General features: G+C 56.4%; 53 protein-coding genes and 3 tRNA genes (2 of these 56 running past the window's edge). 15 read left to right on the plus strand and 41 right to left on the minus strand.

Annotation, left to right across the window (positions count from 1 at the left end; genetic code table 11):
- The 10 genes from accD to leuC form a co-directional block, all read right to left on the minus strand.
- A protein-coding gene (gene accD, locus JQR90_RS12355) for an acetyl-CoA carboxylase, carboxyltransferase subunit beta (RefSeq protein ID WP_010794939.1) crosses the window boundary here: on the minus strand, window positions 1-468 show its 5' portion. 402 nt of this gene lie to the left of the window's left edge; 468 of the gene's 870 nt are visible here — the first part of the coding sequence; the start codon lies at window positions 466-468; its stop codon lies off the left edge, out of view.
- Window positions 469-744: 276 nt separating this feature from the next.
- Window positions 745-1,365, minus strand: a complete 621-nt coding sequence (locus tag JQR90_RS12360) for a phosphoribosylanthranilate isomerase (protein ID WP_037029594.1) — start codon at window positions 1,363-1,365, stop codon at window positions 745-747.
- A gap of 55 nt (window positions 1,366-1,420) precedes the next feature.
- The gene (truA, locus tag JQR90_RS12365) at window positions 1,421-2,278 is read right to left on the minus strand and encodes a tRNA pseudouridine(38-40) synthase TruA (RefSeq protein WP_010794941.1); all 858 of its coding nucleotides are present in this window, start codon (window positions 2,276-2,278) and stop codon (window positions 1,421-1,423) included.
- A gap of 2 nt (window positions 2,279-2,280) precedes the next feature.
- On the minus strand, window positions 2,281-5,073 hold the full coding sequence (locus JQR90_RS12370; protein ID WP_010794942.1) for a FimV/HubP family polar landmark protein: 2,793 nt from the start codon (window positions 5,071-5,073) through the stop codon (window positions 2,281-2,283).
- Between the two features lie 132 nt (window positions 5,074-5,205).
- Complete coding sequence (locus JQR90_RS12375; protein ID WP_010794943.1) at window positions 5,206-6,216, minus strand: aspartate-semialdehyde dehydrogenase; 1,011 nt, start codon at window positions 6,214-6,216, stop codon at window positions 5,206-5,208.
- 110 nt (window positions 6,217-6,326) lie between these two features.
- Window positions 6,327-7,439 (minus strand): aspartate-semialdehyde dehydrogenase, encoded by a 1,113-nt coding sequence (asd, locus tag JQR90_RS12380; protein WP_010794944.1) that lies wholly within the window; start codon window positions 7,437-7,439, stop codon window positions 6,327-6,329.
- Between the two features lie 57 nt (window positions 7,440-7,496).
- Window positions 7,497-8,579, minus strand: a complete 1,083-nt coding sequence (leuB, locus tag JQR90_RS12385) for a 3-isopropylmalate dehydrogenase (protein ID WP_010794945.1) — start codon at window positions 8,577-8,579, stop codon at window positions 7,497-7,499.
- A gap of 54 nt (window positions 8,580-8,633) precedes the next feature.
- Window positions 8,634-9,398: a class I SAM-dependent methyltransferase gene (locus JQR90_RS12390; RefSeq protein ID WP_010794946.1), complete on the minus strand. Its 765-nt coding sequence runs from the start codon at window positions 9,396-9,398 to the stop codon at window positions 8,634-8,636.
- A 10-nt stretch (window positions 9,399-9,408) separates the two neighbouring features.
- Window positions 9,409-10,053, minus strand: a complete 645-nt coding sequence (gene leuD / locus JQR90_RS12395; RefSeq protein WP_010794947.1) for a 3-isopropylmalate dehydratase small subunit — start codon at window positions 10,051-10,053, stop codon at window positions 9,409-9,411.
- Window positions 10,054-10,063: 10 nt separating this feature from the next.
- Window positions 10,064-11,488 (minus strand): 3-isopropylmalate dehydratase large subunit, encoded by a 1,425-nt coding sequence (gene leuC / locus JQR90_RS12400; RefSeq protein WP_010794948.1) that lies wholly within the window; start codon window positions 11,486-11,488, stop codon window positions 10,064-10,066.
- Window positions 11,489-11,612: 124 nt separating this feature from the next.
- Between leuC and JQR90_RS12405 the strand changes: the two genes are divergently transcribed.
- Window positions 11,613-12,485, plus strand: a complete 873-nt coding sequence (locus JQR90_RS12405; RefSeq protein ID WP_010794949.1) for a LysR family transcriptional regulator — start codon at window positions 11,613-11,615, stop codon at window positions 12,483-12,485.
- 56 nt (window positions 12,486-12,541) lie between these two features.
- Here the strand turns inward: JQR90_RS12405 and JQR90_RS12410 are convergent, their stop codons facing one another.
- The 23 genes from JQR90_RS12410 to JQR90_RS12520 form a co-directional block, all read right to left on the minus strand.
- Entirely contained in the window at window positions 12,542-13,012 is a 471-nt protein-coding gene (locus JQR90_RS12410; protein ID WP_010794950.1) for an Hsp20 family protein, read from the minus strand.
- 128 nt (window positions 13,013-13,140) lie between these two features.
- The gene (locus JQR90_RS12415; protein WP_434140032.1) at window positions 13,141-14,106 is read right to left on the minus strand and encodes a tRNA dihydrouridine synthase; all 966 of its coding nucleotides are present in this window, start codon (window positions 14,104-14,106) and stop codon (window positions 13,141-13,143) included.
- 17 nt (window positions 14,107-14,123) lie between these two features.
- Window positions 14,124-14,561, minus strand: coding sequence for an acyl-CoA thioesterase (locus JQR90_RS12420; RefSeq protein WP_434140033.1), 438 nt, complete (start codon window positions 14,559-14,561; stop codon window positions 14,124-14,126).
- Between the two features lie 82 nt (window positions 14,562-14,643).
- Window positions 14,644-14,720, minus strand: a tRNA-Arg gene (locus JQR90_RS12425).
- 68 nt (window positions 14,721-14,788) lie between these two features.
- A tRNA-Arg gene (locus JQR90_RS12430) sits at window positions 14,789-14,865 on the minus strand.
- A gap of 108 nt (window positions 14,866-14,973) precedes the next feature.
- A tRNA-Ser gene (locus JQR90_RS12435) sits at window positions 14,974-15,064 on the minus strand.
- A gap of 59 nt (window positions 15,065-15,123) precedes the next feature.
- On the minus strand, window positions 15,124-15,309 hold the full coding sequence (gene csrA, locus JQR90_RS12440; RefSeq protein ID WP_010794953.1) for a carbon storage regulator CsrA: 186 nt from the start codon (window positions 15,307-15,309) through the stop codon (window positions 15,124-15,126).
- Window positions 15,310-15,473: 164 nt separating this feature from the next.
- Complete coding sequence (locus JQR90_RS12445; protein ID WP_010794954.1) at window positions 15,474-16,709, minus strand: aspartate kinase; 1,236 nt, start codon at window positions 16,707-16,709, stop codon at window positions 15,474-15,476.
- Between the two features lie 97 nt (window positions 16,710-16,806).
- Window positions 16,807-19,431 carry an alanine--tRNA ligase gene (gene alaS / locus JQR90_RS12450; RefSeq protein WP_010794955.1) on the minus strand — a complete coding sequence of 875 codons (2,625 nt, stop codon included), beginning with the start codon at window positions 19,429-19,431 and terminating at the stop codon, window positions 16,807-16,809.
- 120 nt (window positions 19,432-19,551) lie between these two features.
- Window positions 19,552-20,556, minus strand: coding sequence for a low-specificity L-threonine aldolase (gene ltaE, locus JQR90_RS12455; protein WP_010794956.1), 1,005 nt, complete (start codon window positions 20,554-20,556; stop codon window positions 19,552-19,554).
- A 55-nt stretch (window positions 20,557-20,611) separates the two neighbouring features.
- A complete protein-coding gene (astE, locus tag JQR90_RS12460; RefSeq protein ID WP_010794957.1) occupies window positions 20,612-21,631 on the minus strand; it encodes a succinylglutamate desuccinylase in 1,020 nt (339 codons plus the stop codon).
- Between the two features lie 28 nt (window positions 21,632-21,659).
- Entirely contained in the window at window positions 21,660-21,944 is a 285-nt protein-coding gene (locus JQR90_RS12465) for a hypothetical protein (protein WP_010794958.1), read from the minus strand.
- A gap of 8 nt (window positions 21,945-21,952) precedes the next feature.
- On the minus strand, window positions 21,953-23,299 hold the full coding sequence (gene astB, locus JQR90_RS12470) for an N-succinylarginine dihydrolase (protein ID WP_010794959.1): 1,347 nt from the start codon (window positions 23,297-23,299) through the stop codon (window positions 21,953-21,955).
- Window positions 23,296-24,759: a succinylglutamate-semialdehyde dehydrogenase gene (gene astD / locus JQR90_RS12475; protein ID WP_073449331.1), complete on the minus strand. Its 1,464-nt coding sequence runs from the start codon at window positions 24,757-24,759 to the stop codon at window positions 23,296-23,298. The genes astB and astD overlap by 4 nt, the downstream gene beginning before the upstream one ends.
- A gap of 11 nt (window positions 24,760-24,770) precedes the next feature.
- Window positions 24,771-25,781 (minus strand): arginine N-succinyltransferase, encoded by a 1,011-nt coding sequence (gene astA / locus JQR90_RS12480; RefSeq protein ID WP_010794961.1) that lies wholly within the window; start codon window positions 25,779-25,781, stop codon window positions 24,771-24,773.
- A 94-nt stretch (window positions 25,782-25,875) separates the two neighbouring features.
- Entirely contained in the window at window positions 25,876-26,892 is a 1,017-nt protein-coding gene (gene aruF, locus JQR90_RS12485) for an arginine/ornithine succinyltransferase subunit alpha (RefSeq protein WP_010794962.1), read from the minus strand.
- Window positions 26,893-26,967: 75 nt separating this feature from the next.
- The gene (locus JQR90_RS12490; protein WP_010794963.1) at window positions 26,968-28,188 is read right to left on the minus strand and encodes an aspartate aminotransferase family protein; all 1,221 of its coding nucleotides are present in this window, start codon (window positions 28,186-28,188) and stop codon (window positions 26,968-26,970) included.
- A gap of 277 nt (window positions 28,189-28,465) precedes the next feature.
- Window positions 28,466-28,939: a glycine zipper 2TM domain-containing protein gene (locus tag JQR90_RS12495; protein WP_010794964.1), complete on the minus strand. Its 474-nt coding sequence runs from the start codon at window positions 28,937-28,939 to the stop codon at window positions 28,466-28,468.
- 188 nt (window positions 28,940-29,127) lie between these two features.
- Entirely contained in the window at window positions 29,128-30,273 is a 1,146-nt protein-coding gene (locus JQR90_RS12500) for a glycerate kinase (protein WP_010794965.1), read from the minus strand.
- 49 nt (window positions 30,274-30,322) lie between these two features.
- Complete coding sequence (locus JQR90_RS12505) at window positions 30,323-31,681, minus strand: GntP family permease (RefSeq protein ID WP_010794966.1); 1,359 nt, start codon at window positions 31,679-31,681, stop codon at window positions 30,323-30,325.
- A gap of 134 nt (window positions 31,682-31,815) precedes the next feature.
- Entirely contained in the window at window positions 31,816-32,919 is a 1,104-nt protein-coding gene (locus JQR90_RS12510; protein ID WP_010794967.1) for a sugar diacid recognition domain-containing protein, read from the minus strand.
- 29 nt (window positions 32,920-32,948) lie between these two features.
- Window positions 32,949-33,596, minus strand: coding sequence for a pyridoxamine 5'-phosphate oxidase (gene pdxH / locus JQR90_RS12515; RefSeq protein WP_010794968.1), 648 nt, complete (start codon window positions 33,594-33,596; stop codon window positions 32,949-32,951).
- 124 nt (window positions 33,597-33,720) lie between these two features.
- Window positions 33,721-34,428 carry an OmpA family protein gene (locus JQR90_RS12520; protein WP_010794969.1) on the minus strand — a complete coding sequence of 236 codons (708 nt, stop codon included), beginning with the start codon at window positions 34,426-34,428 and terminating at the stop codon, window positions 33,721-33,723.
- A 293-nt stretch (window positions 34,429-34,721) separates the two neighbouring features.
- On the opposite strand from JQR90_RS12520, the gene JQR90_RS12525 reads away from it, so the two are divergent.
- Window positions 34,722-35,579: a formate/nitrite transporter family protein gene (locus tag JQR90_RS12525; RefSeq protein ID WP_010794970.1), complete on the plus strand. Its 858-nt coding sequence runs from the start codon at window positions 34,722-34,724 to the stop codon at window positions 35,577-35,579.
- A gap of 63 nt (window positions 35,580-35,642) precedes the next feature.
- On the opposite strand, the gene JQR90_RS12530 is transcribed toward JQR90_RS12525, so the two are convergent.
- Window positions 35,643-36,800, minus strand: a complete 1,158-nt coding sequence (locus tag JQR90_RS12530; protein ID WP_010794971.1) for a serine hydrolase domain-containing protein — start codon at window positions 36,798-36,800, stop codon at window positions 35,643-35,645.
- 56 nt (window positions 36,801-36,856) lie between these two features.
- The gene (dinG, locus tag JQR90_RS12535; protein WP_286790135.1) at window positions 36,857-39,004 is read right to left on the minus strand and encodes an ATP-dependent DNA helicase DinG; all 2,148 of its coding nucleotides are present in this window, start codon (window positions 39,002-39,004) and stop codon (window positions 36,857-36,859) included.
- Between the two features lie 226 nt (window positions 39,005-39,230).
- Here dinG and JQR90_RS12540 point away from each other — a divergent pair, with 226 nt between their 5' ends.
- Window positions 39,231-39,656 carry a CopD family protein gene (locus JQR90_RS12540; protein WP_434140035.1) on the plus strand — a complete coding sequence of 142 codons (426 nt, stop codon included), beginning with the start codon at window positions 39,231-39,233 and terminating at the stop codon, window positions 39,654-39,656.
- A gap of 1 nt (window position 39,657) precedes the next feature.
- On the opposite strand, the gene JQR90_RS12545 is transcribed toward JQR90_RS12540, so the two are convergent.
- Window positions 39,658-39,927: a DUF1145 domain-containing protein gene (locus tag JQR90_RS12545; protein ID WP_010794974.1), complete on the minus strand. Its 270-nt coding sequence runs from the start codon at window positions 39,925-39,927 to the stop codon at window positions 39,658-39,660.
- A gap of 91 nt (window positions 39,928-40,018) precedes the next feature.
- Window positions 40,019-40,660 carry an OmpA family protein gene (locus JQR90_RS12550; protein ID WP_010794975.1) on the minus strand — a complete coding sequence of 214 codons (642 nt, stop codon included), beginning with the start codon at window positions 40,658-40,660 and terminating at the stop codon, window positions 40,019-40,021.
- Window positions 40,661-40,802: 142 nt separating this feature from the next.
- Here JQR90_RS12550 and JQR90_RS12555 point away from each other — a divergent pair, with 142 nt between their 5' ends.
- On the plus strand, window positions 40,803-41,300 hold the full coding sequence (locus JQR90_RS12555) for a DUF6231 family protein (protein ID WP_010794976.1): 498 nt from the start codon (window positions 40,803-40,805) through the stop codon (window positions 41,298-41,300).
- Between the two features lie 2 nt (window positions 41,301-41,302).
- A complete protein-coding gene (locus JQR90_RS12560; protein ID WP_037029600.1) occupies window positions 41,303-41,776 on the plus strand; it encodes a YchJ family protein in 474 nt (157 codons plus the stop codon).
- Window positions 41,777-41,785: 9 nt separating this feature from the next.
- Here the strand turns inward: JQR90_RS12560 and JQR90_RS12565 are convergent, their stop codons facing one another.
- Window positions 41,786-42,325 carry a hypothetical protein gene (locus tag JQR90_RS12565; RefSeq protein ID WP_010794978.1) on the minus strand — a complete coding sequence of 180 codons (540 nt, stop codon included), beginning with the start codon at window positions 42,323-42,325 and terminating at the stop codon, window positions 41,786-41,788.
- Between the two features lie 257 nt (window positions 42,326-42,582).
- On the opposite strand from JQR90_RS12565, the gene JQR90_RS12570 reads away from it, so the two are divergent.
- The 3 genes from JQR90_RS12570 to JQR90_RS12580 all read left to right on the plus strand — a co-directional run bounded on the left by JQR90_RS12570 (window position 42,583) and on the right by JQR90_RS12580 (window position 44,036).
- The gene (locus JQR90_RS12570) at window positions 42,583-43,077 is read left to right on the plus strand and encodes an LEA type 2 family protein (RefSeq protein WP_010794979.1); all 495 of its coding nucleotides are present in this window, start codon (window positions 42,583-42,585) and stop codon (window positions 43,075-43,077) included.
- A 3-nt stretch (window positions 43,078-43,080) separates the two neighbouring features.
- Window positions 43,081-43,278: an SEC-C metal-binding domain-containing protein gene (locus JQR90_RS12575; RefSeq protein ID WP_010794980.1), complete on the plus strand. Its 198-nt coding sequence runs from the start codon at window positions 43,081-43,083 to the stop codon at window positions 43,276-43,278.
- A gap of 110 nt (window positions 43,279-43,388) precedes the next feature.
- A complete protein-coding gene (locus JQR90_RS12580; protein WP_010794981.1) occupies window positions 43,389-44,036 on the plus strand; it encodes a glutathione binding-like protein in 648 nt (215 codons plus the stop codon).
- 48 nt (window positions 44,037-44,084) lie between these two features.
- Here JQR90_RS12580 and JQR90_RS12585 read toward each other — a convergent pair whose 3' ends face one another.
- A complete protein-coding gene (locus tag JQR90_RS12585) occupies window positions 44,085-45,698 on the minus strand; it encodes an APC family permease (protein WP_010794982.1) in 1,614 nt (537 codons plus the stop codon).
- A gap of 283 nt (window positions 45,699-45,981) precedes the next feature.
- On the opposite strand from JQR90_RS12585, the gene JQR90_RS12590 reads away from it, so the two are divergent.
- From JQR90_RS12590 to JQR90_RS12600, 3 genes are all read left to right on the plus strand, one after another.
- Entirely contained in the window at window positions 45,982-48,459 is a 2,478-nt protein-coding gene (locus JQR90_RS12590; protein WP_434140036.1) for a penicillin acylase family protein, read from the plus strand.
- 163 nt (window positions 48,460-48,622) lie between these two features.
- Complete coding sequence (locus tag JQR90_RS12595) at window positions 48,623-49,828, plus strand: CmpA/NrtA family ABC transporter substrate-binding protein (RefSeq protein WP_010794984.1); 1,206 nt, start codon at window positions 48,623-48,625, stop codon at window positions 49,826-49,828.
- A gap of 19 nt (window positions 49,829-49,847) precedes the next feature.
- Window positions 49,848-50,423: an ANTAR domain-containing response regulator gene (locus tag JQR90_RS12600; protein WP_010794985.1), complete on the plus strand. Its 576-nt coding sequence runs from the start codon at window positions 49,848-49,850 to the stop codon at window positions 50,421-50,423.
- A gap of 6 nt (window positions 50,424-50,429) precedes the next feature.
- On the opposite strand, the gene JQR90_RS12605 is transcribed toward JQR90_RS12600, so the two are convergent.
- Entirely contained in the window at window positions 50,430-52,142 is a 1,713-nt protein-coding gene (locus JQR90_RS12605) for a diguanylate cyclase (protein ID WP_010794986.1), read from the minus strand.
- A gap of 207 nt (window positions 52,143-52,349) precedes the next feature.
- Between JQR90_RS12605 and JQR90_RS12610 the strand changes: the two genes are divergently transcribed.
- From JQR90_RS12610 to JQR90_RS12625, 4 genes are all read left to right on the plus strand, one after another.
- Window positions 52,350-52,556 (plus strand): hypothetical protein, encoded by a 207-nt coding sequence (locus tag JQR90_RS12610; RefSeq protein WP_010794987.1) that lies wholly within the window; start codon window positions 52,350-52,352, stop codon window positions 52,554-52,556.
- Window positions 52,557-53,333, plus strand: a complete 777-nt coding sequence (locus JQR90_RS12615) for a hypothetical protein (RefSeq protein ID WP_010794988.1) — start codon at window positions 52,557-52,559, stop codon at window positions 53,331-53,333. It abuts the gene before it with no gap.
- A 376-nt stretch (window positions 53,334-53,709) separates the two neighbouring features.
- The gene (locus tag JQR90_RS12620) at window positions 53,710-54,921 is read left to right on the plus strand and encodes a nitrate/nitrite transporter (RefSeq protein WP_010794989.1); all 1,212 of its coding nucleotides are present in this window, start codon (window positions 53,710-53,712) and stop codon (window positions 54,919-54,921) included.
- Between the two features lie 64 nt (window positions 54,922-54,985).
- Window positions 54,986-56,656 (plus strand): bifunctional protein-serine/threonine kinase/phosphatase, encoded by a 1,671-nt coding sequence (locus tag JQR90_RS12625; protein WP_010794990.1) that lies wholly within the window; start codon window positions 54,986-54,988, stop codon window positions 56,654-56,656.
- Window positions 56,657-56,697: 41 nt separating this feature from the next.
- Here the strand turns inward: JQR90_RS12625 and JQR90_RS12630 are convergent, their stop codons facing one another.
- Window positions 56,698-57,671, minus strand: partial view of a phosphoethanolamine transferase gene (locus JQR90_RS12630; RefSeq protein WP_010794991.1) — the 3' portion only. Its footprint extends 712 nt past the window's final position; the window shows 974 of its 1,686 coding nt (coding positions 713-1,686); the start codon falls outside the window, past its right edge; it ends in the stop codon at window positions 56,698-56,700.

Genomic DNA, 57,671 nt, shown 5'->3' on the forward strand with positions numbered 1-57,671 from the left:
CTGTTCCAGAGCTACATTGGCGGCGCGTACAAAGCGCTCACCCACGACCGCGCCCATGGAACCGCCCATGAACGAAAATTCAAATGCGCAGGCCGCCACCGGCATACCCATCAGCGAGCCCTTCATAGCAATCAGGGCATCTTTTTCGCCAGTCTCCTTTTGAGCAGCCGTCAGACGATCCTTATATTTCTTGCTGTCGCGAAATTTCAGGCGATCAACAGGCTCCAGCTCAGCGCCAAGCTCCTCGCGCCCGTCCGCATCCAAAAAGATGTCCAGACGACGACGAGCATTGATGCGCATGTGATGACCACACTTCATGCAGACATCCAGATTCTTTTCCAGCTCCGGGCGGTAAAGCACCGACTCGCAAGAAGGACACTTGTGCCACAGCCCTTCAGGTACAGAACTGCGTTTCACTTCGGAACGCATGATCGAAGGAATCAGTTTATCTACCAGCCAATTGCTCATGCATTACTCTCCACTTGCATGGGCTCGCATGTATCAAGTCCTGAGCTCGACACACAATCCCTGAGCGAATTATGAATTGATGGTGAACGGAGATTGAACAGCATGTCCAACTCAACGCCACCAGGCTCCACCCTAACGGGCTAGCCCAACCTAAACTCTGCTAGTAATTATCAAGCAGAAAAATCATTGATGACCCGAAACGGTTCGGGCCCGACTTAGCCTGTTGACGGTCTTAATTCAATTGCCGTCACATGGCCTCAGTTGATCCTTTTAATCCTAACCACGCCGTACGGCATCAACGAATGCACGAACCTTTTCGTGATCCTTTATACCCTTGGTTGACTCTACCCCGCCGCTGACATCAACAGCGTAAGGACGCACTCTGGCAATGGCATCGGCTACATTTTCAATCCCAAGCCCACCTGCCAGCACGATAGGCCTGGATAATCCCTGCGGTATTTGCGCCCAGTCAAATGCCTGCCCTGTTCCACCGGGAACACCTTGAACATAGGTATCTAGCAAGATGGCATTTGCACTAGCGTATTCCTGACAACGAGCAGCAATGTCTTCACCCGGCTTCATACGCAGCGCTTTCATGTAGGGCCGACGATACCGCGCACAATCGGCTGCCGTCTCCTCACCATGAAACTGCAACAGATCAAGCGGCAAGGCATCCAGTGTTTCGTCAATCTCACAGCGGGACGCATCGACGAAAAGCCCTACCGTTGTCACGAATGGAGGCAAAGCAGAAATGATGCGCTTGGCCTGGGGGATCGATACGGAACGAGGGCTTTTCCTATAAAAGACGAGCCCGATAGCATCGGCGCCAGCATGAGCGGCGGCCAATGCATCCTCGACGCATGTGATTCCACAGATTTTCACACGGACCGCTGACACGTCTTTTTACCCGGACTGAAAAATCAGACGATGGTATCAGAAGGCGGAGGCTTAGTCAGTTCGCCATATCAGGGAGAGCCGACAGGAAATGCGGCCCCAGGTAGCGCTTAGGCAAATCAAACTCTTCAGGGTATTCGACCCTGACCAGATAAAGCCCATAGGGATGCGCCGTCACGCCTCCCGCTTTACGATCGCAGGCGTCCAGCACTTGGGCAGCCCACTCGACAGGCCGCTCGCCTGCGCCGATCGTCATCAATACGCCTGCTATGTTCCGCACCATATGGTGCAAGAAAGCATTGGCCCTGATATCGAGCACAATAAAGCAGCCGAACACCTGCACATGCAGATGATGAACAGTCTTGATGGGAGATTTGGCCTGGCACTGTTGCGCACGGAACGATGTAAAATCATGCGTCCCAACCAAAAGGGCCGCAGCACTTCGCATTCGCTCAACATCTAGCGGACGGTGATTCCAGGTAACTTGCTCGGCCAGATGAGCAGGTCGAATAGGATCGTTGTAAATCACGTAGCGGTATCGACGCGCGACGGCTGAAAAACGCGCATTAAAATGATGAGGCATGGGCTTGGCCCACGCTACGCTAATATCCTTAGGCAGGTTGGCATTTGCCCCTAGCACCCAGGCATGAAGCGGACGATCAACCGCCGTATCAAAATGCACGACCTGACCGCTGGCATGCACAGCCGCATCGGTACGACCCGCGCAGGAAACCGTCACAGGCTGAGCTGCCACCCGGCTCAATGCTTTCTCAAGGGCTTCCTGCACGGATATCACGCCAGCCTGCTGCCTTTGCCAGCCGCGGTAGCGAGCCCCCATGTATTCTACACCAAGGGCTATTCTTGAAACGCCAACGGCAGCCTCCTCGGCTGCCGCTGTGTTAACACTTTCAGTCATATTCAACTCAATTGGGCCAACATCTCGCGAGCCTCATTACGCTGGGCATCACTACCTTCGGCCAGAATCTCATCAAGGATATCTCTAGCCCCATCCGCGTCGCCCATATCGATATAGGCTCGAGCCAGATCAAGCTTGGTTGCCGTCTCATCTTCACCCGAAAGGAAGTCGAAATCGTCATCAAGACCTGAACCACTCTCTGCAGAAAAACTGCCGAAGTCAGTACTGGCTTCGTCTTTGCGCTCCTCAGCTACAGTCTCTTCCCTCAGATCAGGACTGCTCTGCTCCAGGTCAGCATTGGCGCGCTGAAGCTCAGCTTCGAAGCTGTGTGCTTGTGGGTCAGCCGCTTCAGGCGTTTCACGCTCAGCAATAGGCTCTGGCTCTGCTCCTGGCTCGTCAATGGAAAGATCGAAGTCATCCGACAGATCATTCACGTCCGAAGGCTTCGTTTCATTATCTGGCAGATCGAGACTGAAGTCATCCTCAGGAGCATGAACCGCAGGCTCGCTAAAGGCCATCGGCTCAGCGTTGCGATCCGACTCGTCCAGATCCAGAGAGAACTCGTCATTTAACGCCGTATGCTCGGGTGCTACCGGACGCTCCGAATCACTCGACAGATCGAAGTCAAAGTCAAAATCGTCATCCTTGGCAGTCTGAGCAGTGGTTTCTTCTGCGGTAAAATCGAATGTATTCGTATCTTCGCGCACCACCGCTGGCTCTTCAGTGTCATCCAGCTTGAAGTCATCGAAATTCAGATCGAAATCGTCATCGAGCTTCTCAGTAGTCTCGGGCTCATCAAGGCGATGCTCCTCGGACTCACTGACCTCGTGCGCAGCAGCCAGCGCTGCCGCACCCAAGACTGTTGCAGCCGCCGCGGCAGCCATGGCAGGGTAACGGGACTTGAGCTGCTCGACTTCCGGCTGGGATCCACCAATTTCACGCAACTCATTTTCCTGGCGAATGAAGCCCTCACGGTCGCCCATCTCGGCATACACTTCCATGAGTTTCAAACGCAAGTCAGCGCGATGCGGCTCCTCATCACTGGCTTTCTGCAGAACATCAGCAGCCTGATTGAAGCGCCCATAGGCCATATAGATATCAGCCTGACCTAGCGCGTCAGACGGCTGCTTGGCATCGGTGTTCTGATTATCCAGATTGCTTTCGGACAGGTCACTTATATCCAAGCCGTCCAGACTGCTTTCATGAATATCGGGATCGACACGATAGGCACCAATGGACTGCTCCTCTTCCAAGGCGGCCTCACGCTCGGCTTCACGCATGGCGTTGCGGCGAGAGATGACCATCAGAAGAACCAGCAGCGCCAACAGCGCACTGCCACCAATCACACCCAACCAGAGGGTGTTTCCAAATATCTGATCAAGGAAACTGGCGGGCTCTTCGGCAACAGGTTCAACAGGCTGAGCCGGAGCTGCAGTGGCGGGCATGGCAGGCGTAGTAGCCGAAGGCGCCGCAGGTGTTTCGGCCGGCACTTCTGGAGCACTGGCCGAATCGGGCGCCGTATCCTCTGGCGTAGCGGGAGGCGCTGTTTCAGCCTGTTCAGACGCGCTTTGGTCAGCCGTAGGTTGAGCAGGCTCACCCTCTGGCGTTGTGGCCGGCGGAGTGATTACCGGAGCCGACGCCTCAGGGGATTCTGGAGCAACGCCCTGATTGGCAGCCGAAGCCTGCAGCTGAGCTAGCTGGGCATCCTTGAGTTGCATCAGCTTTTGCAACTTGTCCAGCTGACTTTGCAAATCGCTCATGCGACTCTTGAGTTCTTCGTTTTCGCGACGAGTCGAATCCAGACTTTCTTGCGTTACGGCCAGCTTGTCTGCCAGCGCCTGGTTATTACCGCTATTTCCCTGGTCGCTACCAGAGGCTGATTTGCCCTGCTGACCGGAAAGCAGGCGCAGATTGTCCTGCTGCTCGGCCGCCCCCGGTGCACTCTCCGGGCCTTGCCTGTTGGTAGCATCAAGTTGTCGAGGCGAACCTGGCACGTTGGCGGCATCAGCGGCCTGCAGACCACCACGCCAGGCTCGGTTCTGAGCAGCCACTTCTTCCAATGCTTGGCGCTGGGAACGCACTCTGATCTGCTCATCATTGGGGAGACGAAGAACCTGCCCACTCTTCATCAAATTGATGTTATTGCTCAAAAACGCACTAGGGTTACGATCCTGGATAGCCAGCATCATCTGGTGTACAGAGACGTTGTCGTTGGGACGAGTACGGTCTGCCACTTCCCACAGGGTATCTTTCGGGCTGGTCGTGTACTCACCATTCATGGTGACAGGCACACCCGCTGCACCTGAAGGTACCGGGGTTGCCGCTGGACGCGCAGGTCTTGATGGTGCAGGCGCCGTAACAGGCGCTACGGGTGCTGCCGCCATTTGAGGCGTGTAAAGCGGTGGGTCCAGTAGAACGGTGTACTCGCGAAGCACGCGACCGCTTGGCCAGCTCACTTCCAGCAGGAAGTTCAAGTAGGGCTCACGTACCGGCTTGGATGACGTAATACGAATAACACTACGCCCGTCCGCTCGGACTTCAGGCGTAAATTTAAGATCGGTCAGAAAATAGTTTCTATCGACGCCGGCTTTACTGAAGTCTTCAGGGGAAGCCAGAACGGGGCGCAATTCTTCTGCTGAAAGGTCGCGAACATCCTTGAGGTCAATGACCGCATTGAATGGCTGATTCAGCGATGAATTCAGATGAATATCACCGAGGCCAAGGCCATACGTCGCTCCTGACGCAAAGGCGGATGCCGCCGCGATTGCTAGCACTAATTTTCGAACCCGAACCATAGCTTTCCCTTATGATTTCTGTCGGCAGCAGATTTGCTTACCTAGGTACCGTTCAAGATGACCGGCCAGTTTGAACGGTACGCCTAGCCAATTATTTACTGATAAGTCTGCCCTAACTTAAATCAGTATCTTTTACAGATAATGTTTTATCAATAATTCAGCCGTTTGCACGGCATTAAGCGCAGCCGCCTTTCGAACATTATCTGAAACGATCCACATTTCAATCAGATGTGGATCTTCTGGATTATGTCTGACGCGCCCAATCAATATTTCATCACGTCCGATCGCATCATCCACGACCGTTGGATATTCTTCTGCATCAAACAATTCCAAGCCTTCATGCTTAGAATAGGCCAAATTCAGATCTTTTATAGCCAAAATATCACGTGTTTTAACGGTTACCGAAAGACTATCGCCAAAGAACACTGGCACTTGAATACAACTGACCGCCAATGTTCCGAGACTGTTGCCCAACACTTCTTTACACTCGCCCATGACTCTATGCTCAATCGCAGTATAGCCATCTGACTGTGGTTCACCGGTCTGTGCTAGCACATTGAATGCCAACTGCTTGCCAAATACCTTTGGCTCCAGTGGACGCGCATTTAGCAGCTCGGTTGTTTGCCGCGCCAACTCTCGAACACCGGCCCTACCCCGACTAGAGGCAGCGAGACAAGCGGTAACAGTTGCCTGCTCAATAGCACTTTGATGGCAAATGGGAGCCAGTGTACTAATGAGTACTGCGGCAGGTGCACTCGGCACTGACAGCAGACAAGGCCTTTGCTGCTGGCCAATGAGTTCGCTGCTGACGTCCGGCATCACACGCGGCGAACGTAAGCTATCCAAAGAGCCAGTCAGGTCAATAACCGAACATCCCGCCTCGAACGCTTTTTCTGCCAACGTCCCGGCCGATACCGTATCAGCTGCCATAAAGGCCAGTTGAGCCTTGCCAAAATCAAAGTCATCAGCTGCCGTTATGCGCAGGTTTCTGCCGCGAAAGGCAATAGACTGACCAACAGAGTCAGCTGACGCTACCAAATAAAGGTGGACGAGCGGGAAATCACGCTCCTCCAGCAATGTCACGATAGCTTCGCCAACGTTGCCTGTTGCACCAACGACAACGACCGAAAGGGATGTGTTCATGTGCAGGGGCCCAGAATGAAAAAAGGCGGCACTGTAGCGGCCGCCTTTAAGACTTTCAATTGCCGTGAATCATGGAGAAGCATGATCTCAACGGAATGAGGAGTAATACCTCAACGCTCAAGCAAAATACGCAGCATACGGCGCAGCGGCTCAGCCGCTCCCCATAGCAACTGATCGCCGACAGTGAATGCGCCCAGGTATTGGGAGCCCATGTTCAGCTTACGCAGACGACCTACCGGCACGTTAAGCGTGCCTGTTACCGCAGCAGGGGTCAGCTCACGCATGCTGACTTCACGGTGGTTCGGCACCAGCTTGACCCATGGATTGTGCTGACTGATCAAACCTTCGATATCGGAAATCGGCACGTCCTTGTTAAGTTTGAGGGTCAATGCCTGGCTGTGGCAACGCATGGCGCCCACGCGGACACAGATACCATCGACAGGAATCGGGTTTTTGAAGCGGGCCAAGATCTTGTTCGTCTCCGCTTGCGCCTTCCATTCCTCTCGGCTCTGTCCATTAGGCAGCTCCTTGTCGATCCAGGGAATAAGGCTCCCTGCAAGCGGCACACCGAACTGCTCTACCGGGAAAGACTCGCCCCGTAGCGTTTCCGCCACCTTACGATCAATATCCAGAATCGCACTGGCAGGATCTGCCAGATCGTCAGCAACGCTTGCATGTGTCGCGCCCATTTGGCGAATCAGCTCACGCATGTTTTGAGCACCGGCACCTGACGCTGCCTGATAGGTCATTGCGCTCATCCACTCAACCAGGCCAGCCTCGAACAGCCCGCCCAGAGACATCAACATCAGGCTAACGGTGCAATTGCCACCGATGTAGTTCTTGGTGCCCTCGTTAAGCGCCTGGTCGATCACTCGACGGTTTACGGGATCCAGAACGATCACGGCATCGTCATGCATACGCAAGGTAGACGCAGCGTCAATCCAGTAACCGTTCCAACCGGCTTCCCGCAGCTTCGGGAAAACTTCGCTGGTGTAATCGCCGCCCTGGCACGTGATGATGACGTCCAGGCCCTTGAGTTCGTCAATGCTGTAGGCATCTTTCAGCGGAGCGATATCTTTTCCAATGGAAGGACCTTCGCCCCCTACATTGGAGGTGGTAAAGAACACCGGCTCGATCAAGTCGAAATCACGTTCATCCAGCATACGCTGCATGAGCACGGATCCCACCATACCGCGCCATCCGATTAAACCTACACGCTTCATTGCTACTGCACCTTTTTTGGAAGTGGCGGCCGGAAGCGCTCCGGCCGGCCGTACAGATTACTCACTTGCGAGCGCCGCGACTACTGCCTCGCCCATTTCGCGAGTACCTACTTTTTGACAGCCCGCTGACCAGATATCGCCTGTACGCAAGTTCTGGTCCAGAACACGGCTTACCGCCTGCTCAATCGCCTCAGCGGCCTTTGATTGGTTGAAGCTGTAGCGAAGCATCATGGAAACGGAAAGAATCGTAGCCAACGGGTTGGCAATGCCCTGTCCGGCGATATCCGGCGCCGAACCATGACAGGGCTCGTACATGCCTTTGTTGTTGGCATCCAGCGAAGCGGAAGGCAGCATGCCAATCGAACCGGTCAGCATTGAGGCCTCATCCGACAGAATGTCGCCAAACATGTTGTCCGTCACCATCACGTCGAACTGCTTGGGCGCGCGCACCAACTGCATGGCCGCATTATCGACATACATATGACTCAGCTCGACATCGGGATAATCCTTGGCGACCTCTTCCACAACCTCTCGCCATAGCTGACTGGACTCCATGACGTTAGCCTTGTCTACCGAGCAGAGTTTCCTGCCGCGGACACGAGCCATTTCAAAACCGACACGTGCGATCCGGCGAATTTCGCTTTCGCTGTAGGGAAGCGTATTAAAACCCTCACGCTCACCGTTATCGAGCGTGCGGATACCGCGAGGGCCACCAAAGTAGATCCCGCCGGTCAGCTCGCGCACGATCAGAATGTCCAGACCTGACACCACTTCTGGCTTGAGGGTAGAGGCCTCCGCCAATTGCGGATAGAGAATGGCCGGACGCAGATTGGCAAACAGACCTAGCGCAGAACGAATCTTGAGCAAACCCTTTTCAGGACGAATTGCACGATCAAGCTTGTCCCACTTGGGACCACCCACCGCACCCAGCAGAACAGCATCTGCTGCCTGAGCCTTTTCAAGCGTCTCATCAGCCAACGGAACGCCATGCTTGTCGATGGCTGCACCGCCGATCACATCTTCGGTCAGCTCGAAATCCAATGCGAACATGTCGTTGACGCGATTCAGAACCTTAACAGCCTCAGCCATGATTTCAGGGCCAATGCCATCGCCTGGCAGAATGAGGATCTGTTTGCTCATTGTTATCTCACTTATCCATGGAAAAGTAGAGGTGGTGCAAGGGCACCACCCAGATCATATAGGCTGGGCCCAAAGGACCATCACATCGACGGTAAAGGAGCCGTCCTTGTCAATTTCAAAATAATGACGGACTTCCTGACCAATCCGGCCTTGTACTGTGCGTATGGCCTGACGCATGGGCTCAGGCGTATTCATCCGCTCGGCCCACTCCAGGAAGTTCAAGCGCAGCCGCTGGCGAACACAGCGGGTTACTCCCAGACGAGCAACACCCAGCATCTGGAGCCACTCAGCCATGGAGTAGTCTCTGACGTGACTGTTATCACGCAGGATTTCTACGGTCTGAAGATAGGTATCAAGACGGGGGTTGGCAGGCGAGATGACATCTACAAACGCAGCCTGACCATTGAAACGCAGCACACGCCGCACCTCGCTCAGAGCTGAGCCGATGTCACGCCAATGATGCGCGGAATACCGACTAAGAACGAAATCAAAGCTGGCATCCCCAAACGGCAGACGCTCAGCCATCCCGGGTTGCACACTGATATTGTCGATGCCGCGCTCATTGGCCGTACGCTTGACGATGGCCAGCATCTCTTCTGACAGATCCAATGCCACCACCGAGCCCGCCACAGGCGCAATGTTGTAGCTGACATGGCCGGCCCCACACCCTAGATCCAGAACCTTTGCCTGCTCGCGTTTGGCTACCTGCTCCCGCATCTCCTGCAGTTCAGAGCCTTGAGCATGGACGTTACTCCCCAGGTACGACTCAGCCATCGTACCGAATTGGGATTGGACAATTTGTTCGTGATCACCAGCCATGTTGCCTACCTCATGCGTTTTGAAACAACCAGGGATTGGCCTGTTGGTATGTCTTTTCGAATGCCCTGACGGCATCCGCATCCTGCAGGGTCAGACCAATGTCATCCAACCCATTAAGCAAACAGTGCTTGCGGAACGCGTCGATTTCGAAGGGAATGGCTTTGCCATCAGGACGTTTCACAACCTGCGAGGCCAAATCGATTTCAAGGGTATACCCTTCTGTCGACTCAACCTGAGCAAAGAGTTCACTCACTTCCTGTTCTGGCAGGACGATTGGTAATAAACCGTTCTTGAAACTGTTGTTGAAAAAGATATCAGCAAAGCTTGGAGCAATCACAGCGCGAAAGCCGTATCCATCCAGCGCCCAAGGCGCGTGTTCACGGGATGATCCACATCCGAAATTTTCCCGCGCCAGAAGAATGCTGGCCCCCTGGTAACGGGACTGATTAAGCACGAAATCCGGATTGAGTGGACGCTGGCTATTGTCCTGCCCAGGTTGCCCTACATCCAGATAACGCCACTCGTCAAACAGGTTGGGGCCAAAGCCGGTCCGCTTAATGGATTTAAGAAACTGCTTTGGAATGATCTGATCCGTATCGACATTAGCGCGATCCAATGGAGCAACCACGCCTGTATGCTGAGTAAATGCCTGCATGAGATGCTCCTTAAACGCGACCGAATTCACGAACGTCAACGAAATGCCCTGCGATCGCTGCCGCAGCGGCCATGGCGGGACTTACCAGATGCGTACGACCACCGGCACCCTGACGCCCTTCGAAGTTGCGGTTGGATGTGGATGCGCAGTGCTCACCGCTTTCAAGGCGATCCGCGTTCATTGCCAGGCACATCGAGCAGCCCGGTTCACGCCATTCGAAACCTGCATCGATAAAGACCTTATCCAGACCTTCCTTTTCAGCCTGGGCCTTTACCAGGCCAGACCCAGGCACCACCAGCGCCTGCTTGATGGAACTCGCCACCTTACGGCCTTTGGCGACAGCCGCCGCGGCACGAAGGTCTTCAATGCGAGAGTTGGTACAGGAGCCAATGAACACTCGATCCAGACGGATATCAGTAATAGGCTGACTGGCCTGCAATCCCATGTATTTCAATGCGCGCTCAATAGAGCCACGCTTCACGGCGTCTCGCTCCTGGGCCGGATCAGGAACGGCTTGATCTACCGCAACCACCATTTCAGGGGAAGTCCCCCAGCTAACCTGAGGCTTGATCTTGGTCGCGTCCAACTCGACGACGGTATCAAAGACAGCGTCTTCATCAGAGACCAGCCCGCGCCATACTGCTACGGCTTGCTCCCAATACTCGGGCGCAGGGGCAAAAGGGCGTCCTTTTACGTAATCGATTGTGGTCTGATCGACCGCCACCATGCCTACGCGTGCGCCCGCCTCAATTGACATGTTGCAGATTGTCATTCGGCCTTCCATCGACAAGGCGCGAATGGCACTGCCCGCAAACTCGATAGCGTGCCCATTACCTCCCGCCGTACCGATCTTGCCGATCACAGCCAGAATGATGTCTTTGGCGGTTACGCCGAAAGGTAATTCACCCTCGACGCGTACCAACATGTTTTTCATTTTCTTCGCGACCAGGCACTGGGTCGCAAGTACGTGCTCAACCTCGGACGTCCCGATACCATGAGCCAAGGCCCCAAGCGCACCGTTGGTGGACGTATGAGAGTCACCACATACCACAGTCATGCCGGGCAGGATGGCGCCCTGCTCTGGGCCTATGACATGCACGATGCCCTGGCGCACGTCATTCATCTTGAATTGAGTAATACCGAAGTCATCGCAGTTTTCGTCGAGCGTACGAACCTGAATGCGAGACGTCTCATCCTTGATGGAAGCAATACCTTCCTTACGATCCGGCGTGGTTGGCACGTTGTGGTCTGGCGTTGCCAGATTGGCGCCTAGACGCCAAGGCTTGCGCCCAGCCAACCGCAGGCCTTCGAATGCCTGAGGTGAGGTCACCTCATGAATGATATGACGATCAATGTACAGCAGTGCCGAACCATCATCGCGCTGCTTGACCAAGTGCATATCCCAGAGCTTGTCGTAAAGGGTCTTGCCAGCCATCACTAACGTCCTCATCGGCGTGTTTCTATGCCCTTAGGGCTTGTAAGGTGATCCTAACGCTTGATGCTCTCATAAAACAAATTCATAATTTTCATGATCTGCATAACCATTAGGAATCCATCTTTTGGATCTGAATAACCTCAATGCGTTTATAGCAGTTGCTGAGAGTGGAAGTTTTTCCGAGGCAGGCGAACGGCTGCATTTGACACAACCTGCCGTCAGCAAACGAATTGCCAGCCTTGAACAGCAACTGGAAACACGTCTCTTCGATCGTATTGGGCGGGAAATCAGCCTGACCGAATCAGGTCGAGCACTTTTACCTAGGGCTTATCAGGTAAAAGACGCCTTGGCTGACACCCGAAGAGCACTGGCCAATCTCAATGGCGAGATTGCCGGCAAACTGATTTTAGCCACTAGTCATCACATCGGATTACATCGGCTACCGCCGATACTCAGGAACTTTACACGCCTATACCCAAAAGTTTCTCTGGATATTCGCTTTCTTGACTCAGAAGCGGCATATGAGGAAGTGCTACAGGGGCGTGTGGAGCTTGGCATTATCACCTTGGCGCCAGAAGCATCACCGCTTATCCAGGCCTCACCTGTCTGGGATGACCCCCTCGATTTTGTCGCAGCGCCTGAGCACCCCCTGGCCATGTCAGAGCAAATCAGCCTGGCTGACGTTGCTGCGCACCCTGCCGTTTTCCCAGGCGGAAATACCTTTACCCATCACATCGTGCGGGGCTTGTTCGAGGCACAGCAGCTCACACCCAATATTGCAATGAGCACAAACTATCTGGAGACCATCAAAATGATGGTCTCTATCGGCATTGCCTGGAGTGTCCTGCCGCGAACAATGCTTGATGACCAAGTCGTGAGACTTCCCTTGCCGGGAATACACCTCAAACGTCGCCTGGGCTATATCGTTCACACAGAACGAACGCATTCCAATGCAGCCAAGGCCTTTATGAAGCTATTGAACGATTTGCATGTATGAATAAAAAAGGGGCCGCACATGGCGCCCCCTTTTCTATTGTTTGATGGCCGCTGTACTTAGGCACTCTGACCTTCCAGCGCAGGCTTTTCATCGGCACTCAACTGACCGTTGATGGCGATGCGTTTGGGCTTGGCCTCTTCCGGTACTTCACGTACCAGATCGATGTTGAGCAGGCCATTCTTCAAGCTCGCACCCTTCACCTCAATGTGATCAGCCAGGCGGAAGGACAGCTTGAAGGCACGCTGGGCGATGCCCTGGTGCAAGTAGGTCACGCTGTCGGCGCTCTTCTCACGGCGGCCGCTCTTCACGGTCAACACGCCCCGCTCCACTTCGAGCTCAAGGTCGTCTTCGGCAAGGCCGGCAGCCGCGATCACGATGCGATAGCGATCGTCGCCGTGCTTTTCCACGTTATAGGGTGGGTAGGAGCTACCCGACTCGTTGCGCAGCGCGGATTCGAACAGGTCATTGAAGCGGTCAAATCCAACGGAATGGCGGAACAAGGGAGCAAGAGAGAATGCAGTGTTCATATAGGGAATCTCCTGAGTCATCAGCAAGTTTCAACGCAAGGCCCGACTTCGGCGCCCTGCAGGATTCGATATAGGAACCCGCTCGCTTTTTTCAAGTAGCACACCCGATGAACGGTAACTGAACTGGACTATGCAACCGAAGGAATTGAGGGCTGCAAGCCAAGCAGCGTATCGATCCGCTCGCATTCTGTCTCACGGCGTATTTCGCCAAACAACGTCAGCGCCTCCTCATAATTACGAGAAAGCATACCCAACCACTGCTTGAAACGTCCCGGCGCATAGCGTGGCGCCATCTTCTGGCGCGCTTTGAGCCAGAAAATCTGTAGCAGCGCGAACAGCTCTTCCCACTGCATAGGCTCAACATGCTCACCCTTGACGCTGGCCGCTATCTGTCGCGCCAGGTCAGGCCGGGAAACCAATCCACGCCCCAACATAACTTCCGCGATACCGCACACCTCACGGCACCGCCAGTAATCCTCCAGCGTCCAGATCTCGCCGTTAGCCAGTACAGGAACGTCGACGACTTCCGCAACCCTGGCAATCCACTCCCAGTGAGCTGGCGGTTTATAGCCATCTTTTTTGGTGCGGGCATGCACAACCAACTGTTGCGCCCCGCCAGAAACCAACGCTTGAGCGCACTCCAGCGCGCCTTCAGGGCTGTCATAGCCCAACCGCATCTTGGCTGTCACCGGGATAGACGAAGGCACGGCACGACAAACATGCGAGACAATCGAGTGCAACAGCTCTGGCTCGTTAAGGAGGATGGCACCGCCCTTGGAGTTGTTAACAGTCTTGGCAGGACAACCAAAATTCAGATCAATGACCGGAGCACCCAGCGTACAGGCGTACGCCGCATTCTCTGCCAGGCAGACAGGGTCCGATCCTAGGAACTGAACTCGCATGGGTACTCCCGCTCGCGTCATCGAGCCGCTTGCCAACTCCGGAGCGTATTTTTCATACGTTGCTAGAGGCAATAGCCGGTTGGTAATGCGAATAAACTCCGTGACACACCAGTCGATGCCACCTACCTGCGTTAGCAGATCACGCAGAATCTCATCAACCAGCCCCTCCATGGGCGCCAAAGCGATTTGCATATAGACCTCTGGAACACTTAAAGCGAATCAGGCAGCGCCTGACCGTAACCCTGAATGAAAGCCTCAGGCATACGCCGCGGCTTACCTGAAGAGAGCTCTATACATACGAAAGTCGTGACTGCACGCAGCAAGGTCATACCATCGGACGGGCGCATCAGTTGAAAACGACGTGTCATACGTAGCCGCCTGTCCCAATCAGTCAACCATGTTCCCAGCAGCAACTGATCACCGTCGAAAGCACTTGCGAGATAGTCGATCTCGTGCCGAACTACCGCCATGGCGCGGTCCAACCGGTGAAACTCGTTAACACCAAATCCTAAGCTACTTGAATGCTGCCAGGCACACTGTTCTAGCCAGGCGACGTAAACAGCATTATTGGCATGCCCAAGCGCATCGATGTCAGTCATTGATACCTGCAACGATATGACGAACGGATTTTCAAGTTCCCAGTTCATATAGCCTCGCCGGAACATGTCTGCGTAAGTTTTTCAGGGCACAAAAACAAAGGGCTTGCATTTCTGCAAGCCCTTTGGGGTATGGCGCGCTCGAGAGGATTCGAACCTCTGACCGCTCGGTTCGTAGCCGAGTACTCTATCCAGCTGAGCTACGAGCGCGCAACTTGGTGCTTTTATATCCAGACCACCACTGGTAAAACCGGGTGTTTTTTAAACACCCTTCAAAATGGCGCGCTCGAGAGGATTCGAACCTCTGACCGCTCGGTTCGTAGCCGAGTACTCTATCCAGCTGAGCTACGAGCGCGCTGAGGGTGCACATTATAGGCTCATATCTTTTTGAGTCAAGCGAATTTCTTAATAGAATCAGAGGGATAGAACTCTGAATCGCTTTTCCCGAAGCCTGTAACGTAAATGGCGGTGAGGGAGGGATTCGAACCCTCGACACCCTTTTGAGGTGTACTCCCTTAGCAGGGGAGCGCCTTCGGCCTCTCGGCCACCTCACCGCGACGGGGCGTAATATACGCGATTTTTTCCCGTATGCAAGCAAAAAGTTAAATAAAAATCAGATGTTAGGTTCTTGGTCCTTTTCCTTTTGAATTCGCTGGTAGATTTCCTCACGGTGAACCGCCACTTCTTTAGGAGCATTCACCCCAATGCGCACCTGATTTCCCTTAACTCCCAAGACCGTTACGGTCACTTCATCACCTACCATAAGGGTTTCTCCAACCCGTCGAGTTAGAATAAGCATTCCTTTTCTCCTTTCGTTCAGGACCACAGTCTGCAAAAAATCAGGATCAATTCCGGGAACCCGCGATCCTTACTGATCTATTGACCAATACCGCCAGAAAGAAAGTTCCGGCGGCATGATCAAATCGATGGAAGGCATCCAAAAACGCCCTCCAGAGAGATTGGCTATTCGCTTACCCGAGCAGGCGCATCGAGTTCGAAAGCCGTGTGAAGGGCACGCACAGCCAATTCCAGGTATTTCTCTTCGATAACGACCGACACCTTGATCTCAGACGTCGAAATCATTTGTATATTGATACTTTCTTTAGCCAGCGCTTCGAACATTTGACTCGCTACCCCGGCATGAGAACGCATACCCACCCCAACGATTGATACCTTGGCGATCTTGGTATCACCGGTTGCCTCACGTGCGCCGATGGTCGCTGCCGTCTGCTTTAGGATTTCAAGCGCATTCTGGTAGTCGTTACGGTGTACCGTAAACGTGAAGTCCGTGGTGTTATCGTGCGAAACATTCTGCACGATCATGTCGACCTCAATATTGGCCGCACTGATGGGACCCAGGATCTTGAATGCAACGCCCGGGGTGTCTGGAACACCGCGGATGGTCAGCTTGGCTTCGTCACGATTAAAGGCGATGCCGGAGATGATCGGCTGTTCCATGGATTCCTCGTCATCAAGAGTAATTAGGGTGCCTGGACCCTCTTTAAAACTATGAAGTACGCGCAGAGGCACGTTGTATTTGCCTGCAAACTCAACCGAGCGAATCTGCAGAACCTTCGAGCCGAGACTAGCCATTTCCAGCATCTCCTCGAAGGTGATCTTTTCAAGACGACGTGCATGAGGCACTACGCGCGGATCAGTAGTATACACACCGTCCACATCGGTATAGATCTGGCATTCATCTGCTTTGAGCGCAGCTGCAAGCGCGACACCCGTGGTGTCAGAGCCGCCCCGGCCCAAGGTAGTGATATTGCCCTGCTCATCCACGCCTTGGAAACCTGCCACAACCACGACTCGCCCTGCCTTGAGTTCGGCACGGATACGATGTTCGTCAATGCTGACGATACGCGCCTTGGTAAAAGCGCTATCGGTCAGGATCCGGACTTGTCCACCGGTGAAGGACACGGCCGGAACACCCCGCTTGGTCAATGCCATGGCAAGCATGGCGATGGTCACCTGCTCACCTGTTGACACCATTACATCCAACTCGCGCGGGTTTGGCTGCGGCATGATTTGCTTAGCCAGGTCGATCAGACGATTGGTCTCGCCACTCATGGCAGAAACCACTACTACGATATCGTCACCGGCTTCGCGAAACTTCTTGACCTTTTCGGCCACCTGTTCGATGCGCTCGACAGTACCCACCGAGGTGCCGCCGAACTTCTGTACGATCAATGCCATTTGATTGCTGCCTAACGCGAGGGCGCTCATTTAACAATTCAGGTATACACCTGCCAAGGGCTCACAGAGCGCGATGCGAGCCCCATCGCTTATTCAATCACAATCCCGCTTCGGCAAAGCTGCGGGCCAACTCAAGTGCGCCTTCCAGCGCAGCCGGATCGGTACCGCCACCCTGAGCCATATCAGGGCGACCACCACCCTTCCCGCCTACATGCGCAGCAGCCTGCCTCATCAGATCGCCCGCTTTCAGTCGACCGGTCAGATCCTGGGTCACGCCCGCGACCAGCACGACCTTACCGTCTTGCTCGCCACCCAGCAGAATCACGGCAGAGCCCAGCTTGTTCTTGAGCTGATCGACCATGGCCATCAGCGCCTTGCTATCCAGCCCATCAAGGCGAGCAGCCAGCACCTTAACGCCCTTGACCTCGACGGCAGATCCCGCCAGGTCATTACCAGCTGCGCTGGCGGCCTTGGCCTTGAGCTGCTCAAGTTCCTTTTCTAGTTGACGGTTACGTTCAAGCACACCGGAGAGCTTATCGAGAACATTTTCACGACTGCCTTTGAGCAGGCCTGCCGCTTCCTTGAGCTGCTCTTCCGCCTTGTTCAGGTACGCCAGCGCACCAGCACCAGTTACCGCCTCGATACGGCGTACACCTGATGCCACACCGCCTTCACTGATGATCTTGAACACACCAATATCACCGGTGCGGGCAACGTGAGTGCCGCCACAGAGTTCAATGGAGAAGCCGTCACCCATAGTCAGTACGCGCACGGTATCGCCATACTTCTCACCGAACAGCGCCATGGCACCTTTGCGCTTGGCGCTTTCGATGTCCATTAGCTCGATTTGAACCGTCGTGTTCCGGCGAACCTCGGTATTGACGATTTCCTCCAGCTCCTTGAGCTGTTCAGGTTTGATGGCTTCGAAGTGACTAAAGTCGAACCGCAGACGCTGACTATCAACCAGGGAGCCCTTTTGCTGGACGTGATCGCCCAGCACCTGACGCAGTGCGGCATGCAGGAGGTGCGTCGCCGAGTGGTTAAGTGCCGTAGCCTGGCGCACAGAGGCGTCGACTTGTGTTTCCAGCGTCTCGCCTACCTTGAGCGTACCAGCGGCAACCAGGCCATGATGCAGGAACGCACCGCCTGCCTTGGTAGTGTCACGCACATCGAAACGCTGGCCGTCAGCGAACAGATAACCGCTGTCACCCACCTGACCGCCCGACTCGGCATAGAAAGGTGTCTGATCAAGCACCACGACACCTTCGTCACCTTCAACCAGTTGAGGCACCGGGCTGCCCGCCTTGAACAGCGCAACGATCTTGCCATTACCGGCGTGACTGTCATAACCCGTGAAGAGCGTCTCGCCCTCGACTTTGACCAGACTGTTATAGTCCACACCAAACGAGCTGGCCGAGCGGGCCCGCTCACGCTGAGCTTCCATTTCACGTTCAAACCCTTCCTCATCCAGGGTCAGGTTGCGCTCACGTGCGATGTCGTTTGTTAAATCAACGGGGAAGCCGTAGGTGTCATACAGCTTGAACACCACATCACCCGGGATCACATCGCCTTCAAGGCCAGCCAGATCCTGCTCCAGAATCTTGAGGCCCTGCTCCAAGGTTTTGGCAAATTGCTCTTCCTCGGTACGTAGAACGCGCTCGATATGTGCCTGCTGATCCTTTAGCTCAGGGAATGCCTGGCCCATTTCAGCCACCAGGGCCGCCACGATCTTGTGAAAGAACGTACCCTTGGCGCCGAGCTTATTACCGTGACGGCAGGCACGACGGACGATACGACGTAGTACATAGCCGCGACCTTCGTTGGAAGGCAGTACACCATCGGCAATCAGGAAGCCGCAGGAGCGAATGTGGTCGGCTACAACCTTGAGCGAAGGCGCGTCATCATTGGCGCAGCCGATTGCCTGTGCAGAAGCCGCCAAAAGATTCTTGAACAGATCAATTTCGTAGTTGGAGTGAACGTGCTGCAGAACGGCACTGATACGCTCAAGCCCCATCCCCGTATCCACACTGGGCGCCGGTAACGGGTGAAGAACCCCGTCAGCCGTACGGTTGAACTGCATGAATACGTTGTTCCAGATCTCGATATAACGATCACCGTCTTCTTCTGGCGAGCCGGGTGGACCGCCCCAGATGCCTTCACCATGGTCGAAGAAGATTTCTGTGCAAGGGCCGCAGGGACCTGTATCGCCCATTGCCCAGAAATTATCCGAGGCGTAGGGAGCGCCCTTGTTATCACCGATACGAACCATGCGCTCGGCAGGCACGCCAACGTCCTTGGTCCAAATGTCGTAGGCTTCATCATCGGTGGCATAGACGGTAACCCAGAGCTTTTCCTGCGGCAGACCCAGCCACTTGGGTGAGGTCAGGAATTCCCACGCATAACTGATGGCGTCACGCTTGAAATAGTCGCCAAAGCTGAAGTTACCCAGCATCTCGAAAAAGGTGTGGTGACGTGCTGTATAGCCGACGTTTTCCAGGTCGTTATGTTTACCGCCGGCACGTACGCATTTCTGACTGCTGGTCGCACGGGTATAGGTGCGCTTTTCAAGGCCGAGGAAACAATCCTTGAACTGGTTCATGCCTGCATTGGTGAACAGCAGGGTTGGGTCGTTCGCGGGGATCAGCGAACTTGAGGCCACTCGAGTGTGCCCCTTCTCTTCAAAGAAGCGGAGGAAGGCTTCACGGATTTCTGCGCTTTTCATAAATTCTTCCAGACAGATACAGGGCTACAGCGCGCCAGCAAAGTCTTGCAGTATATCGGGACGGAGCGCCGGCTGTCGTCAATTTGCGATATAGGCGTTGCCTATTTGATTCAAGTGGATTCAGGCCTTGCGATAGGCGGCGAATGCCTCCAGCACGGTTTCAATGTTTGCGCTGGATACATCCAGATGCGTCACCAACCTTAACCGTGCGGCCGGGCTGACTACAATGCCTCTTTCTCGCAGAAAAGAAGCGAGTTTGGGAGCCTTGTCGCCCGCGGCAAGGTAAACCATATTGGTCTGCACCGGCTCGACAGTGTAGCCCAGCTTTTCAAGTCCTTCAGCGAGGCGTGCTGCGTTGGCATGGTCTTCTGCCAGTCGGGTCACGTTGTGCTGAAGCGCGTAAAGTCCTGCTGCCGCCAGGACGCCCGCCTGGCGCATGCCGCCGCCAACGACCTTACGCCAGCGAATGGCCTTATCGATCAATCCCTGGCTGCCACACAGAACCGATCCTACTGGCGCGCCAAGACCTTTTGAGAGGCACACCGATACAGAGTCGAAGTGACGTGTAATGTCTTTTGGTGGAACGCCCAGCTTGACGACCGCATTGTAGAGACGGGCGCCATCCAGATGGAGTGCCAATTCATGCTCGTGGGTAAAGCGGCGTGCATCCGCAAGATAGCTCAGGGGAAGCACCTTGCCATGCATGGTGTTTTCCAGCGCCAGAAGGCGGGTACGTGCAAAATGAAAATCCCTGGGCTTGATGTAGGACGCTACGCGATCCAGATCCAGGCTTCCGTCAGCCTCCATCTCGACTGGCTGTGGCTGGATCGAGCCCAGAACAGCGGCCCCACCGCCTTCATATTTGTAGGTATGCGCCAGCTGCCCTACTAGGTATTCATCACCTCGCTCGCAGTGCCCCATCAGCCCCAGCAGGTTGCTCATGGTCCCACTCGGCACAAACAAACCAGCCTCGAAACCCAGCTCATCTGCCAGATAATGCTGCAACTTGAGAACGGTAGGGTCCTCACCGTAGACGTCGTCCCCCACCTCAGCCTTCGCCATGATGTCGCGCATCGCTGGCGTAGGCTGGGTGACGGTATCACTTCTCAAATCGATGAGGCTCATGCAAACAGCTCCGGAAAGAGAAAATCCCGATGCTAATGCAAAGCCGCCTCGAAAATCACGAATTGTCTAAAGCTTTGGTTGGAACGATCAAAATCCCTGCGCGCAGACCGGGCCTTACGTTGGGATTTGGAAAGATGATCCTGGCGTCCGTTTCAGTGACTATCCACTTTTGAGAACCATCCTCTGCAAGCAGATAGCCTTCGGGCAGTGGACTGAAATTCGCGACATCGTCAGCCAGATGCAGGCGAAACGCTTCACTCTGCTTGATGATTTCTCGCGAGACGTGAAACACCTTGAGCCGCTCCAGTGTTTGCGGCAACTCGGGCTCGCACTGCTCAATGATAGCCTTGAGTCGGGACTCGAGCTGACTGACATCGACTCCGGCATTCTGACCGAATGGACGAGCCTTTCCCAACTCAAGCGTAAAGGCTTCAGCCTGATGGGCCGCGTAGCTGTAGGCGCTGAAGGTGATACCAGGCTTGCTCTGCAATAGCACAGCGTCAATACCGGCGGCTTCGAGCCTGGCCATCTCAGCCTGCGAGTGCTCTCGCCCCTCGCTCCAGGGATACAGCGCAAACCGCTCAATGGCCGAACCACGGATCGCCGTATGCAGATCGTAATGCAGTCGAGCCCTGTCCGGCTCGCTGAAAAAGTGTGCGACCAAGCGCTCCAGCTGATCGGCCCGCTGAGCTTCGAATCCTGACGTCAGCACATGCTTACCGTTGAACAGGCGATTCATATCCTGTTCGACAAAGCGAACATTGCGCCGCATGGCTTCGGGATTGCCCAGAAGAAAGAGAATGCGAACACGAGGCTTTATCTCACCTCTCGCAATGCGTTTGAGCAGCCGATCCAGCATTTCAATAGGTGCTGTCTCGTTGCCGTGGATACCGGCTGAAAGCAGGAGGTCGATCCCTGCATCCGTTCCGTTGGCCGGCTTGACGAGCAAGGCACCCTCACTCAACCATTGCAAGCGAATACCGCTGGAGGTGACCTGGATTTTTTCGGCTGGCTCTCGGCCAGCCAGTGTGAGTTCAAGCAGTTTGCCCAGAGAAAGACCGTACTGTTCCGTCATGATGATCCTGGCTGGCAAGTAGTGTTAGTCAGTGATCATGCCCACAACCACAATCTGGACCATGCTCATGGTCCTCTTCGACCGGCTCCAGACTGAGCGCCAGTCCAAACTGGTTCACTGCCTGCGGGCGTAACCCCAGTACCGGGGTCTCAGCCTCATCTTCAAAGGACTCGGCATAGATCGTAAGCCCACCCTGTCCGTCTGGCTCCAGCCAGAGGTCACGGCCATTGATTTGAACAGCAACGCGGGCAGCTCGCGCTTCGCGGCGCTCGCCTTGGGTGTCTTCGAGAATAAGGGACAAGCTTTCGATCATGTCTGTACTCAATCGATCTGGAATGGATAAACCGAACCCAGCTTCAAGATTTGTGTAAGCTCATCCAGGGCTGTTCGGCACTCAAGTAGTAGCTGCGGATCAGCCAGATCAGATACGTTAAGGCGATCCCGGTAGTGAGTATCTACCCAGGTTACCAGTCGTGTATAGAGCTCGGACGTCATCAGCATACCAGGATTGACGGCTTCAAGCTCTGTCTGCTTCAGCGCTACACGTAGCCGTAGACAGGCTGGCCCCCCACCGTTCTGCATGCTCTGTTTGAGGTCGAATACCTTGACTTCGCGGATAGGCCCATCACTTTTGACGAGCTGATCCAGATATGTCCACACCTGAGCATTCTGGCGGCACTCTTCAGGCACGATCAGTAATGTCTGGCCATCCGGCTTGAGCAGCAATTGGCTATTGAACAGGTAAGACCGTACCGCGTCATTGACGCTTACCTGACTACGGGGTACGCATACGGCGCGCAGCGTTCCGCCACGTCGAGCCAGCTTGTCGGTCAACTCCTTGAGCACGCGATCGCTTTCGAGGAAAGCATCCTCGTGATAGAACAATACTTCAGCATTGCCCACCGCGATCACGTCATTGTGGAAGACCCCCTGGTCGATGACTTCAGGATTCTGCTGAGCATAGACCACACCCTCTTCCGTCAGTCCATGCAGCCGCGCTATGGCCTGGGAGGCTTCCAGGGTTTGACGCGCCGGATAACGCTGCGGCGCCGGGTAGCGGTTGTCGAAAGCACTCCGACCAAACACGAAGAACTCTACGCCAGCCTCGTCATAGTCGCGGCAGAAACGTGTGTGGTTGGCAGCCCCTTCATCACCAAACTGGTTTACGGCAGGCAAGGCCGGATGATGCGCAAAATGCGTTTCATCACGAAACATGGCCGCCAGTACACGACTGGTCGTAGGATGCTCGATGCTACGATGAAACTTACTGTTCAGGTTGGCTGCCGTGAAGTGCACCCGTCCATCCGCCGTATCTGCGCTAGGACTGATGGTAGCGGCATTGGCCGTCCACATTGAAGAAGCAGAGCTGACCGAGGCAAGCAGCGGCAAGGCTTCCCTGGCGGCGCGTTCTATGACCTGAGCATCTGTCCCGGTGAAGCCCAGCTGGCGCAACGCAGCAACGTGGGGACGCTCCTGAGGCGCGAATACGCCCTGTTTGAAGCCGAGCTCCATCAACGCTTTCATTTTGGCCAGCCCCTGGCGAGCGGCTTCGCGAGGATTCGAAGTGAGCTGCCCATTGCTTTGAGAGGCTACGTTTCCATAGGAAAGCCCACCATAGTTATGGGTCGGGCCGACCAATCCGTCAAAATTGACTTCATAAGCGTTCATAGATGGACTCCAGGCAACAGTGTTGCCGGTAAATCAAGCGTGTCGGCTTCCAGCGAGGCGACCGGATAAGCGCAGTAGTCCGCCGCATAATAAGCGCTGGGACGATGATTGCCGGAAGCGCCTATACCGCCAAAGGGAGCACTGCTGGCAGCGCCTGTCAAAGGCCTGTTCCAATTGACAATGCCCGCGCGCGACTCGATCAGGAATTGTTCGTACCTCGCGCTGGATGACGAGAGCAAGCCTGCCGCCAGGCCAAAGCGGGTAGTGTTAGCCTCGCGTACAGCTTCGTCGAAGCTCTCATAGCGAATGACTTGCAGCAACGGCCCGAAGAACTCCTCGTCAGGGCGATCGGCAACGCTGGTCACATCCAGAATGCCAGGCGTGAGCAAAGCGCTCTCAGCATGAGGCTGAGTCATGGTCAGCAGTGGCACTGCACCCTTGGCCAGGAAACGCTCTTGCGCTTCAAGTAGCTGGCGGGCAGCGTCCAGAGAGATCACAGCCCCCAGGAAAGGAGCCGGCTCCTCATCAAACCGCCCTACCTGCAACCTGGCCGCTGCCTGTACCAGACGCTCCAGGATGATATCGCCCTGCTCCGTATTCGGTACTAACAGACGGCGTGCACAGGTGCAGCGTTGCCCGGCTGAAATGAAGGCAGACTGTACAATCGTGTAGACCGCTGCATCGATCTGATCGACCGTGTCGACCACCAGCGGATTATTCCCTCCCATTTCAAGCGCCAGGATCTTGTGGGGGGCACCGGCAAACTGTTGATGGAGCAAGGCGCCCGTCCGGCTTGACCCCGTAAAGAACAGCCCATCGAGGTCAGGCTGCGCAGCCAAGGCGACACCAGTAGCGCGAGCCCCTTGCACCAGGTTGAGTACACCTTCCGGTAACCCCGCCTCGATCCAGCACTTGACCGTCAGCTCAGCGACAGCAGGCGTCATCTCACTGGGCTTGAAAACAACAGTATTTCCTGCCAGCAAAGCCGGCACGATATGCCCGTTGGGTAAGTGGCCTGGGAAGTTATAAGGACCAAATACCGCAACAACACCATGGGGCTTGTGTCGTAGCCGCGTTCTAGCCTCGCCCAAGACGCCCGCCTTTTCACCCGTGCGCTCATGGTAGGCCTGAACCGAGATGGCCACCTTGTTTATCATACTGGTGACTTCTGTCGCAGCTTCCCAAAGAGGCTTGCCGGTTTCCACACCAATGGTATTGGCCAGTTCCTGGCTACGCGTCCTGAGTGTTGCTGCAAAGGCTTCGAGCACCTTGATACGCTCGTCCAGCGGCTTGCGAGCCCATGCAGGAAAAGCGGCGCGAGCAGCGGCTATAGCGTCCGATACCTGCTTGTCAGAGGCTTCGTTTCCACGCCAGATCACGGTTTGCCCGACAGGGTTGAGCGAAGTGAATTCGGCGCCTTCGCCAGCCAGCCATTGACCGCCAATGTAATGCGTACTCATGTCGTTTTCTCCTAGGGCGCTACTGACACTGCGCGGACCTGAGCGCCAGCAGACAGCTGCAGCCTTCTCGCCGTAACAGGGTCAACCACCAGTGTTCCAGAGGCTACCCGTGCAGGTGCAGCGGTAATCCGGCAGCCTTCTCGCTTACGGTTGTGAATTACATAGGGCTGGGCATCTTCGCCCGGCGTGCCGATGGACAAAACGAGTATCTGGCTATCCCGAATGGCACGAACCTTGTCGGTTTCGCATTCAATTGCCGGGCCCGCGTCGAAGATGTCCACATATCCTTGGTAGGCAAACCCTTCTGCATTGAGCATGCGAAGTGCAGGCTCGGTATCAGGATGGACGCGACCAATGACAGCCCGTGCTTGCTCTGAAAGGAAACACGTGTAAAGCGGAAACTTGGGCATGAGTTCGGCAATGAATGACTTATTGCCCACACCGGTCAGGTAATCCGCTTGAGAAAACTCCATCTTGAAGAAGTTACGCCCCAGGTTTTCCCAGAAAGGCGAAAGTCCTCGGCTGTCCGACACCCCACGCATTTCTGCGATCAGCTTATCTGAGAACAACGAGCGGAACTCGGCAATGAACAGAAAGCGCGCCTTGGACAACAGACGGCCGTTCAATCCGTTACGATGGCCTGCGTGCAGAAATAACGAGCAGAGCTCCGAATTACCGGTCAGGTCATTGGCCATGAACAGCGTGGGAATCTGCTGGTGGATATTGAGTTCGCGAGAGGCACTGACTGTCAGCCCCACCCGGTAGTTGTACCAGGGCTCACGTAGACCTACGGCGCCGGCAATACCGGAAATACCGATAACGGTGCCATCGTCCTGCTCGAGTACGAAGAGATAATCCGCATCGGCACGCTCGACGTCGCCGCGGAAGGTTTTTTCAGCCCATTCCACCCGATGAGCCAGACGCTCTTCACTGGCAGGCAAAGTGGTAAGCCCGGCGCCTGTAGTGCGCGCAAGCTCGATTAGCGCGGGCAGATCCGCGCGGGTGACAGGACGAATGATCATATTCCCTCCGATGACCCAGGCCGGCGCTTCGCCGCGCCTGCGTCTGACGTGCCCTGGGCACGCACTACTCTCATGACGACAGCACGTATCATGGTTAAACAGCGACGAGCCGTACGGTATCGCCAGCCTTGACGTTGAGCGCGGCGGCGGCGGCACTCGACAGAACTGCCGGCGCTCCTGGCTCCCAATCGAGCTCGTGAACAATGGCACGGAAGTCCTGTAGCAGATCATTGCTGATCAGATAGGCACGGTTGCCGTCGACCGCATCCTGCACCTCCACCGCGACCACATGACTCCCTGCCATCGAACGGATGTTGTTGGTACGCGCATGCAACGTCGGACCGCCATCGAAAATATCGACGTAATTGTCAGTTTCGAAGCCTTCGCGGGTCAGGATATCGAAAGTGATCTGCGCACGTGGATGAACCTGGCCAATGGCCTCTTGGGCGGCATCTGTCAACAACGGCACATAGATCGGATAGATCGGCATCAGCTCGGCCAAAAAAGTGCGACTCTTGGCACCGCAGATGCGCTCCGCTTCGGCATAGCTCACATCAAAGAAGTGACGGCCTACTGAGTCCCAGAACGGCGAATCGCCCTGCTCGTCACTCATGCCTACGATTTCGACCACGACAGACTCGGCAAATCGCTCGGGATGGCCAGCCATGAACATCAATCGACCCCGAGAATTGAGCTCGGCTATAGGGGTATCCAGAAAATCACGATCGATGTAGAAGCTGCTCAGCACACTGTTGCCCGTCAGGTCGTGGCAGAGTGAAAGCACATGCGTCTTATTGTGAATCTTGAGCTCACGCGAGGCATGGATAAAGGTCTCGTTGCGAAAGCTGTAAAACGGTTCGGAAAAGCCAGCCGTGGCAATGATGGCTGAACAGCCAACCAGACGCCCCGTGTCTGAATCCTCCAGAACGAAGAAATAACTTTCCTCGCCATTGAAGCTTACTTCGGCGGCAAAAGAGGCTTCTGAAACCCGGATCTTTTCCTTGAGCCGCTCGATGTCATCCGGCAAAGAGGTGACACCTACCGGACTGTCCGCGGCCAGATGCTGCACATGGGGCAAATCAGCTGCCCGAGCAGGTCGCATCACCAGCATGAAGTCACTCCTTCTAATTTTTCTAATTGAAATCGCTCTTGAATACCGTGGCGCCTCCCTGCGCCACGTTCAGGCTCAAGCCTGGGTAATGCGGGCCACAGCGCGCTCTAGTCGCGCCAGGCCTTCATCAATGTCAGCCTCGCTGATGACCAGACTGGGAGCAAAGCGGATGACATCCGGACCGGCCTGAAGCACCATCAGCGACTCCTCGTTGGCTGCCGTCAGCACTTCCTTCGCCCGACCTTTCCAGGGCTCGCTCAGCGGAGCGCCAATCAGCAGGCCCATCCCGCGAACACCGGAAAAGATGCCGTACTTGCTGCCCATGGCCTCAAGCGCGGTACGGAAACGGTTATGGCGAGTCTTCACACCCTCTAAAACCTCAGGCGTGTTGACTACGTCCAGCAGGGCGGAACCGATAGCACAGCCGAGAGGGTTACCACCGTAGGTGCTGCCGTGAGTGCCTACCGAAAGATGTGCCGCCAGCTTGTCAGTTGTCAGCATTGCCGCCAACGGGAAACCGCCACCAATGCTCTTGGCTGTAGTCAGTACATCAGGTGTGATGCCGTAGTGCATGTAGGCATAAAGGTGGCCGGTACGGCCTACCCCACTCTGCACCTCATCGAATACAAGCAGTGCGCCATATTGGTCGCACAGGTCACGTGCGCCTTGCAGATACGCCTGGTCACACGGCAGTACTCCACCCTCGCCCTGGATGGGCTCGAGCACGACCGCACAGGTCTTTTCGGAGATGGCCGCCTTGAGTGCGTCCAGATCGTTATAAGGCACATGGGTGATACCTTCGATCTTTGGACCAAATCCTTCCGAATACTTGGGCTGCCCGCCCACGCTTACCGTGAACAGTGTGCGGCCATGAAAGCTGTTGGTTGCAGCAATGATTTCATAACGGCTTCCGCCACTGACGTCATGCCCATAACGACGGGCCAGCTTGAACGCAGCCTCGTTGGCTTCTGCGCCGGAGTTGGCAAAAAACACCCGGTCGGCAAAGGTAGCGTCAACCAGCTTGCGAGCCATGCGTAATGCAGGCTCGTTGGTGTAAATGTTGGATACATGCCAGAGCTTGTTAGCCTGCTCCATTAAGGCCTGCATCAGGGCGGGATGACCGTGCCCCAGTGCGTTAACCGCAATGCCGCCAGAGAAGTCGATCAGCTCACGCCCGGCCTGGTCCCAGATGCGTGAACCTTCGCCTCGGACGGGAATGAATGCGGCGGGCGCATAGTTGGGCACCATGATCTGGTCGAAGTCGGTGCGTTGCACCGAGAACTGCGGAGCAGACATCGAAAATTCTCCTGCCTGTTGTGAGCTAGCGATGGAAGGATTGTAGGGAGTAGATCACGCCGGGCATTGCCGCTATGCGACAACTATTTACAGCGCACAACCAGCCAGCGGAGCGGCTTACAGATATGCGACAGAAAACATCGGCAATACGCAGTCTAGGGTGTACGGAGAGATGCGGGAAGCATCAGTAGATGCTCATCTTTAATGCACAGCTAGGCAACAATGAGTGAAACGCTGAAATAGTGGCCGCAGAAACGCTTTCTGCGGCCACTGGATCTTACTGGGCAGAATTAGGTGCTACACGGCTGGTGCCGTTTACCGTCACGATGCGTACGCGCTCGCCTACCCGGAATACCTCTCCCTTGCTGACTTCCTGTACATAGGCACGTGTACTGCCGTCGTCTTCACGTACCGTCACCTCTACACCGTTGGCGCGAGTAAAACCTTCTTCAGTGGCGGCACCAAGCAGGCCACCCGCTACGGCGCCCACGATAGCGGCGACATAGCTACCCCGACCGCCACCTACGCCACTGCCGGCGATACCACCTACCGCCGCACCGGCACCTGCGCCGATGGGGGTCTTGGTTCCTTCAATCTTAACGGGGCGCAAGGCTGTGATGGTCCCCATGCGTACGGTCTGAACCTGACGAGCCTCATCGCGTGAGTACACGTCACCGGTCTGGCTGGATACGCACCCGGCCAGCAGCGCGGAGGCGGTCAGTGCAGTAATAATTTGAGTGGTCTTGTTCATCATTCAACTCCAGTTCCTACAGGGCTGTTCTCGGCGGAACCCTATGGTGGACCCTCCGCCTTACAGGAATGTTCAGCTTTTATCATCCTCTCATATGGCCTCAAGGCAAACGGTTGAATCTTTTGATCCAGACAGCTTTCGTTCATCCGCTTCGCTTGCTTTACCTGAAATAGGACGACTCATCCTGTTCAACCCTCGCGTGATTGCCGGGCCAGACGCCAGACACGAGCAAGGTCGGTTGCGCGCGCGCGCAGCTCCTGTGCGGCGGTCCGACAGGCCTGCTCCAGCGTGACAGGGCCAGGCACCAGACTGAATGCCGCCTCAATTCCTGCCTCATATACCTGCTGGTAGTGCGCACCCAAGCTACCCACCAATGCAATGACAGGCACATCAGCCTCACGGGCGACCCTGGCAACTCCTATGGGCGTCTTGCCATGCAGGCTTTGGTAATCCAGTTGCCCCTCTCCGGTAATGACCAGATCCGCGTCCCGGAGCGCCTCTGCCAGCCCGGAAACTTCTGCAACCAGCTCGACACCCGATCGAAAATGCGCCTGAAGAAAGGCCCTAGCAGCAAAACCCAGCCCCCCTGCCGCTCCCACTCCTGGAAAGCAACTGTGATCTTCCCCAAGTACTTGAGCTGCAACCTGAGCGTAATGCCCAAGTGCTGCATCCAGCACAGCGACATCCTCAGGCGTTGCGCCCTTCTGAGGGCCAAAGACATGGGAGGCACCATGAGAGCCACACAAGGGGTTATCGACATCGGCAGCCACATCGATCTGAACGGTAGCAAGACGCTTATCCAGGCCGTTCAGCTCAATACGGGCAAGTTCGGCTAACGCAGCGCCCCCTGGCGGCAAAGGTTGACCATGTTTATCCAGGAACTTGACTCCCAAGGCGTTCAGCAACCCCGCACCGCCATCATTCGTAGCGCTGCCACCCAACCCCAGGATAATTCGTCGAGCTCCAGCATCCAGCGCAGCGCGGATCAACTCACCGGTACCGTAGCTACTGGCCCGTCTGGCATCCCGCTGCGCTTTTGGCACCCAGTGCAAGCCGCTGGCAGCCGCCATCTCGATCACGGCTGTCCCCTCGCCCAGCCATCCCCAGTGAGCCAATACCGGCTGCCCCAGCGGCCCCTGCACGGTCAGCTCACGACGCTCTCCTCCGGTTGCAGCCAGCAAGGCCTCGACCGTGCCCTCTCCTCCGTCGGCCATGGGTTTGAGTTCGATAGTGGCGGAGGGAAAAACCGCTCTCCAACCCTCTGCAATAGCCTGGGCAACCTCGGGTGCGCTCAGGCTTTCCTTGAACGAATCAGGTGCGATCACGAGTTTCATCAATGTTCTCCCGGCTGACGGTTCGCCTGTCGATGGGTATGGCTGCTCGTTACAGCAGGAAAAGACTTAAAAGCCATACTGTGGTCATCCCGGTAAGCCCTTGAACCAAGGTAGCGAGTGTCTGGGCACGGTATGCCGTGGCTACGCTCATACGGCTGAATTGAGTCACAACCCAGAAAAAGCTGTCGTTGGCATGTGAAACCGTCATCGCTCCAGCGCCGATCGCCATTACGGTCAATACACGCCCCATCTCACTGTCGAGCCCCAGCTGCCCCAGCAGCGGTGCTACCAAGGCAGACGTTGTCACCAGCGCAACCGTAGTCGAACCCTGGGCTGTTTTCAGGGCGGCGGACACTACGAATGGCATAAACAGCCCAATCCCCAAGGCGGAAAGCGTGCTACCAAGGTAATCGCCCAGTGGAGTGACTTTGAGCACGGCACCAAACGCCCCACCAGCGCCGGTAATAAGCAAGATGGGAGCCGCTGACAAGATGCCTTCGGCCACATGATTCTGAAACTCCTGGCGCTTGTCATTGCTCTTGAGCAGCGAACAGGCCAGCACTAGGCCTACCAGCAGCGCCGGGACGGGTTGCCCAATAAAACCCAACAGCGTCAACACCGCCCCTTCTCCGAAAGGCTTGCTGGGAAAGGCAGCTATTGACCCCAGGCAAATCAATCCAATGGGAGCAAAAATCGGGGCAAAGGCCTGCCAGGCACTGGGAAGCACACCATAACTTTCCCGTAATGCTGTGAAATCTTCCTGGGAAGGCATCGGCGTACCATCATCAACCAGCGGGATGTCCTTACCCAGGAAGCGGTTGGCCCACCACAGCCCCGCCATGGCCGTTACGAATGACACGATAAGGCCAACACCGATAACCAGTCCGAGACTTGCATCGAGCCCTAGATTACCCGCAGCCGCAATCGGCCCCGGTGTAGGTGGCACAAAGGTATGCGTAGCATAGAGGCCAGTCGCCAGGGCTACACTCATGGAGATCAGGGAGACCTTCATACGAGCAGCCAGCGCATTTTTCAGCGAATTGAGGATCACATAACCGGAATCGCAGAATACGGGTATCGAAACCAAGTAACCGATGATGGACAACGTCAGGGTGGGAAAACGCTCGCCGAGTACACGAATCACGGTTTCCGCCATGGTTATGGCCGCGCCGCTACGCTCCAGAATTACACCAATGATCGTGCCCAGCACAATGACAATACCGATGTATCCCAGGATGCTGCCAAAACCTGTTGTAAGGGTCTTAGTGATATCGCCGACGGGCACCTGATAGGCGAAACCGGCGAGAAAAGCCGCCAGGAGCAAGGCCAGAAATGGATGAAGCTTGAAGCGTGTGGTGGTCACGACGATGAATGCTATCAACGCCACCAGAATAAGGACGAGGCTCATGACAGGCTCCGGTTGTTATTGTGATCGGATAACTGTGGATGAGCTTATTGTGCTATCAGTTCAATGAGTTCCGCTTGGTACACAAGCACAAGATAAGCACCTGACTTCACCGTATATATTGTGCATCTGCACAATCAGGCGCATTCCAGCAGACTGATTCCCAGCGACAGGTAAAGCCACTGCCCCAGCATATCGTGGCTGAGTCCAGTCAGCTCACAGATACGCTCGAGACGATAGCGCAACGTATTCCGATGGATATTCAAGGACGCGGCACAAGCAGATGCCTGCCCATGGTGCTCGCACCACGCCTGCAAGGTTTCTCGTAACACGCCATTTTCATCCTGCGCAAACAGCCGCTTCAAGGGATCGAGCCACCCCTGTAAAAGCCAGCTCTGCCGCTGGCTGTAAAGCAGTGCCGTCAGCCGGTGCTCATCCAGCTTGAGTAGCCGCACATCAGGCAGGCACGCACGGGCATAGGCTTGCAGCAAGCGCAGTGATTGGCAGGCCTCTCGCAAGTCAACCAGACTTTCCAGCGGACCCGATGCTGTAACGCGTAATACGTTCAGCCCCTTGGCCTTTGCCTGATCAAGCCAGAGTTGTTCTTCATGAGGCCGCCCGAGCGGACGACACCAGAACCATTCCTGCATACCGACGGGGGCGCAAAAACTCTCCAGATTGGCAGACAACATGGCGCTCAACGCCTTGGCCGAACGGGAGTCTGAGGCTTCATTCAGCTCGATAAGGCATACCTGACGTGGCCAGCTCAGGGGTACCTGCTGTCGCTCAGCCTCAACAGAAAGCGTGTTCAGGCTTACCGAAGGGTCCAGCAATTGGCCGATCCAGCTGTCCAGTCGATGCCGCTGCCAATGACGCTCCAGATGCGATTGTCGCTGCTCCACCAACATTTCGGCCGCCATGCGGACCAGCTCGGCATATGGCCTGACAACCTCGGGCGTACCCGTGATACCGAGGACCCCGATCAACCGCTCGGCATAAAGCAGTGGCATGTTGACCCCCGGCTTCACACCTCGCAGGCAAGAGGCGGCCTGATCGTCGATCTCGACGACTCGACTGTTGGCCAACACCAGCTGAGCGCCTTCGTGACGGGTATGCAATCGCAAGGGATCACCGCTGCCGATAATCATGCCCTGCGCATCCATCACATTGACGTTGTAGGGAAGGATTGCCATGGAGCGATCCACAATGTGTTGCGCAAGGGTTGAATCAAGTTCAATCACGGCAATCCCTTCCTTTACCTGAGCACGATTTAAGGAGCCAAACGCTGGCGCTTCCAGCCCTCTCCTTCACGGCGGTAATCGAGTCGATCATGCAAACGGCTAGAGCGGCCCTGCCAGAACTCGACCCGCTCGGGAATCAGCCGATAGCCTCCCCAATGTGGCGGGCGCGGTGGCTCCTCATGGGCAAAGCGTGCCTGCACTTCAGCCACTTTCGCCTCAAGCTCTTCCCGACCGCCCAGCACCTGGCTCTGCGGCGAAGCCCAGGCGCCCAACCGACTACCCAACGGACGGACACGGTAGTATGCGTCGGACTCTTCAGGGCTTACGCGCTCGACCACACCCTCGATTCGCACCTGACGCTCAAGTGTGGGCCAGAAAAAGGTCATGGCGGCCCTGGGCTGCCCAGCGAGCTGCTGCCCCTTGGCACTTTCGTAATTGGTGTAAAACACGAACCCCTTGGCGTCTACACCCTTGAGTAGAAGTACACGACAATGGGGTTGCTGCTCGGCATCAACCGTTGCCAGTACCATGGCATTGGCTTCTACAGGGGGCTGCTCGGTTTTAACAGCATCCTCAAACCATTGGCCAAATAAGGCAAATGGCTCGGCGGGCGCCTGCGCTTCGGTCAATCCGTCGCGGGTGTAATCACGACGCATGTCAGCCAGCGTCTGGGTCATGGCAAGCTCCTGATTGGGAATGGAACTTACAGCTTACCCAGTCATGCGCCAGGTTGCTTGACTCATGCCAGGTATATGGCGAATTGGCATCCGAAACCAAACGGTTCCGGATGCCTTTACTGACTCAGCGCTTGCTTTGCAGAGAGGCCAATACCACTGTACGTGGCTGGATAAGGACCTCAACACGACGGTTCTGAGCGCGCCCTTCGGCATTGTCGTTTGCTGCACGCGGCTGGGTATCGCTCAGACCACGAACGACCAGACGATTGCCATTAAGCCCGCTCAGACGAAAGATGGAGGCTACCGCCTTGGCGCGGCCGAGACTGAGCTGGTCATTAACCGCCTTGGAACCAGTGCTATCCGTGTGTCCCAGCACAATGACGGCGCTCTGGTCATCCTTGAATACCAGCTTGGCGGTACGGCCCAGCGGGCCGAGCATGGATGGCAGAAGCATCTCAGCACGATCAGGGTTGAAGGAGTCGTCAACGTTGGCGATCAGCAGTAAGCCGTCCTCTCTACGCTCCATTTGCATCTTGCTACCGGCGATGGCTTCGCGGATCGTTTTTTCATGCTGATCCAGCCAGTCCTTGCTGACTGTTATCTCTTGGGCTTTCGCTTGAGCCTTTGCCTCGGTTACAGTCTTGTCGCTCTTGCCAAACGGCCACCACCAATGTCCGCCGTCCGCTTTCGCCTGGGTTTCGGTCTTTTGCGTTTCTACCTTCGCCTGGGGGACTGGCTCCTTGGCAGTGGCAACGTCGCTTTCCTTGTGAAAATAACTGCAGGCGGAAACGCTCATGCAGAGAACGACAGTAGTAGTCTTGAGCAGCTTCATGCGTTTTTATCCCATCAGGCGCAAGCCCGCCGAATCGGCACCGACAGGCAAAGTTAAAGTGGTTTCTTAGATTGTGTCTTTAACTGATTATTTCGCAAGGGGTGTACGTTGTCCTTTTGTATCAACCGACAAGCGGTTGAGTAGACTCGGTGGCGAAACGGTCAGGTGAACGAGGGCGGCAAGGGTATCACGTCATAGACGGTGCTTATCAAACGATAGATAGCTCGCTATTGAAATTGCCATTGGCCATCACTACGCTGGGCGCGTCAATTTGTCCTCCCTTGCGTACACTCATGTCTATAAATACACCTAAAGAAATCGCAACACTGGCGATACAGGCTGGTATTGCCAAAAATCGGCTTTCCATTCCTACCCTATTCATTCTTGGCGTTATGGCCGGCGCGTTCATTGCGACTGGTTTTCTTCTCGATATTCACGTTATTGGCACCATGCCCGCCGAATGGGGCTCGTTTGCAGGCTTCGTTGGCGCAGCGGTTTTCCCGGTCGGCCTGATCATGACCGTGCTGGCAGGCGGTGAGTTACTGACGGGCAATATGCTGCTGCTTCCTCTGGCACGTTTTGCAGGCGGTATCAGCACGATGGGGGTGATTCGCAACTGGCTATGGGTCACGCTTGCCAACTTTGTCGGCAGCCTGGCTGTCGCGTACTTCTTCGGTCATATGCTGGGTCTCACCGAGGGTGCATTCCTGGGCAAGACCGTTGCCATTGCGCAGGCAAAGATGAACGCCGACTTCCTTCACGCCTTCGTTTCCGGTATCGGATGCAACTGGCTCGTCTGTCTGGGCGTCTGGATCGCGTTTGCCAGCAAGGATGTGGTAGGTAAAGTCGTGGGCATGTGGTTTCCCGTCATGGCCTTTGTTGCCATCGGTTTTCAGCATGTGGTTGCCAACATGTTTATCATTCCAGCCGCTATCTTTGCAGGCCAGGCTACCTGGGCCCAATGTCTGCCCAACCTGGTAGCGGTTTTCCTGGGTAATGCTGTGGGTGGCGCCGGCTTTGTAGGGTTGGCCTATTTTCTGGCCTATCGCCCTGCATCTGCGCAAGCGACGGCCGATCTGGCGTCAGCGCTACAAAAGACCCAGGCGGATCTTGCACCCACAACACCCACACTCAAGGCCGTGAACGACTGATAAGTTGAAGTGCATAGCGGATTGACCGGCCACCCCTGCCGGTCAATCCATCCTATCCTGATGTCAGAGGCATTGCCCAACGGCTTCTGCCAGCTGCTGAGCTCGCGGGTCCATGAGAATATAAGGTCCCAATGTGTTGGTGGCGAAACCAAATGCTACCCTGCGCTCAGGGTCGGCGAACCCGATAGACCCACCCGCCCCTGGATGACCAAAGGCCTGCACGCCCAGGCCATAGGTTGCGTTGGCGTGGTCAGGCTGGTCCAGCATGAATCCCAGGCCGAAGCGTGTCGAGGTCATTAGCGTCCTGTCGTCACCCCGACTATGTTCCGTGAGCATGTGCTGCAAGACCGTCTGGTCCAGCAATCGACCGTCGAGCAGCCCCGCATAAAACCCTGCCAGTGAGCGCGCATTGCCATGACCGTTGGCGGCAGGCTGCTCGAAACGGCGCCACTCCGGTTTATTGGTGCTGGTCAGAATGCCCGGCGGGTTGGCAAAAGCACGGGTACTCAAGGCTTGGGGGTCGGTCATGGTGGTCTTCAAGAGACGCTGGGCGGCAGCATCCCCCATGTCGCCCTTGCCTCGAGCAATATGCGCAACCCGATGCTCTTCGCTCTCGGGCAGACCGATATGAAAATCCAGCCCAAGCGGCTTGGCCGTTCGGGCAACAATAGCTTCTCCTGGTGAGCGGCCATCAATGCGGCGAATCAGTTCTCCCATCAGCCAGCCATAGGTCATCGGTGAATAGCCGTGGCTCTCGCCTGGCGTCCACCAAGGCGTTTCGGCGGCAAGGGCAGCCGTCATGGTGTCCCAGTCATACAGCGCACTGGCAGGCAATGGAGCACGCAAGGCAGCCAGTCCTGCCTGATGGCACAGTAACTGGCGCACCGTAATGGCGCCCTTGCCTGCAGCTGCAAACTCTGGCCAGTAATGTTGTACTGGTTTATCCAGTTCAAGCCTGCCCTCTTGAACCAACTGCATGGCAGCCACGGCAGTAAAGGCTTTGGTGCAGGAAAACAGATTCAGTATCGTGTCCGTCTGCCAGGCGCTCTGCGCATCCTTGTCCGCCGTGCCTGCCCAGAGATCCAGAACGGTTTCGCCGTCCACCTGAACGCACAGGGCTGCACCGCGGGTATGCACGCCTCGCCCCGGCTCGTCGAACAGAGCACTGAAGCGGTCCCTGACGGTTTCAAAGGCCAGATCGAAATAACCTTGGATCTGCACAGCTGTCTCCTCATCGTGGTCATATTCAAGTCTCTCACACTGACGAGAAGAGACCTCTACTGCTGCACTTCCAGCCGGAACGGCGGTAAGGTGCTCAGGATGGCCTTGCCATAACGCTGCGTAACGACACGACGATCCAGCAGGCTGATCGTGCCGCTGTCCGACTCGGTGCGTAGGAGACGTCCACAAGCCTGGATCAGGCGCAGCGAGGCATCGGGCACAGCGATTTCCATGAACGGATTGCCACCCCGTGCCTCGATCCATTCGGCCAAAGCAGCCTCGACAGGATCATCCGGCACCGCAAAGGGAATCTTGGCAATTACGACGTGCTCACAATAGGCCCCGGGCAGGTCGACCCCTTCGGCAAAGCTGGCCAGACCGAACAATACGCTGGGCTCGCCATCATCCACACGGGAGCGGTGCTTATTGAGCGTCTCCTGCTTGGACAGGTTACCCTGGATCAGTACACGGCGGCGCCAGTCACGCTCCAGCCCATCGAAGACATCCTGCATCTGTCGCCGGGAAGAAAACAGCACCAATGCCCCCTTGGCCCCTTCCAGCATATCGGGCAGCTCTCGCACGATAGCCGCCGTATGGGCCGCAGAGTCTCTCGGATCCGCCTGCAGATTAGGTACGCGCAATAACCCTGCCTCGGCATATTTGAAGGGACTGGGCACAATTGCCGTGTTGGCGCTTTGAGGCAGGCCTGCCCGCATCCGAAAACGATCGAATGTCCCCAGCGCCGTCAAGGTGGCGGAAGTTACCAGCGCGCCATAAGCCACGTTCCATAGCGTACGCCGTAGCGTTTCCGCAGCCAGGATGGGACTGGCATTGACCTCGATATCATGGAATGCACCGGACTCTACCAATGTCAGCCAGCGCGCCATGGGTGGTGAGTCGGTCGGATCTTCCAGCGTAAAGGCCGTCCACAGCTCCCAATTACCCTGGGACCGAGCCAGCAGGCTGCCAAACAACGGATACCATTCCTCAGCCTGATAGCTTGCAATGCCAATGCTTTTCTCCCCGTCCATGGCTTCTTTCAAGAGGTCCGTAAGACGAGTGAACAGGTCGGACAGCTGGGCAAAGCCCTTTTTGAGCTCAGCTCCCATTTCCCTTAAATCCGCTGGGACGAGGCCACCAACGAACCGATGGCGAGGCCGATCACGCCCCTCCATGTCTTCGCCGGCGCGAAACTCGGCCAGCTGCTCACAGGCTGTAAACATGAACTGCTGCTGGGTACGAATCTGTCTGGCCAGTTCGGGTACTTGCTCAACCAGCCGTCCCAGCTCGCCCGGCAAGGGATGTTGAGCCAGCAGCTTGGTCAGATTCTTGGCGATTTGCTCCAGCCACTCGGCCGTGGAGCGCAGGCGGGTAAAGTGAGCGAAGTGATTGATCGCCTTGTCCGGCAGGTGATGGCCTTCGTCAAACACATAAATGGTATCGCGCGGGTCGGGCAGAATAGCCCCGCCACCGAGCGCAAGGTCAGCCAGTACAAGATCATGGTTGGTAACGATCACGTCTACCTTGGTCATGCCTTCACGGGCACGGAAAAAGGCGCACTGCTGAAAATTCGGGCAGTGCCGATTGGTGCACTGCGTATGGTCAGTGGTTATTCGTGACCAGTGTTGGTCATTAATGGCTTCTGGCCAGCTGTCACGGTCACCGTCCCAGCGATTACTGGCCAAGCGCTCGATCATCTTCGTAAACAGCTTCTGACCAGCCTCATCGACGTCGATCGTAAAGCCATCATCCGCAAACAGCTGAGCGGTCGTATTCTGGGCTTCGCTTTCCTGCAGCATGAGATCCAGGCGCGACAGGCACAGGTAGCGCCCTCGCCCCTTTGCCAGGGCAAAATTGAACGACAGACCACTGTTACGCAGGATATCTGGAAGGTCCTTGTTGACGATCTGCTCCTGCAGAGCCACTGTTGCCGTCGCAATGACCAGACGCTTGCCGGCCGCCTTGGCCGCAGGAATGGCGGCGAGACTATAGGCAACGGTCTTGCCGGTACCGGTTCCGGCTTCCACAGCCACGACGGCAGGATCGCCAACGCGACGCCCTTCGTCATCCTGCTTGATCGCACCGAGCCCTTTAGCCGTCTCGGCAATCATCAGCCGCTGACCATAGCGCGGCTTGAGCGACTTGGCTTCGAGAAAGCGGGTATAAGCCCCCTGAATCTGGGACTTGAGTTCGGCACTAAGCATGGGGTTCCTCGACAGGGAAGCGTCATACGCTTCCAACAGGCACCGCGGGTAGGCGGCCCTATCAGACACACAGGACTGTATAAATTATCAGTACTTGAACAGAAGCGCTATGATAACGCGCCTTCACGCCGGTGCCGAACGTATCATCCGATTTCGGCACCGATTTATCAGGAATGTTTGAATGACACCCTCTACCTAGCTCTATACCATCCATGTTCTTGCTGCCGTGCTTTGGGTAGGCGGCCTCTTTTTCGCCTGGGTCATTCTGCATCCGGTAGTTACTGCAATACTGGATACCCCGTCACGCGCCCGCTTCTGGAATACGCTATTTCCACGATTCTTTCGCTGGGTGTGGGGAGTCGTTATTGTACTACCGGCTACAGGAATTGGGATTCTTCACCTTAATTTCAATGGCTTCGAAACCGCGCCCCGCTATATCCAGATCATGATGGGATTATATCTGGCCATGGTGGCGCTGCTTCTCAAGATCCAGGCCGTTCAGCTGCCTCAGCTCAAACGGAGCGTATCAGATCAGGATTGGCCGACGGCCGCCCAGACGCTGAAGCGAATCCGTACACTGGCAGGCTTTAACCTTTTGCTTGGCGTCATTGTGCTGATTGTCGCGGCGGCCCGTCTTAATACCTTTAGCTGAATCAATTTGCTGCAGCTACCGTAATCGGCAGGCGATACCAGTGGAAGACGCCAAACAGCAGCACCTGAAGCCGATCCAACCATGGGCTCGGTCGGTTTCTGACGCGTGCACCCACAGCAAGCACTTCGATGACATGCAAAATCAACAATGCCACTGCAGCGCCATTGATCAATAGCTGAAAGGGATAAGCGAAAGGTTCAAGAAGATTGGCTAGGACTGCCAACCAAAACACCAGAAACGCCACTTTGCCCACAATACTCAACAGCCTCATCACCGCCTCCTTTGTTTCAGACGATGACCATACCTGAGTTTGCTCCAGGTGCAAGCCTCTGGCAGGCACCTGGAATAGGCCTCAAGACAGGTTACTGACGCTCGACTAAGATCTCTACGCGCCGGTTGGTAGCACGACCTTCTGCCGTTTCGTTGGTAGCCACGGGCTGGCTTTCCCCAAGGCCTTGGACAGAGACGATACTGGCCGCCGGAACGCCCGACTGAACCAGGTAATTACGCACGGCTGCTGCACGACGCTCAGACAGGCGCTGGTTGTACTTTTCAGTACCCTTGCTGTCAGTATGTCCGTTAATTGTCAGCCGTGTCGTGGACGCTTCGTTTCTTAACCGGGAGGCTACGGTATCGAGCTGCGCACGGTCCGCCGGACTGATTTCGGCCGAATCGAAGGCAAAGTGCAGATCACGTACAACAATGGTCTCTTGGCGAGGAAGCGGCTCGGGTGCAGGCGTGGGAGCCGGCGCAGGCGTTACCGGTTCGACAGCAGCTACCTGCTCTTCACCCTGCCCATGAACATAGCAGTAAGCCCCCGCCGTGGCGCCGGCAACCAGCCCGCCCCACCCAGCATAGCTACTGCTTTCAATGGCGCCGACGGCCGCACCCGTGGCACCACCAATGGCGGCACACGCAGGCCAGTCCGTTTTCTTTACACCAGCGCAACCTGTTAAAACACTGCCCACCAGAATGAGGGGTAAAGCGGTCCTTATAATCGTCATTGTTGTCTCCTATTAAGGACTAGAAAAGCGACCTCGAAAAAGGAATTGGACATCGATTTCTCCGCTCCGTCAGACTGGCGGTACAGGCCTGATCTTGACAGTGCCGCTTGATTAGTCTCCACAACAACCGCCGAGGTTCCACATGACCGCGACATTATCGTCACGTACTCCGCAACAGGCCTTGGCCGCGCTATTGGATCACTACACCCCTACTCGCCTGCTGATGGTCAGTGCCAGCGAGATACCTGCCGTGCAGGCTTTCAAGGCAGCTCACCCTGACTGCGAGTTGACGCAGTCCCCTGCCGGATCATTACAGGAACCGGTATCCCACCAACGCTATGACCTGGCTATCCTGGCTGACTGTCTGGAACACCTGTCCGTACGTGAAGGTCAGCAACTACTGGGCGGAATCCGCAACCTCAACGCCAGTCGGCTGGCTGTCCTGGTCGATCTGGCCGCCAGCCAATGGCAGCCCAGGGACTTCTATGCCCTGGCCATGCAACAGAGCGAGCGCTTTCAGCGTGATCAGCAAACCCTGACGTTGTTCACGTATGATTTGCATGATTACAAGCAGGTACCGGACTGGCTAAACGCCCGCTTCTGGGCCCATCCTGAACTCTTTGGAAAATATTGGTGGTAACGATGGCATCTGCTCCTTGCCCATGCGGCAGCGACGAGCTACTCGACAACTGCTGCGGCCGCTATCATTCAGGTGCCTCAGCCCCTACAGCGGAGGCGCTGATGCGCTCGCGTTACAGCGCCTATGTGCTGGGGTTGATCGACTACCTGATCGAGACGACCTTGCCTGCACAACAGGCAGGACTGGACAGGGCAGCCATAAGCGCCTGGAGTGCCCAGAGCACCTGGCTTGGGCTTGAGGTTGAAAGCCATGAGCCTCTGGGAGGCGTGCCTGAGCACGCCTGGGTCATCTTTGTGGCCCGCTGGCACGATGCGCAGGGTGACCATGCCCACCGTGAGCGCTCGGCGTTTGTTCAACAGCAGGGGCGCTGGTATTTCCTGGATCCGACCGTGGCCATGGCGGCAGGCCGCAACGACCCCTGCCCATGTGGCAGCACGACCAAATTCAAGAAATGTTGCGGCCCTTTCCTGCCATGAGTAGAGCCGCTACACCAGTTTAAGATGAGACGTATCGGGCACCTGGACGGCTGCCTGTGGCCTTTCCTCGCCCATGTCGCTTCCTACCGGTGCCAGTGTGAACTTGCCCAGATCAACCTGGGGCGGAGCGACCTCGGCCTTCTGGTCCTGCAGATCCGCTCCAACCGGTGCCAAGCCAAAGTCCGGAGCATCCACATTGACGAACGCTGCCATGACCTCATCGCGCGGCGCGACGGATACACGACGCGGTACAGACGATGCGCCCGACTCCGCCTTTTCAGCATTGACTGGAGCTGGTGCAAGGTCGATCTCTTCGGCAATCGCCATTGACACGACTTCAACCCTAGCACCGGCATGGGTCAGCGCAGCCCGATATTTTTCAGCAGCGGCTGCATCCAGTCTATTCTTGATAATGACGCGGCGCCCGGAAAACAGCTGAGCGATACGCTTCTCGTCCGTCTGGAACAACCGAGCCAGGTTGGCACGTACTTGCGCTTCGTCAGCACCTGTCACTACCTCACCGGAAAAGGCGATCTCGAAAAGGCTCATGTTCATCATCCTGTCTAGCTTGAGGGCTATAAGTTCTGTAGATTGCTTACCGCCTGAGGAGCGGCTAGCCCGTTTTTCAACCTGTATAAGTACAACATAATGGCCCAGGCACTTGCCGACTTCAGAATAAAATGAGCATGGCTCGCGTTTGGGTAAGGTCCAGCTTATGCCAGGCACGCCTGTGCAACAATCGGACCGAGCTATTTTTCAATGCGCCGACGCGCTGTAACCGCTGCCCTTCGTTATGGAGTCGTCACATGTTTTTTCGGGCATTCAACAGGAGAGTCCTAGGTCTCTCGCTAGGCATCCTGATCCTGTTTGGAATCAGTGGCTGTACGTGGTTCTCCAGGGATTATGAAGACCCTGAAATACAGCTGACCCAGGTAGACCTGCTCAAAGCCAAATTATGGGGACAGGAATTCCTGTTGCACTTCAAGGTGGACAACCCCAACGATATCGATCTGCCCATTCGTGGCATGACGTATGCGATCTACCTGGAAGATGTTCCCCTTGCCGAAGGCGAAACGGGGCGTAACTTCACGATCCCAGCCTCTGGCAGCACGGAGTTTACCCTCCCCGTGCAGACCAATATGTGGCGGTACGTCAAAGACATCGTCAAACTGATCAAACGGACCGACAAGCCCGTTCATTATCGTCTCGTTGGCGAAGTGAAGACCGGCTTGATGTTTGGCCGCAGCGTCTATATATCGCGCAGCGGCGAGATCGTCCCGAACAATTTTTTACCGGAGTAATCAATGAACCAGCAACCCCACGTCCACGGCCCTGACTGCAATCATGACCACGATCACGGCCATCATCACCATGTTCATGGGCCGCATTGCAATCATGGTCCAGCTACCCCTGTTCGCAACCCACTCAAAGAGATCGGTCGCAACGATCCCTGCCCGTGCGGAAGCGAGAAAAAGTACAAGAAGTGCCACGGCGCTTCATGAATAAATGACGGCCCACTAATGTGGGCCGTTCTCGTTCATCGTTCCTTTCGAACTGTAAGCGTCCAGCCCGGTCACTCCTTTGGCAGTACCCTTTGCCCCGGAGAGCCTTGATGATCGATCTTTATTACTGGACTACCCCCAACGGCCACAAAGTAACGCTGTTTCTTGAGGAAGCCGAACTGCCCTACCGCATTCATCCCATCAACATCATGAAGGATGAACAGTTTGCGCCAGACTTTCTGAAGATTTCGCCCAACAACAAGATTCCTGCCATTGTCGATCAGAACCCGGCAGATAATGGCAGCCCCGTGACGCTGTTCGAGTCTGGCGCCATCCTGCTCTATCTGGCAGAAAAAACCGGCAAATTCATCCCGCTGAATATCCGCGGACGTCAGGAGGTCATGCAGTGGCTATTCTGGCAAATGGGCGGTCTGGGCCCTATGGCCGGTCAGAACCACCATTTCGGGCGTTTCGCCAAAGAGAAGATTCCTTATGCGATTGATCGCTACGTGAGCGAGACCGCGCGCCTTTACAGCGTACTGAACAAGCGACTGGAAGATCGGGACTTTGTGGCAGGTGGGGAATACACCATTGCCGACATGGCCATTTATCCGTGGATTGTGCCCTACGAATGGCAACAGCAAAAGCTGGAAGACTATCCCAATATCAAGCGGTGGTTTGAGACGATCAGCATGCGAACCGCTACTGTCCGCGCCTATGACCTCGTCAACAAGGTAAACCCGCCAACGGCGAGCTGACTACCGGAGCAGGCGTCGGCAGCTTATAGCGTCCGACGCCTGTCATGATCACGTCAGCGGCTGACCGTCATCATCGTGGAAGCGGGCCTTTTCAACCGCTGGCGTACGCCACCCAGCCGACACACCCCACAGGAAAAATACCAGACCAATCACCGCGACCACCGCCAGATCCCATCCGTACGGCAGATAACCCTGGCCACCGAAACGGTCGCTTCCCGCCCAGGAGACCGCTGCCAACACCGGCAGGAAACACAGCAGCCACAGCGAGCCGCGGAAATGACGGCTGAAACCCTTCCACCCCTGCTTGGCCTGGTAGTAGATGTATATGGGCAACGCCGCCACGATCAGCAGCATGATTTCACCTGTCCGAGGCCACTTGGCCCAGTAGAGAAGCTCAGTGGCGAAAATAAACGCCAGTGCGGCTAAAACAGACAGCCCTCGGATTCGCAAGGGGCGATAGAGCTCAGGCGCCGTCCGCCGCAATGCCATGACACTTACCGGCCCGGTCAGGTAGGAAATGATCGTGGCAACAGAAATAACTGCCGCCAGTGTGCCCCAGCCCCGGAAAAAAAACAGGAAGATGAAGGACACCGCAAGGTTCAGCCACATGGCCGGGCGGGGAATCCCGAACTTGGGATGTACATGCCCGAACATGGCCGGCAGGCTGCCGTTGCGCTGGATACCATAGATCATCCGCGCAGTGGTGGCGGTATAGGTAGCGCCTGTTCCGCTCGGGCTGACAAAGGCGTCCGCATAGAGCAGAAAGGCCAGCCAGTTCAGGTTCAAGGCCAGCGCCAGTTGGGCAAAAGGTGAGCTGTATTCAAGACCTGCCCATCCCTCGTGCAGATGCTCAGGAGGAACGGCGCCTAGAAAGGCAACCTGGAGGAGAAGGTAGATCACCGTGGCGATAATGATCGAACCGATTACCCCAAAGGGTACGCTACGGCCGGGATTATGCGCCTCGCCTGCAAGATTTACCGGACTTTGGAAACCATTGAAACTGAACACAATGCCGCTGATGGCTACTGCTGTCAGAACGGCCGAAATACTGATGGAGTGGTCTTCGCCGGTGATGCCAACGGTAAAATTCTCACTGTGAAAACCTGACAGCATGAGCGCTATGGCGGTCAGTGCCGGTACCACTAACTTGAATATTGTGATTGCGCTGTTACTGCGGGCATAGAGCTTGACGCCCCAAAAGTTGAGCAGGAAGTAGACGACTACCAGGAGCGCGGCCAGTATCAGACCGGTTGTACTCAACTCGCCATGACCGCTGCTGACACTGTAAAGGTCCTGCGCCCATTGCCAGGGCCAGGACGCCATATACTGAACAGAAGCCTCTGCCTCGACCGGGATGACCGATACAATCGCGATCCAATTGGCCCATCCGCCAATGAACCCTACCAGAGAGCCGTGCGAGTAGTGCCCATAGCGCACCATGCCGCCCGACTCTGGAAACATGGCACCCAGCTCGGCATAGGTCAGCGCGATGAAAAGAATGATCACTGCACCTAATAACCACGCATAGATAGCCCCGGGGCCTGCCAGCTGGGCAGCATGCCAGGCACCAAACAACCAGCCGGATCCGATGATCGACCCCAGCCCAGTAAACATTAAAGCCAGAGGCCCTAAATCGCGACGGATCGCGCGCTCATTCGACATCGTGTACTCCTTGGTCAGCGCCTTAAAAGACGGACTCAAGGCCGATGAACAGAGCAACAACGGGCCAAAAGTCGCCCGTCCAATTGGCGAAGCGACAAATCATGTCAGAATGTTTCTGTCGTGATAAGGATTAAATGTCGTTTTTAAACAAGTGTGATCCGCTTCACTGGTCAGAAAAATCACACCCGCTGGCGGAATGGACTGGACAGTGCTTGCCTGGATAACAACGCCTCACTAACGTAGCGCGCTTTTGAAACCCTGCTCCTCTGGAGACTATCCGTTCATGGATTTTCCTGCTTACCGGCGCCATCTAGGTCGTCTTGGTCTTGTTTCAGTACTGGGGCTTGCGGGCTGCCAGACAACGTTTGATCAACGTGACACGGATAGCCTTCCACCCAGCTCGGGCGTTCAGCCTATCAAGGGACTTGCAGAAAACGCGTCGATTCGGCGAAGCGAACTGGGCGTGCCCCTGATCGAAACATCGACCTTTCACGATGCGCTGTTCACGTTGGGTTATGTCCACGCATCGGATCGACTGAGCCAAATGATTACCTTGCGCCTGCTGGCGCAAGGACGGCTGGCAGAAATGGCAGGGCCGGACGCATTGGACACCGATCGCCTTATGCGTGCGGTCAATCTTAGGAAAACGGCAGAAACTGCCTACAAGAATGCATCGCCACGCCTGAAGAAATTCCTAGAGGTCTACGCTCGCGGCGTTAACGCCTACCTGTTCCGTTACCGGAACAAGCTTCCAGCAGATCTGGCCGCCACCGGTTATCAGCCTGAATATTGGAAGCCTGAGGACTCCGCCCTGCTCTTTGCTCTGCTCGATTTCAGTCTGTCCGTCAATCTGAACGAGGAACTGGCCAGTCTGGCGTTGGCACAAAAGGTCAGCGCCGATACCTTGGCCTGGTTGCTGCCCAGCTATCCCGATGAGCCGATTCCCGTCGACGAAGCTGCCAAACTCAAGGGTTTGTCCTTGGCGGGACAAATCCCAGGGCTGGAGGCGTTGAACACAGCCTCAACACGCCTCGCCCAGGTAAACGGATTGACGGTTCCCGCCGGAAGCAGCTGGGCCATTGCTCCGCAGCGCAGTCGCAGCGGCAAGAGCCTGTTGGCAGGTGACCTCAGCCAATCGCTAGCCCTGTCATCAGCCTGGAGCTACGTACAGGTTCATGCGCCCCGTTATCAGGCGGCAGGATTGTCCCTGGCGGGAACGCCGTTCATTCTTTCCGGCTACAACGGCAAGCTGGCCTGGTCGTTTTCTCCAGCCATGGGCGACACTCAGGATCTATATCTTGAACGTGTACGCACCCAGGGCAGCGGCTTGAACTACGAGGTCAATGGACAATGGACACCTGCAGCGGCCCGTTCCGAGACTTTTTTCATCAAAGGCCAGCGGCCGGTACGAGAGACTGTCTTCGAAACCCGGCATGGCCCGCTGATCAATCATCAAGTCGGCCAGCAAAGCGGTTATGGTCTGGCCTTGCGCAGGGCTACGCTCGATACGGACAAATCCATGGATGCAGTATTCGACCTGAGCCGGGCTAAGGATGTTGACCGCGCGTTCGAGATAACCCGAGACATCCGAGCGCTTGCGCTGAATATAGTCTTTGCCGACGCCGAACATGTTGCGTGGCAGGTGACCGGCCTGTACCCCAACCGCCGAGAAGGACGCGGGCTGCTGCCCTCACCCGGGTGGACCGATCGTTATGAATGGGATGGTTTTGCCGACCCGATGTTGCATCCCTATGACCAGGACCCTTCCCAAGGGTGGCTTGGCAATGCTGGCAACCGTACGGTGCCGCTGGGGTATGGCATGCAGCTGTCGAGCTCGTGGCAGGCTCCCGAGCGGGCCGAACGTATCGCTCGGCTTGCAGGCTCGCAGACACGGCTGGAAGCTCGCAACCTGATGGCCATGCAGGCAGACCAGACCTCACCGTTGGTCGCCAAGGTCCAGGCCATGCTGAGCGCACCGGGCATGGCTCAGCCCCTCAAATCGGCCATCGAGGCCCTACCGGCTGAGCAACGCGCACATGCCAGCGAGGCCTTGCGCCGAATCGGCACGTTCGATGGGCGCCTATTGGCCACGTCAGCCGATGCGGCCGTCTATGAAGCATTTCTGCAGGCTACCGCTCGACTGACTTTTGCCGATGAACTGGGAGGAAGCAACAGCCCGGCGATGCAGGCCCTCAACCGGATCGCCCCGCTCTCTTACTCAGCTCAAATCGATCATCTTCTGACCCGGGACGATAGTCCTTTCTGGAATGATACCCAGACGACAGCCGGACACGACAAGCCGGCCATTCTTGCCCAGGCGCTTGCCTCAGCCATTGCCGAATGCGAGCAGGTCATGGGTAATGACCGAAACAGCTGGCAATGGGGGCGTCTGCACACGTATGACTGGCAGGGCGAAACCGAACAGGCGGCCGCCCGGCCAGGTACCAGTACACGCTATCCCGCTCGCCGGGCATATCCAGCAGGCGGAGACTTCTCGACACTGGATCGCTCGGCCTATGGCTGGGGCAACGGCTTTGGGGCACACAGTGCCAACAGCTTGCGCATGGTCGTGGATTTTGGTCAGCCGGAACCATTCATGGCCATTGATGGCAAGGGGCAGTCGGATAATCCGGCCAGCCCTTACTACGGCAAGGGCATCGAACCCTGGCTGAAAGGTCAGTACTCCAGCTTCCCCTTCCAGCCGCACAATCTGGATCGTGTTTATGGCACGCGTCGTCTGACGCTAACGCCTGCCCAATAAGCGAGCCGGCCCTGGCATATCACTTGCTTTATGTCTCTTCAGAAGCAAGTGCCAACGGCGGCATTTGCTGACCGTATATTCGACAATGGCGTCGTTCTGCGCCGATAACCCTTGTTATCGGCCTTAACGGCGCTTTTTTGTTTATGTTTTGCCAAGGCTTGCCATGACGACGATTAACGCCCTCGCCTGGGTATCAGGCTCGGATGCACCAGAACGGAGCATTGTAAATCTGGGCTTCATGCCCCTGACCGATTCTGCCTCGCTGATCGTGGCAGCCACTCAAGGATTTGCTCAACCCTACGGATTGACCCTGCACCTACATCGTCAGCCGTCCTGGTCAGCCCTGAGGGATCGTCTACTCAATGGCGAGCTGGATGCGGCGCACAGCCTGTACAGCATGATCTATGGCCTGCAATTGGGGCTGGGCAGCTCGTCACCTACCGACATGGCTGTCCTGATGGGCTTGGCCCAGAATGGGCAAAGCATCAACCTCTCAGCCTCGCTCGCGACCGAAGGTGTCACTACAGCTGAAGCACTGGCACACCGTATTCAGCAGTCTTCGCAGGCTCCGCTTGTGCTGGCGCATACCCTACCCACCGGGACTCATGCGCTCTGGCTGTACTACTGGCTGGCCGCCAAAGGCATCCATCCGCTGGAAGATGTGAGCACCGCTGTGGTGCCTCCACCGATGATGGTGGAGCATTTACGCGCCGGCCGAATCGATGGGTATTGTGTAGGCGAGCCCTGGGGCGCCTCGGCCATTGAGCAAGGCCTGGGCGTGACCCTGGCTACAACGCAATCCATCTGGCCGGATCATCCAGAAAAGGTGTTGGCCTGTACCCGTGCGTTTGCCGAGCAGAACCCCAACACGGCCCGTGCCTTGATCTGTGCCCTGCTCGATGCCAGTCGGTTCATCGAGGAAAGCCTCGAGAACCGCCGCAGCACTGCACAACTCATCAGCGGCGCCGCTTATATCAACGCACCGGTAAGCGCCATCGAGCCGCGCATGCTGGGTCAGTATACAGATGGACTGGGGCAGCGCTGGCAGGATGAGCACCCCCTGCGCTTCTTTCATAAGGGCGCAGTCAATATGCCCTATCTATCAGATGGCATGTGGTTCATGACTCAATTCCGCCGCTGGGGTCTTTTACGTAATGATCCTGATTACGTGGGAGTGGCCCGTCAGGTACAGCAGCTCTCGCTTTACGGCGAGGCGGCAGCGCGTGTAGGCGTGGAGGTTCCTGGTCAGCCCCTGCGCAGCGCTACGCTCATTGACGGCCGGGTATGGGATGGACAGGATCCGGCAGGCTACGCCCGCAGCTTTACCCTGCATGCCCTGGCTGACGCCATGCTTAATCCACTGACTTGACTTCGAGGCGACAAGCACCATGCGCATTCTGCTTATCGACGACACCCCGAAGAAGGTAGGCCGCCTGAAGGCCGCCCTGCTGGAAGCCGGCTTTGACGTAATCGAAGAGTCCGGCCTGACCATAGACCTGCCCGCCCGCATCGAAGCGATCCGCCCCGATGTCATCCTGTTCGACACCCAGTCGCCCAGCCGTGACGTTATGGATCAGGTATGCCTGGTGACGCGAGACCGCCCTCGGCCAATCGTCATGTTTACCGACGAGCACGATCCGGATGTCATGCGCCAGGCCATTCAGTCAGGCGTCAGCGCCTATATTGTGGAAGGCATTCATGCCCAACGATTGCAACCGATCCTCGACGTGGCCATGGCACGCTTCGAAACCGATCAGGCTCTGCGCGCCCAGCTGCAGGCACGGGAACAGCAACTAGCCGAGCGCAAGCGAATCGAGCTGGCGAAAGGCATGTTGATGAAAATGCGGGACTGCAACGAGGAGCAGGCCTACACCCTGATGCGCCGCCAGGCCATGAGCAAACAGCAGAAGCTCGTTCAGGTCGCCGAGCAGATCATTTCCATGAACGAGCTGCTCGGCATGTAAAGCCCCTCATTGACGTTGTTGCACGGCGTGCGCTGGCGAGGTTGGCAGCGCAGTGACCGTCTGACTCAAGCAGACCCGGTTGCGGCCCTGCCGCTTGGCTTCGTAGAGCGCCTTGTCAGCGGCCTGCAGCAGTTCCTCGGCTTTCTGGCCGCTCTGTGGATACATGGCAATACCCAGCGAAATGGTGACCGGGCCCAGAGGTGCACCGCCATAGACCAGTTGCATGTGACTGACCGCCTCACGTAGCGCCTCGCAACGCGCCAGGGCGCCTGCCTGGGTGCACTCGGGCAATACCAGGGCAAACTCCTCTCCACCGAAGCGGCAGGCCAGATCACTGGCCCTGACCAGGCGTTTAACCTCCACGGCCAAATGCCTTAAGACCGCATCGCCAGCCTCATGGCCGTGAGTATCGTTAAACCGTTTGAAGTGATCCACGTCGAACAGCACGACAGCCGTTGTCGTCTGGTTGCGACTGGCACGCAGCAGTTCGCGGCTCAGAGTCTCATCGAGGAAACGGCGGTTGTGCAGTCCGGTCAGCGCATCCACGATGGACTGATGACGCAGGCTGTCACGCAGGGCCAGGTTCGCCACGCCCAGGGATACCTGCTCGGCAAAGGCTTCGGCCAGCTTGAGTCCTGAGGTGGGATGCTCGCACAGCGTCAACACACCGATAGGCTCACCCTGCGCCATCAGTGGCACACAGACGTAGCCGCCTTGCGCCTGGACGACATTGACCAGATGGGGACAGACCAGATCCTTGGTTACGTCCTGGACATCATGGGTCTGCCCACGACGCACCGACCAACACTGGTGAGGCTCGAACATGGTCTTCTGCTCAACCCAGCCATTCCAGGCTCCTGCGAGTTCCAGGACATCCCGCGAGGGGTGATACAGATGAATACACCCTGGGGCGGATCCGAACAGCTGGCTGGCGAACCGGGTGATGATGTCGTAGCACTCGGCAAAGTCCGTAGTTGAATGCAAAGCGCTGGCCATACGGCTCATGAGCTCCGTTTCACGGTTGCGCAGTTCGAGCTGTTGCATGCCGTCGCTTAATTGCTCTGAGAGTTCAAGCAGGCGTTTTTCGCTTGTCTTGGTCTCATTTAGTACGCGGAACGTGAACTTATAAAGAATCGCAACGAGGACCAGATCGAGCATGGCAATAAGCAGGAGCGCAATACGGATGATCTGACGACGCCATTCCACCTGCTGAGATAGCAATATGCTCTCTTGCGACATACGATTTTCAATCGTGGCGACTTCCTGTCGAATGGTATCCATGAGCCGTTTTCCCTCCCCCGTGCTGACCCGTGCTACTGCCTCGGACAGCCCCCGCTCACGGCGCAGCTGAATAGTGCCATTCCAATAAGCTCGCTGCTGACCGATCATATCCTGAAGGGCAGCAAACTCAGGGTACTGCTTCGCATCCATTGCTTGCCGCAAGGGAATCACAAGATGGTCGACCTCGGCATATCCTTGAAACAGAGGCGTCAGATAATCTTCACGGCCTGTAATGATGAACCCACGCTGGCCGGTTTCACCATCCTTGATTGCTGAAAATAAGCGCTGCAGCTGTTGGAGGCGCATTTCAGCTGCTTCGTAGTTATCCAGGCCGCTGCGAATCCAGCTGGTGCTGCTAAGAGGCACAATCACATTGAGAACCAGCATGGCGATGATTAGGCTGAATCGGCTACGCAACTGCGAAGCAGTCTTGGTCATTGCTTGTTTCCAGGAGATGCATCTATCGGATTAGAAGTCTAGCCGCTGCTGATCAATCCATAAGCAGTGTTTGCAGGAAGCAATCGAGCAAAAAGGCAGAACAACGGTCATACCGGTAAGTCTGCCTGTTTTTTCCGGCAGGCGACAGGTTTGTTCGATCTCTCTTGAAGGCGGCCCCTATCTAGGCTATAAGCCCGGAAACCCCGTATGGACATCATCATGCTCAAACACTTGATCGGTCTGTTCAGAGCGCCTTCGGAAGAAGAGCGGAAATTGGCGCAAACGATCAACAACTCGTACAAGTCCCTTCGGGTCGTGGGCCGCGGTACCATCCGGATTGATCCTGAAGAAGTGTTCGACTCGCCGGAGTTCAAGCAGGATCTCGACCGAGCCAAGCGCCTTATCAACGGCTAAATGTTTCTTCTCCTTCTTCTGCCTATCCTGGTTAGCGGGTTTCTCGTCTGTCACAAGCACCCGCTTTTCTACTATCGCCTGCATCGCTACGAGGGACAGTATCTCTATTTGCAGAGCGCCCGACTGGGTCTGTTTTGCGCGCTTCTTTCGCTGACCCTCAACCTCATCCTGTTTCTGCTCGTGGCCCAGCATGACTGGACGGTGGCAGGCCGTACCTTTTCGCTCGATTACTTTTCCGGCCTGGCAAGCCTGATCCTGCGGACCCATGCCATTGAGGATGCGAGCCAGGCCGCCCAGCTCTCCTGGATTCTTATCCTTACCGTGACCGCACTCATGATCCCAAGGCCCTGGGCATTTCTGGCCAAGGCTTACATCAAGCGGCGGCATGGGTTGAAGGAAGAGAACTATGCGATGTTTCTCATGGCCGGCATTCTCAAGGACAGCCCGTTGGATGACCTGCTATTCAATGCCACGATCAACCGTGAAACCCTGATGCTCTCCCTGGAGGAGCGCAAGGTCTATGTAGGCAAGATCACGACTCTGGGCGAACCCAGCGAAACGGAAGGTGCCGATCAGGAGGTCTGCATCAAGCCGATCATGAGTGGCTATCGGGACAAGGACAAACTCTGGGTAACGTTCACGACCCACTATGCCGATGCGGACAAGGATATTTACCTCACGCTGAAGCAGAGCCAGATCCTGTCTGCGACCAAGTTCGACTTTGATGCCTACGAGCGCTTTGTCCGCAGTAAAAAGCCGGACCATGTAACGTCTTAACAAGACGATGCCTGTGCCCCATATCCGGGCATGTCTATCCACGATGCGCTGTAATGATTCAGACGGGCGGATGGTCTGACGTTAAAACCGCAGGCTAGAGCGCTTTGCTGACTTGGCGTGGCGTTTGCTAATCCATCCGTAACGGTAGCCAACGGCGGTTACCCACCTACGACAAAGGCGTCGCGTTGCTCCTGCTCCGGCAGAGGGCAACGTGGCGCCTTTGTCGTTTCTGCCCCAATGCCCGGGGCGGGTGGACGCTCCGCGGTTGTGCTGAATGCCTGGCATTTCACAACGCACGTCAGGCGCGTTCGCCTTGTGATGTTCGAACTGAGGCCCTGCCGCGTGGCGGGTACATCGTTGATTACGAGGTGCACGAATGAACACGAGTTTCTGGAAAGCCGGCCATGCGCCGACCCTGTTCGCCGCGTTTCTATATTTCGATCTGAGTTTCATGGTCTGGTACGTGCTTGGCCCGCTGGCCGTGCAGATCGCGGCCGACCTGCAACTGACGACTCAGCAACGCAGCATGATGGTCGCCACGCCCATTCTGGCAGGCGCCGTGCTGCGTCTGATCCTCGGCTTTGTGGCTGACACGCTCTCGCCCAAGACCGCAGGCATTATTGGCCAGATCGCCGTCATCGCGGCGCTATTCGTGGCGTGGCAGATGGGTATCGACAGTTACGAGCAGGCTCTGCTGCTAGGACTCTTCCTGGGTTTTGCCGGCGCTTCCTTTGCCGTCGCCCTACCGCTGGCCTCGCAATGGTATCCGCCGCAGCATCAGGGCAAGGCCATGGGCATTGCAGGTGCCGGCAACTCGGGAACGGTCTTCGCGGCGCTGTTCGCTCCTGGTCTTGCAAAACTGTTCGGCTGGACCAACGTCTTTGGCTGGGCGTTGATTCCGTTGGTCGCTACGCTCGTCTTCTTCGTATTGTTTGCACGCAATGCACCGCAGCGGCCTGCGCCGAAGAAACTAGCCGACTATGCCAAGGCCCTGGGTGACCAGGACAGCTGGTGGTTCATGTTTTTCTATAGCGTGACCTTTGGTGGTTTTCTCGGGCTTGCCAGTACCCTGCCGGGTTACTTTCATGACCAATATGGCCTGGAGCCCGTCGTTGCCGGCTATTACACCGCTGCCTGCGTCTTTGGCGGTAGCCTGATGCGGCCGCTGGGTGGCGCGCTGGCTGATCGGATTGGCGGTATCCGCTGCCTGTTGGGCATGTATACCGTGGCAGCTGTTTGTATTGCCGCAGTAGGCTTCCATCTACCCAGTGCAACGGCCGCCCTGGGGCTGTTCGTAGTCGCCATGCTGAGCCTGGGCGCAGGCAATGGCTCGGTTTTCCAGCTGGTGCCGCAGCGCTTTCGCAAGGAGATCGGCGTCATGACTGGCTTGATCGGTATGGCGGGCGGTATCGGAGGCTTTGTCCTGACGGCGGGCCTTGGTGCCATCAAGCAATCCACCGGTGATTATCAGCTGGGCCTCTGGCTATTCGCCTGCCTGGGCGTACTGGCCTGGTTTGGTCTGCTGAGTGTGAAGCGGCGTTGGAGAACCACCTGGGGATCGGCGGCCGTGTCTGCTGCACGCGTTTAACTCGAAGCGCCCGTCAAACGACGGGCATTTCGCTTCTAAACCTCTCTACTTCCTGACCGAATCCATGCCCCTTACCTTGAGCATCGGTGAAGCCACGGCCACCGGTCCACGACCGGAAAACCAGGACGCCCTGCGTAGCGTCACGCCGGCTCCCGCTCTGGCACTCAGCAAGGGGCATCTGTTTACCCTGGCCGATGGAGTAAGCCACTGCGCCGACGGCGGATTGGCTGCCCGCTCAACCGTACAGGCGGTGGCGATGGATTATTACTCAACGCCCGAAACCTGGCCTATTGCACAGTCACTGGATCGTCTGCTCCTGGCACAGAACCGCTGGCTACAAGCCGGGGCCCAAGGCCAGCCGTTACTGACGACGCTGACGGCCCTTGTGCTCAGAGGGCACCGCTACACCCTTGCCCATGTAGGCGATTGTCGGGCCTATCACCTTAGAGGCCAGACACTCTCCTGTCTGACAGAAGACCACGTCTGGCAACAGCCCGGCATGCAACATGTTCTGACACGTGCTCTGGGGCTGGAAGCTCATCTGATCGTGGACTTTCATGAAGGTGATCTGCAAATCGGTGATTGCTTCCTGCTGGTCAGTGATGGGGTCTGGGCCTGCCTGGGTGATGCGGCTATACGACGTATATTGCTGGATGAAGCCAACCCCATGTCAGTGGCCCATGCCTTGATCCACGCAGCCCATTTGGCGGGCAGTCAGGACAATGCCAGTGCATTACTGTTACGTGTTGACGCCCTGCCTGACAAACCCTTGGCGGATGCCCTCGCCGAGGTAGCGGGCTGGCCTGTTCCACCACGACTCAAAGAGGGCCAGATGTTCGAGGGCTGGCAGGTCGAACAACGCCTGGCGATCTCTCAGCAGTCCTGGCTGTATCGCGTGCGTGACAGCGCCGGGCGGCCCTGGCTGCTCAAGACTCTCGCCCCAGGTCAGCAAGGTGATACCCAGGCCATGCAGGCGCTCCTGATGGAGGAGTGGTTTCTGCGCCGGGTCGCCGGAAGGGCTTTTGTCGAACTGCATCCACTGCCTCAACGTCAGCACCTGTATTACGTACAGCGTGAATACCCGGGCCGCACGCTGGCTATCCAATTCAAACAGGCCGGTCCATTTCCGCTTGGCGAATGGCTGGATACCGCAACCCGCCTCTTGCGCGCTCTGGGTCAACTGCATCGGCGCAATATTCTGCACCGGGATATCAAACCCGAGAATCTGCACCGGGGCAATGATGGCGAACTCAGGCTACTGGACTTTGGCCTTGCCTATTGCCCTGGCCTTTCCCATGAATGCGAGGGCGCAGTGCCGGGTACGCCCAGCTATCTGGCGCCCGAAACGTTCGAAGGTGCCGCACCAGGGCCGCAGCAGGATCTCTTTGCAGTAGGCGTTACGCTCTATTACCTGCTGACAGGCCATTATCCCTACGGAGAAATAGAGGCCTTCCAGCGACCGCGTTTTCAACAGCCGGAACGTGTGCTGCGCTATCGGCACGACGTACCGCTCTGGCTGAACGACTGGTTACTGCGCGGTGTAGCGGTCGATCCAGCCCAGCGTTTCGAGACGGCAGAGGAAGCCTTATTACTTTTGGAGCAAGGCGAGCGGCAACCTGTATTACCGCCCAAGGCATTGCTAGAGCGCGAGCCACTGAAATTCTGGCGTACAGTGGCCTGCGTTTCGTTACTGATCAACCTCGCCGCTGTGCTGCTCTGGTTGTATCGCCATTGATCGATCTGACGAGCCAGCCAGCCAAGGCCAGCTCGCCTGTTTCAGTTGAGCTTGTTCGCGGGCGGTTGCGTTGACGGGCTCGTACTGGCCACGGTTGCCCCTGAGAGCTGACGGCAGCTGGCAAACAAATCCAGCTCTGCGTTATAGACCTGGGTATGGACACGCAGGAGACCCAACATGGAATGGAACAGGTTGTCCTGGCTGAGCGAGTCATTCCGGTGGACCGCTACACACTGGCTATTCATCCCCATCGACTGCTGATACGGCTGAGAAAACCACGCTACGCTGGCGATATGCTTCTGCTGATCCGGCGCTACGGCGTACGGCATGCCATGAAGAAATACATTGTACTCACCCAATGACTCACCATGATCGGACAGGTAGAACATGGCGGTACTCACCTTGTCCTGGTTGTTACGCAGGGTATTGATCAGGCTCGCCAGGACATGATCAGTGTAGCGAATGGTGTTGTCATATCCATTCACGATACTTTCCCGTGAGCACTGGCTCAGCTCGTTGTTCTTGCATACCGGGGTGAAGTGCTCGAAGGCCGCCGGGTAGCGTTTGAAGTAGGCCGGGCCGTGGCTGCCCATCTGGTGGAGCACCAGCACGGTGTCGCGCTGCATGTGATCGATGATGCCCTGTATATCCTTGAGCAGGATTTCATCATGACACTCGCCATCGCTGCAGAATGCCGGGTCCTGAGCCTTTGTCAGGCTTTCGAAGGCCACACGGTTACAGGTTTCCTTGCAGCCGGCCTGATTGTCGCGCCAGATCACGTCATATCCAGCCCGCTTAAGCACATCAAGCAGGTTCTCCTGACTTTTGGCCACACTGTCACTGTAATGCGCGCGGGTCAGATTGGAGAACATGCAGGGTACGGATACTGCCGTCTCGGTGCCGCAGGAATGCATATCGGTAAAGCTGATCACGCCCTCCTCCTGGCGCAGCTCGGGCGTTGTATCGCGGCCATAGCCATCCAGGCCAAAGTTGTCGGCACGTGCGCTTTCCCCAA

The sequence above is a fragment of the Pseudomonas sp. JZ114 genome, from assembly GCF_051027705.1.
GTDB lineage: Bacteria > Pseudomonadota > Gammaproteobacteria > Pseudomonadales > Pseudomonadaceae > Chryseomonas > Chryseomonas luteola.

Bases quoted from the DNA above. Each gene is read 5' to 3' on its own strand.
- JQR90_RS12590 (WP_434140036.1), top strand. From the start codon at position 45,982: ATGGATTTTCCTGCTTACCGGCGCCATCTAGGTCGTCTTGGTCTTGTT.
- JQR90_RS12520 (WP_010794969.1), bottom strand. From the start codon at position 34,428: ATGAAGCTGCTCAAGACTACTACTGTCGTTCTCTGCATGAGCGTTTCC.
- alaS (WP_010794955.1), bottom strand. From the start codon at position 19,431: ATGAAAAGCGCAGAAATCCGTGAAGCCTTCCTCCGCTTCTTTGAAGAG.
- JQR90_RS12555 (WP_010794976.1), top strand. From the start codon at position 40,803: ATGACCGCGACATTATCGTCACGTACTCCGCAACAGGCCTTGGCCGCG.
- aruF (WP_010794962.1), bottom strand. From the start codon at position 26,892: ATGCTGGTGATGCGACCTGCTCGGGCAGCTGATTTGCCCCATGTGCAG.
- ltaE (WP_010794956.1), bottom strand. From the start codon at position 20,556: ATGAGCCTCATCGATTTGAGAAGTGATACCGTCACCCAGCCTACGCCA.
- JQR90_RS12605 (WP_010794986.1), bottom strand. From the start codon at position 52,142: ATGACCAAGACTGCTTCGCAGTTGCGTAGCCGATTCAGCCTAATCATC.
- JQR90_RS12560 (WP_037029600.1), top strand. From the start codon at position 41,303: ATGGCATCTGCTCCTTGCCCATGCGGCAGCGACGAGCTACTCGACAAC.
- csrA (WP_010794953.1), bottom strand. From the start codon at position 15,309: ATGCTTATTCTAACTCGACGGGTTGGAGAAACCCTTATGGTAGGTGAT.
- JQR90_RS12495 (WP_010794964.1), bottom strand. From the start codon at position 28,939: ATGAACAAGACCACTCAAATTATTACTGCACTGACCGCCTCCGCGCTG.
- JQR90_RS12545 (WP_010794974.1), bottom strand. From the start codon at position 39,927: ATGAGGCTGTTGAGTATTGTGGGCAAAGTGGCGTTTCTGGTGTTTTGG.
- JQR90_RS12550 (WP_010794975.1), bottom strand. From the start codon at position 40,660: ATGACGATTATAAGGACCGCTTTACCCCTCATTCTGGTGGGCAGTGTT.
- astE (WP_010794957.1), bottom strand. From the start codon at position 21,631: ATGACGGAACAGTACGGTCTTTCTCTGGGCAAACTGCTTGAACTCACA.
- truA (WP_010794941.1), bottom strand. From the start codon at position 2,278: ATGACTGAAAGTGTTAACACAGCGGCAGCCGAGGAGGCTGCCGTTGGC.
- JQR90_RS12570 (WP_010794979.1), top strand. From the start codon at position 42,583: ATGTTTTTTCGGGCATTCAACAGGAGAGTCCTAGGTCTCTCGCTAGGC.
- JQR90_RS12580 (WP_010794981.1), top strand. From the start codon at position 43,389: ATGATCGATCTTTATTACTGGACTACCCCCAACGGCCACAAAGTAACG.
- leuC (WP_010794948.1), bottom strand. From the start codon at position 11,488: ATGGCTGGCAAGACCCTTTACGACAAGCTCTGGGATATGCACTTGGTC.
- JQR90_RS12620 (WP_010794989.1), top strand. From the start codon at position 53,710: ATGAACACGAGTTTCTGGAAAGCCGGCCATGCGCCGACCCTGTTCGCC.
- JQR90_RS12490 (WP_010794963.1), bottom strand. From the start codon at position 28,188: ATGTCTGCTCCGCAGTTCTCGGTGCAACGCACCGACTTCGACCAGATC.
- JQR90_RS12625 (WP_010794990.1), top strand. From the start codon at position 54,986: ATGCCCCTTACCTTGAGCATCGGTGAAGCCACGGCCACCGGTCCACGA.
- JQR90_RS12595 (WP_010794984.1), top strand. From the start codon at position 48,623: ATGACGACGATTAACGCCCTCGCCTGGGTATCAGGCTCGGATGCACCA.
- astD (WP_073449331.1), bottom strand. From the start codon at position 24,759: ATGAGTACGCATTACATTGGCGGTCAATGGCTGGCTGGCGAAGGCGCC.
- JQR90_RS12500 (WP_010794965.1), bottom strand. From the start codon at position 30,273: ATGAAACTCGTGATCGCACCTGATTCGTTCAAGGAAAGCCTGAGCGCA.
- astA (WP_010794961.1), bottom strand. From the start codon at position 25,781: ATGATCATTCGTCCTGTCACCCGCGCGGATCTGCCCGCGCTAATCGAG.
- JQR90_RS12615 (WP_010794988.1), top strand. From the start codon at position 52,557: ATGTTTCTTCTCCTTCTTCTGCCTATCCTGGTTAGCGGGTTTCTCGTC.
- JQR90_RS12525 (WP_010794970.1), top strand. From the start codon at position 34,722: ATGTCTATAAATACACCTAAAGAAATCGCAACACTGGCGATACAGGCT.
- JQR90_RS12415 (WP_434140032.1), bottom strand. From the start codon at position 14,106: ATGCAAATCGCTTTGGCGCCCATGGAGGGGCTGGTTGATGAGATTCTG.
- JQR90_RS12505 (WP_010794966.1), bottom strand. From the start codon at position 31,681: ATGAGCCTCGTCCTTATTCTGGTGGCGTTGATAGCATTCATCGTCGTG.
- JQR90_RS12610 (WP_010794987.1), top strand. From the start codon at position 52,350: ATGGACATCATCATGCTCAAACACTTGATCGGTCTGTTCAGAGCGCCT.
- JQR90_RS12420 (WP_434140033.1), bottom strand. From the start codon at position 14,561: ATGAACTGGGAACTTGAAAATCCGTTCGTCATATCGTTGCAGGTATCA.
- leuD (WP_010794947.1), bottom strand. From the start codon at position 10,053: ATGCAGGCATTTACTCAGCATACAGGCGTGGTTGCTCCATTGGATCGC.
- JQR90_RS12370 (WP_010794942.1), bottom strand. From the start codon at position 5,073: ATGGTTCGGGTTCGAAAATTAGTGCTAGCAATCGCGGCGGCATCCGCC.
- JQR90_RS12565 (WP_010794978.1), bottom strand. From the start codon at position 42,325: ATGAGCCTTTTCGAGATCGCCTTTTCCGGTGAGGTAGTGACAGGTGCT.
- JQR90_RS12375 (WP_010794943.1), bottom strand. From the start codon at position 6,216: ATGAACACATCCCTTTCGGTCGTTGTCGTTGGTGCAACAGGCAACGTT.
- JQR90_RS12575 (WP_010794980.1), top strand. From the start codon at position 43,081: ATGAACCAGCAACCCCACGTCCACGGCCCTGACTGCAATCATGACCAC.
- astB (WP_010794959.1), bottom strand. From the start codon at position 23,299: ATGAACGCTTATGAAGTCAATTTTGACGGATTGGTCGGCCCGACCCAT.
- JQR90_RS12410 (WP_010794950.1), bottom strand. From the start codon at position 13,012: ATGAACACTGCATTCTCTCTTGCTCCCTTGTTCCGCCATTCCGTTGGA.
- JQR90_RS12445 (WP_010794954.1), bottom strand. From the start codon at position 16,709: ATGGCATTGATCGTACAGAAGTTCGGCGGCACCTCGGTGGGTACTGTC.
- JQR90_RS12390 (WP_010794946.1), bottom strand. From the start codon at position 9,398: ATGGCTGGTGATCACGAACAAATTGTCCAATCCCAATTCGGTACGATG.
- JQR90_RS12585 (WP_010794982.1), bottom strand. From the start codon at position 45,698: ATGTCGAATGAGCGCGCGATCCGTCGCGATTTAGGGCCTCTGGCTTTA.
- JQR90_RS12465 (WP_010794958.1), bottom strand. From the start codon at position 21,944: ATGATCGAAAGCTTGTCCCTTATTCTCGAAGACACCCAAGGCGAGCGC.
- JQR90_RS12600 (WP_010794985.1), top strand. From the start codon at position 49,848: ATGCGCATTCTGCTTATCGACGACACCCCGAAGAAGGTAGGCCGCCTG.
- pdxH (WP_010794968.1), bottom strand. From the start codon at position 33,596: ATGACCCAGACGCTGGCTGACATGCGTCGTGATTACACCCGCGACGGA.
- leuB (WP_010794945.1), bottom strand. From the start codon at position 8,579: ATGAGCAAACAGATCCTCATTCTGCCAGGCGATGGCATTGGCCCTGAA.
- asd (WP_010794944.1), bottom strand. From the start codon at position 7,439: ATGAAGCGTGTAGGTTTAATCGGATGGCGCGGTATGGTGGGATCCGTG.
- dinG (WP_286790135.1), bottom strand. From the start codon at position 39,004: ATGCTTAGTGCCGAACTCAAGTCCCAGATTCAGGGGGCTTATACCCGC.